Source organism: Limnohabitans sp. 2KL-1 (assembly GCF_003063435.1).
Lineage (GTDB): Bacteria > Pseudomonadota > Gammaproteobacteria > Burkholderiales > Burkholderiaceae_C > Limnohabitans_A.
In genome coordinates this window covers 283,317-340,987 of the sequence record NZ_NESL01000001.1, presented here as the reverse complement: position 1 = coordinate 340,987, position 57,671 = coordinate 283,317, and the positions used below count along the sequence as shown (strand labels likewise).

Annotated in this window: 26 protein-coding genes (1 of these 26 only partly in view); 13 read left to right on the top strand and 13 right to left on the bottom strand. The window is 63.2% G+C overall.

What is annotated here, in order from left to right; genetic code table 11:
• Nucleotides 1-38: 38 nt before the first annotated feature.
• The 5 genes from B9Z47_RS01440 to B9Z47_RS01420 are packed head-to-tail and all read right to left on the bottom strand — an operon-like array spanning nt 39 to nt 4,668.
• Nucleotides 39-1,628, bottom strand: coding sequence for an acyl-CoA synthetase (locus B9Z47_RS01440; protein WP_108329482.1), 1,590 nt, complete (start codon nt 1,626-1,628; stop codon nt 39-41).
• Nucleotides 1,625-2,794, bottom strand: a complete 1,170-nt coding sequence (locus B9Z47_RS01435; RefSeq protein ID WP_108329481.1) for an acetyl-CoA acetyltransferase — start codon at nt 2,792-2,794, stop codon at nt 1,625-1,627. Before B9Z47_RS01435 ends, B9Z47_RS01440 begins: the two co-directional genes overlap by 4 nt.
• Nucleotides 2,791-3,618, bottom strand: coding sequence for an SDR family NAD(P)-dependent oxidoreductase (locus tag B9Z47_RS01430; protein ID WP_108329480.1), 828 nt, complete (start codon nt 3,616-3,618; stop codon nt 2,791-2,793). Before B9Z47_RS01430 ends, B9Z47_RS01435 begins: the two co-directional genes overlap by 4 nt.
• Nucleotides 3,619-3,644: 26 nt before the next feature.
• Entirely contained in the window at nt 3,645-4,061 is a 417-nt protein-coding gene (locus B9Z47_RS01425) for a PPC domain-containing DNA-binding protein (protein WP_108329479.1), read from the bottom strand.
• Entirely contained in the window at nt 4,054-4,668 is a 615-nt protein-coding gene (locus tag B9Z47_RS01420) for a PCC domain-containing protein (protein WP_108329478.1), read from the bottom strand. The genes B9Z47_RS01425 and B9Z47_RS01420 overlap by 8 nt, the downstream gene beginning before the upstream one ends.
• 152 nt (nt 4,669-4,820) lie before the next feature.
• Here B9Z47_RS01420 and B9Z47_RS01415 point away from each other — a divergent pair, with 152 nt between their 5' ends.
• Nucleotides 4,821-5,693, top strand: a complete 873-nt coding sequence (locus tag B9Z47_RS01415) for a LysR family transcriptional regulator (protein ID WP_233253606.1) — start codon at nt 4,821-4,823, stop codon at nt 5,691-5,693.
• A gap of 109 nt (nt 5,694-5,802) precedes the next feature.
• Here B9Z47_RS01415 and B9Z47_RS01410 read toward each other — a convergent pair whose 3' ends face one another.
• Genes B9Z47_RS01410 through B9Z47_RS01400 form a run of 3 tightly spaced genes read right to left on the bottom strand, consistent with a single transcriptional unit; the run spans nt 5,803 to nt 8,480 of the window.
• On the bottom strand, nt 5,803-7,338 hold the full coding sequence (locus tag B9Z47_RS01410; protein ID WP_108329476.1) for an ammonium transporter: 1,536 nt from the start codon (nt 7,336-7,338) through the stop codon (nt 5,803-5,805).
• Between the two features lie 25 nt (nt 7,339-7,363).
• Nucleotides 7,364-7,702 (bottom strand): P-II family nitrogen regulator, encoded by a 339-nt coding sequence (gene glnK, locus B9Z47_RS01405; RefSeq protein ID WP_100118295.1) that lies wholly within the window; start codon nt 7,700-7,702, stop codon nt 7,364-7,366.
• A 28-nt stretch (nt 7,703-7,730) separates the two neighbouring features.
• Nucleotides 7,731-8,480: a TorF family putative porin gene (locus B9Z47_RS01400; RefSeq protein ID WP_108329475.1), complete on the bottom strand. Its 750-nt coding sequence runs from the start codon at nt 8,478-8,480 to the stop codon at nt 7,731-7,733.
• A gap of 197 nt (nt 8,481-8,677) precedes the next feature.
• On the opposite strand from B9Z47_RS01400, the gene B9Z47_RS01395 reads away from it, so the two are divergent.
• Nucleotides 8,678-10,210 carry a YifB family Mg chelatase-like AAA ATPase gene (locus B9Z47_RS01395; protein WP_108329474.1) on the top strand — a complete coding sequence of 511 codons (1,533 nt, stop codon included), beginning with the start codon at nt 8,678-8,680 and terminating at the stop codon, nt 10,208-10,210.
• Between the two features lie 137 nt (nt 10,211-10,347).
• A complete protein-coding gene (locus tag B9Z47_RS01390; RefSeq protein WP_108329473.1) occupies nt 10,348-13,428 on the top strand; it encodes a glycosyltransferase in 3,081 nt (1,026 codons plus the stop codon).
• A 31-nt stretch (nt 13,429-13,459) separates the two neighbouring features.
• On the opposite strand, the gene B9Z47_RS01385 is transcribed toward B9Z47_RS01390, so the two are convergent.
• From B9Z47_RS01385 to B9Z47_RS01370, 4 genes are all read right to left on the bottom strand, one after another.
• On the bottom strand, nt 13,460-26,425 hold the full coding sequence (locus B9Z47_RS01385) for an S-layer family protein (protein WP_108329472.1): 12,966 nt from the start codon (nt 26,423-26,425) through the stop codon (nt 13,460-13,462).
• A gap of 320 nt (nt 26,426-26,745) precedes the next feature.
• Nucleotides 26,746-45,171: an S-layer family protein gene (locus B9Z47_RS01380; protein WP_108329471.1), complete on the bottom strand. Its 18,426-nt coding sequence runs from the start codon at nt 45,169-45,171 to the stop codon at nt 26,746-26,748.
• 871 nt (nt 45,172-46,042) lie between these two features.
• Nucleotides 46,043-46,873, bottom strand: a complete 831-nt coding sequence (locus B9Z47_RS01375; protein ID WP_108329470.1) for an amidohydrolase — start codon at nt 46,871-46,873, stop codon at nt 46,043-46,045.
• Nucleotides 46,870-47,916 carry an aldo/keto reductase gene (locus tag B9Z47_RS01370; RefSeq protein ID WP_233253605.1) on the bottom strand — a complete coding sequence of 349 codons (1,047 nt, stop codon included), beginning with the start codon at nt 47,914-47,916 and terminating at the stop codon, nt 46,870-46,872. Before B9Z47_RS01370 ends, B9Z47_RS01375 begins: the two co-directional genes overlap by 4 nt.
• A gap of 115 nt (nt 47,917-48,031) precedes the next feature.
• On the opposite strand from B9Z47_RS01370, the gene B9Z47_RS01365 reads away from it, so the two are divergent.
• The 8 genes from B9Z47_RS01365 (at nt 48,032) to B9Z47_RS01330 (ending at nt 55,242) form a co-directional block, all read left to right on the top strand.
• Nucleotides 48,032-48,472, top strand: coding sequence for an RbsD/FucU family protein (locus tag B9Z47_RS01365; RefSeq protein ID WP_108329469.1), 441 nt, complete (start codon nt 48,032-48,034; stop codon nt 48,470-48,472).
• Nucleotides 48,473-48,481: 9 nt separating this feature from the next.
• Complete coding sequence (locus tag B9Z47_RS01360; RefSeq protein ID WP_108329468.1) at nt 48,482-49,201, top strand: GntR family transcriptional regulator; 720 nt, start codon at nt 48,482-48,484, stop codon at nt 49,199-49,201.
• Between the two features lie 56 nt (nt 49,202-49,257).
• Nucleotides 49,258-50,193: a dihydrodipicolinate synthase family protein gene (locus tag B9Z47_RS01355; RefSeq protein ID WP_233253604.1), complete on the top strand. Its 936-nt coding sequence runs from the start codon at nt 49,258-49,260 to the stop codon at nt 50,191-50,193.
• A 45-nt stretch (nt 50,194-50,238) separates the two neighbouring features.
• Nucleotides 50,239-51,258 carry a sialic acid TRAP transporter substrate-binding protein SiaP gene (locus B9Z47_RS01350; RefSeq protein ID WP_108329467.1) on the top strand — a complete coding sequence of 340 codons (1,020 nt, stop codon included), beginning with the start codon at nt 50,239-50,241 and terminating at the stop codon, nt 51,256-51,258.
• 2 nt (nt 51,259-51,260) lie between these two features.
• Nucleotides 51,261-51,740 carry a TRAP transporter small permease gene (locus B9Z47_RS01345; RefSeq protein ID WP_108329466.1) on the top strand — a complete coding sequence of 160 codons (480 nt, stop codon included), beginning with the start codon at nt 51,261-51,263 and terminating at the stop codon, nt 51,738-51,740.
• Nucleotides 51,737-53,044: a TRAP transporter large permease gene (locus tag B9Z47_RS01340; protein WP_108329465.1), complete on the top strand. Its 1,308-nt coding sequence runs from the start codon at nt 51,737-51,739 to the stop codon at nt 53,042-53,044. The genes B9Z47_RS01345 and B9Z47_RS01340 overlap by 4 nt, the downstream gene beginning before the upstream one ends.
• Nucleotides 53,044-53,964 (top strand): ribokinase, encoded by a 921-nt coding sequence (locus B9Z47_RS01335; RefSeq protein WP_108329464.1) that lies wholly within the window; start codon nt 53,044-53,046, stop codon nt 53,962-53,964. Before B9Z47_RS01340 ends, B9Z47_RS01335 begins: the two co-directional genes overlap by 1 nt.
• Nucleotides 53,965-54,030: 66 nt before the next feature.
• Nucleotides 54,031-55,242: an MFS transporter gene (locus tag B9Z47_RS01330; protein ID WP_108329463.1), complete on the top strand. Its 1,212-nt coding sequence runs from the start codon at nt 54,031-54,033 to the stop codon at nt 55,240-55,242.
• Nucleotides 55,243-55,298: 56 nt separating this feature from the next.
• Here the strand turns inward: B9Z47_RS01330 and B9Z47_RS01325 are convergent, their stop codons facing one another.
• Nucleotides 55,299-55,991, bottom strand: a complete 693-nt coding sequence (locus tag B9Z47_RS01325) for a GntR family transcriptional regulator (RefSeq protein ID WP_108329462.1) — start codon at nt 55,989-55,991, stop codon at nt 55,299-55,301.
• A 99-nt stretch (nt 55,992-56,090) separates the two neighbouring features.
• On the opposite strand from B9Z47_RS01325, the gene B9Z47_RS01320 reads away from it, so the two are divergent.
• Together B9Z47_RS01320 and B9Z47_RS01315 are read left to right on the top strand one after the other, a co-directional pair.
• Nucleotides 56,091-57,074: a tripartite tricarboxylate transporter substrate binding protein gene (locus B9Z47_RS01320; protein ID WP_108329461.1), complete on the top strand. Its 984-nt coding sequence runs from the start codon at nt 56,091-56,093 to the stop codon at nt 57,072-57,074.
• Nucleotides 57,075-57,098: 24 nt separating this feature from the next.
• Nucleotides 57,099-57,671: the 5' portion of a hypothetical protein gene (locus tag B9Z47_RS01315; protein WP_108329460.1), read on the top strand. Its footprint extends 585 nt past the window's final position; only the first 573 of its 1,158 coding nucleotides appear in the window; it begins with the start codon at nt 57,099-57,101; the stop codon falls past the right edge of the window.

The following is a 57,671-nucleotide window of genomic DNA, read 5'->3' as shown; positions in this document are numbered from 1 at the left end:
CTCGGGGCCGGGTGGCCCCACTTCACTTCTCTCTCTTCTCAAGTCACGGCCTGCAGCTGCAGGTCGCCTCGTTCTTCCAGCATCTGGCGGATGTCTTTCTTGGTGATTTTCCCGTAACCCGACTTGGGCAGGGCATCCCAGAAAAAGACGTGGCGTGGCCAGCGGTACTTGGCACAACGCCCCTCCAGATGCGCCAACAGTGCTTGCTCCGTCAGGGCCGGGTCACGGCTGACCACCACGGCCACGCCCACCTCGCCCCATTTGGCATCGGGCACCCCCAGCACAGCCACTTCGGCCACGGCGGGGTGCGTCAGCAAAATTTCTTCCACTTCACGCGGGTAGACGTTGGAGCCCCCCGAAATGTACATGTCGGATTCGCGCCCTGTAATGTAGAGCAAACCCCGCGCGTCGAGCCGCCCCAGGTCGCCGGTGTGGAACCAACCCCCGCGCAGCGCCTTGGTCGTGGCGTCTTCGTTGTCGAAGTAACCCGCGAACACGGCCGGGCCACGGCAGCAAATCTCGCCCACCGTGCCCGTGGGCACCGGGTTCATCTGTGCATCCAGAATGGCCACCTCCATGCCGGTGCGTGGCCGCCCGCAAGAGCCGATGTTGGCATTTGGGTCGGCATCGTCGATGGCGTGCATGGAAGGCGGCAGCACGGTGATGCAGCCCGTCACCTCACCCAGACCGAAGTACTGCACCAGCACCGGGCCGAGTTTTTGCAAGGCCAATTTCTGGTCGGCCCGGTACATCGGGGCACCGGCGTAGATCACATAGCGCAGGCTGCTGTGGTCGAACTGGTCCACCGCCGGGTCTTCCACCAACAGCTTGACGATGGTGGGCACGGTGAACAGGTTGGTCACGCGGTGCTTTTCCACCAGACGCCAGACTTCGGCTGGCTCCATGCGCTCGGACGGCAACAGCACCGTGGCCGCGCCCCGCGCCACATTCAGCAGGGCATGGATGCCCGCGCCGTGCGACAGGGGCGCAACAGCGATCGAGCAGTCGGTCTCACAGGTGCCCGGAATCAGATCGGCCAAGTGGTTGGTCACCACAAAGGCCAGCTGCCCATGCGTCAGCATGCCGGCCTTGGGGCGGCCGGTGGTGCCCGAGGTGTAGAAGTACCACAGCACCTGGTCGGGCTTGACGGGTGCCATGGCGGTGGGCGCACCCGCATGGCGGGCCAGCAGGTCTTCATAACCCGTCTCGCCCGCACGCGGCGCGCCGATGGTGATGACGTGTTGCAGGCGGGGGCTGGCTTCGCGCACCGCGTCCACATGCCCGGCAAACACATCCTCGGCCAGCATGAAAGTCGCCTGGCTGGAGCTGCCCAGGTACGCCACTTCGGGCGGCGTCAGCCGGAAATTGGTCGGCACCCAAACTGCGCCCAGCCGAAAGGCGGCCCAGCAACTCTCGAACATGGCCAGGCTGTTGCGCGACTGCACCAGCAGCTTGTCACCCGGCTGCATGCCCATCTCGCGCAGGCCCTGCACAAAGGCATCGACCCGGGCGTTGATCTCGCGCCAGGTCCACTGGCGATCCCCCTGAATCAGCCCGCGACGGTCCGGGAACAGCGCCGCCGTCTGCGCCAGCAGGGCCGACAGGTTCATGACCTGTGCGTCGCTCATGCCGCACGCTCCAGCACGCTCAGGTAATTGGCCACCGCCGCACCGCCCATGTTGAACACCGCGCCCAGCCGGGCATTGGGCAGCTGCATGTCGCCCGCCTCGCCCGTCAGTTGCATGGCGGCCATGACGTGCTGCGACACCCCGGTGGCCCCGATCGGGTGCCCGCGTGACTTGAGACCGCCCGAGGGATTGACGGGCAGTGCCCCGTCGATGCGGGTCACGCCATCCAGAATGACGCGTGCGCCCTGTCCGTGCGGGGCCAGGCCCATGGCTTCGTATTCGAGCAACTCGGCCACCGTGAAGCAATCATGCGTTTCCACAAACGACAGATCCGTGAGCGACACCCCGGCGGTATCGAGCCCCTTGTGCCAGGCCATGGCCGCCCCTTCAAAACGGGTCGGGTCGCGGCGCGACAGGGGCAAATATTCATTCACCTGCGTGCGCGACTTCCAGCGCACGGCGGGCACACGGGCACCGGCCACGGGCGCTTTGGAGATCACGAGCGCAGCGGCCCCGTCAGACACCAAAGAGCAGTCCGAACGCTTGAGCGGACCCGCCACAAAAGGGTTTTTGTCGGACGGGTGACGGCAAAATTCAAAACCCAGATCGCGGCGCATGTGGGCCAAGGGGTTCTTCACCCCGTTGGCGTGGTTCTTGGCGGCAATGGCGGCCAGCGCGTCGCTTTGGTCGCCAAAGCGCTCGAAATAGGTGGCCGCGATGGTGCCAAACACGCCTGCAAAACCGGCCGGGTTGGCCGCTTCTTCTTTCACATAAGAGCAGCGCAGCAAGGTCTCAGCGATCTTGGCACCGGGCACGGCGTTCATGATCTCGAAGCCCACCACCAGCGCGTGGCGCACACGGCCGGATTCGACCGCGTCCATGGCCGCCCAGATGGCAGCCGAACCGGTGGCACAGGCGTTCTCAAGACGCACTGCGGGCACATGGCGCAGGCCCGGCACGGCCATGGCCACCAGCGCGCCGGTGAAGTCCTGCGGCATGAAGCCACCGTTGTAGTGGCCTACAAACACGCCATCGATGTCTTGCGCCTGCAAGCCTGCGCTGTCCAGTGCGGGTTGCACCGCATCGCGGATCAGTTGCTCGGCATCGGCCGCGTCGAGCTTGCCAAACGGGGTGTGGCCCCAGCCAATGATGCAGCTGCTGCTCATGATGCGGCTCCCACGTCCTGGAGGTCGGGGTTGTTGCGGCGCAAAGTGGGCAGGCCCACGCCCGAGGCGTCAAAACCACCGTCCACCGCCAGATACTGGCCGTTGATGAAGCTGGCTTCTTTGCTGCACAAAAAGCCCACGGTGTTGGCCATCTCTTCGGTGCTGCCGTAGCGGCCCAGCGGGATGGTGTCGTAATAGTCCGAGCGGATCGCCACGCTGTGCACCAGCTTGGCCATTTCGGTCTCGACCGGGCCGGGGCAAATCACGTTGGACCGCACGCCAAAGTTGCCCAGCTCCACCGCGTATTGCTTGGTCAGGTGGATCAGCGCGGCCTTGCTGGTGCCGTAGGCCACGCGCAGCGTGCTGGCACGCAAGCCCGAAATGGACGCGATGTTGACGATCGCGCCGCTGCGCTGGGCGACCATGATCGCGCCAAAGGCATGCGAGCACAAAAACGCGCCGTCCAGGTTGGTGCTGAGCACCTGCCGCCATTCGGCAAACGTGGTCTCCAGCACCGGCTTGAACACCGCCACCCCGGCGTTGTTGACCAGCGCATCAACCCGGCCAAAACGGGCCAGCACGGCAGCCGCTGCGGCGTCGACCTGCTCGGGTTGCGACACATCGCAGTGCAGCGCCAGCACATCGCCCGGGCGGGCCAGTGCATGCTCGGTGGCGGCCAGCGTGGGCTGGTCGATGTCGAGCAAGGCGACTTTGTAGCCGTGGTCCAGAAACCACTGGCCGATGGCCAGGCCAATGCCGCGGGCACCGCCGGTGACGACGGCCACAGGTGCTGCGGCGGGGGAAGTTGAGTTGGAAGTTGTCATGGGATGGAATCAGTGGGTGAGAAAAATCAAACAGCGCCGGACTCGGCTGAGGGCAGCCACTCTTCCAGAGTGACTTCAAAGGTGGCAAACACCGGGTTGTGACCGGGCACAAAACGACCGCTGTGCACCTGGCCTGCGGCATTGACCACCACGCCGCACAGCTCGGCGGTGCATTGGCCGTGGGCATCGGTGCGCAGCTCGCCAAACAGGCTGAGCACCTCCACGGCAGGGCCTTCGACAAAAATTTCGCGGCCAGAGGGCCCTTGCAAACAGGCATCGACCAGACTGCCCAGCCCCACACGCACCAGCGCATGGCGCACGCCCTGTGCGCGGCAAATGGCCTGCAGGCCCTGCACCAGGTCTTCGTTGGGGGCCATGCGGCCATAGACCATGCGGCCCAAACGGCCTTCTTCGGTGTGAACGGTGTGGGCGGCGTCAGCCATGGTGCGCTCCTGCGGTGGTGGTGACGGTCTCGAACTTCGCGGTCTCGGACTTCACGGCATGCGGTTTGAGCATGTTCAGGCGGGTTTCATCGTCAAAACCCAAACGCAGCGCCACACCACCCAGCACAGACACCAGCACCGTGACCGGCCGCTGGCCCACCACCGTGTGCGGGGTCAGCACATGGCCACCGCGCACGCCGCCATCTGCATCGGCAAAACTGGCATGGCAATGGATCACGGGCGCACCCTGATCGTCCTGCCCCAAGGTGGCGCTGCCGCGCAGCAAACTGGCCCCGCGCAACACCTTCGGCTCGCCATAGGTGGCCATGAGCTGGCCCTCGGGGTCGGGAATGGGCAGGCAATAAGCCACTTCGGCCAGATCACCGCCCATGAGCGCCATGGCGGCGGACTGCACGCCCGCTGCGGCCAGGGCCTGTGTCAGGCCTTCGTGCAGGCAAGTGCCTTGCGGCAAGGACAACCGAATCTGCCGTGCACCCTGCGCCGCCACATGCGCCAGACGCACGTCAGCGCGGGGCCCGGGGTGAACCAGGGTACGGGGCCGCTCAAAGGATGGCGCCGGGATGCCACCCGGTGCAACAACTGCCATGTCTTGTCTCCTGACCCGTGCGGGCCATCTGTTCTTTTATCGACCTCGGCGGGTCGCTTTGGATTTGTATTTTGAGACCAATTGCAGGGTCTGCTTTGTTTTTGGTAAATTTACTTTCCAGATCGATCAATTTGCAAAATATATCAATGGACATGCGCCACCTCCGGTGTTTTGTCGCCGTGGCCGAAGAACTCCACTTCGGCCGCGCCGCCCAACGCCTGCACCTCACCCAACCCCCGGTCAGCCTCGCCATCAAGGAGCTCGAAGACGAATTGGGCGTGCGCCTGCTCGAACGCACCTCGCGCCGCATTGCCCTGACCCCGGCCGGCGCAGAAGCCCTGCAAGACGCCTATGCGGTGCTGGCCTCGGCCGACCTGATGCGCCGCCGCGCACAAGAAGCCGCCCAGGGCCTGATGGGCTCGCTGACGATCGGCTTCATCAGCCTGCCCGCCTATTCGTTTTTGCCACCGCTGCTGCGGCGCTTCACGCAGGATTACCCCCGGGTCAAGGTGTCGCTGCTCGAAGGCACGACCGACCAGCTGATCCACGACGTGGAAAGCGGGCGCATCGACCTGGGCCTGGTGTTCCAGACCTCGGACCTGCCCGCCACGCTGGACGCGCAACTGGTGATGCACGAGCCGCTGGTGGTGGCCTTGCCGGAACACCACCCGGCCGCCGCGCAGGCCACAGTACCTTTGGGCAAGCTGGCGCAAGAGCAGTTTTTGGGGTTTGAGCGGCACAACGGCCCGATGATGTTCGACGCCATCGTGGCCACTTGCATGAAGCACGGGTTCAGCCCGCAAATTTTCACAGCCCGCCAGATGCACACCATCGTCAGCATGGTCAGCGGCGGGCTGGGCGTGGCACTGGTGCCCGCCTGTGTGAAGGCCCTGCAACGCCAAGGTGTGGTCTACCGACCCCTGCGCGGCGACAAACCTCTGGTGGCCACCGAAGCCGTCTGGCGGTCATCCGACCAGTCCCCCGTTTTGCAAGCCTTCCGGCAGATGCTGCCCAAGGTCAAATAGCGCAGCTCCAAAGAAACAGCCCGCAGGGCCGAAGCACTGCGGGCTGAAGACAAGGTGAACAAAGGGTGGCTTGCGCCACCCTTTGCCATGAGGTTTGCCTTGACCGGCTTTAGCCGTGGTAAGCCGACTCGCCGTGCGAGGAGATGTCCAGACCTTCGCGCTCTTCTTCTTCGGTGACACGCAGACCAATGGTCAGGTCAACGATCTTGAAGGCGACCACCGAGACCACGCCCGACCAGACGATGGTCAGCAGCACAGCTTTGGCTTGTGTCCAGACCTGAGCGGCGATGGAGTAAGCGTCTGGCGTGACCATGGCCACGGTGACCCAGTCACCCACGGCGCTGGGGCCACCCAGGGCGGGCGAGTTGAACACACCGGTCAGCAGGGCACCGACGATACCGCCCACACCGTGCACACCGAACACATCCAGCGAGTCGTCTGCACCCAGCATCTTCTTCAGACCATTGACACCCCACAGGCAAGCGAAGCCACCGATGAAGCCGATGATCAAAGCACCGCCCAGACCCACGTTGCCAGCCGCTGGCGTGATGGCCACCAGACCGGCCACTGCACCGGAAGCAGCACCCAACATGGAGGCTTTGCCGCGCATCAGCGCCTCACCCACACACCAGGCCAACACGGCACCGGCTGTGGCGATCAAGGTGTTGATGAAGGCGAGAGCTGCGAAACCGTTGGCTTCCAGAGCCGAGCCGGCGTTGAAACCGAACCAACCCACCCACAGCAAAGAGGCACCGACCATGGTCAGCGTCAGGCTGTGAGGGGCCATGGATTCACGGCCATAACCCACACGCTTGCCGACCATGAAGGCACCGACCAAGCCTGCGACTGCGGCGTTGATGTGCACCACGGTACCGCCAGCGAAGTCCAGCGCGCCCCACTGCCACAGCAGACCGGCCTTGCTGGTCATTTCGTCCACGACTTCTTTGGAAGCGTAAGCGTCAGGACCCATCCAGAACCAGACCATGTGCGCCACAGGCAGGTAGCTGAAGGTGAACCACAGCACCATGAAAGCGAGCACCGCAGAGAACTTGATGCGCTCGGCAAAGGCACCAACGATCAGTGCGCAAGTGATGCCTGCGAACGTGGCCTGGAAGGCTGCGAAAGAGATCTCGGGGATGTAAACGCCCTTGCTGAAGGTGGCCGCGTTGGCAAAAGTGCCCGCGACGTTGTCCCAGATGCCCTTCATGAACAGGCGGTCAAAACCACCGATGAAGGCATTGCCTTCGGTGAACGCCAGGCTGTAACCGTAGATGAACCACAGCACGGTGATCATCGAGAAGGTGACCACGACTTGCATCAGCACCGACAGCATGTTTTTGCTGCGCACCAGACCGCCGTAGAACAGCGCCAGGCCCGGAATGACCATCAAGATCACCAAAATGGTGGACAGCATCATCCAGCCGGTGTCGGCCTTGTTGGGCACGGGCACCGGGGCGGCTTCGGCAGCAGCGGGTGCTGCAGCCGCTGGAGCGGCAGGGGCGGCAGCTGCATCGGCCGGTTTGGCTTCAGCAGCAGGTGCCGTCACGGCAGCGGGTGCAGTTTGCGCGGTGGCGACCGAAGCCGTACCGAACACACCCAGACCCAAACTCAGGCCCAAGGCCAGGGTTGCGAGTAGTTTTTTCATGGTTTGACTCTCTTTCTTTTCTGGGTCAGAGCGCTTCGCCGCCGGTTTCACCGGTGCGGATGCGAACCACTTGTTCGAGGTCGTACACGAAGATCTTGCCGTCGCCGATCTTGCCGGTGCGGGCTCCGGCTTCGATGGCTTCGATCACGCGCTCGACGAGTTCGTCGGAGACAGCGGCTTCGATCTTCACTTTGGGCAAAAAGTCCACGACGTATTCCGCACCACGGTACAGCTCGGTGTGGCCTTTTTGACGACCAAAGCCTTTGACTTCGGTCACGGTGATGCCCTGCACGCCGATGCCCGAGAGTGCTTCACGCACCTCGTCCAGCTTGAAGGGTTTGATGATGGCGGTCACCAGTTTCATGATGGCTCCTTAGTTGGTGATGCAAAAATCAGAAGGCGTATTTCAGGCCGACGACCAGGCCGGTCTTGCCGGTGAATTTGCCAGCGGGTGTGACGTACAGGGCTTTGTCCGCATCGGTGCCGATCACAGCAGCTGTGGCCGACAAACCATTGCCCAGGTCCTTGCCCAAAGTCAGCGCGTAATCGGTGTACGACCAAGTGCTGCTGTTTTTCACGGACTGGTAACCCACATGCGGCACCAGGCTGAAGCCGTTGCCCAGATCAAACGTGCCGCTCAGGTCCACGTAGTAACTGTTTTTGCTGTCGATGAAGCTGAAGATGTTGGATACGGCGTGCGAGTACTTCAAGGTGACAGGGCCCACGGTGCCCGCCGCATAAATTTCATTGGTGTTGGCGTTGGCGTAGTCGGGAACCAGCGCCAGTTTGTTGCCCGAGTATTGATAACGCAGGAAACCCACGTCGTACGACACATCGCCCACGGCGCCTTTGTAGCCGGCATACAGATCCAACTCCACGTTGGTGTCGCCGCCAGCGTCTTTGACCCACTTGATGCTGGAGCCCCAAGCACCGACATAAAAACCGCTCTTGTCCGCGTAGTCCACGCCGCCTTGCACGGCAGGCTGCAGGCGCGACTGGGAAATGCCACGGTAACGGTAGTCACTGGTGGCCCCCACGTTGAAAGACAGGCTGCTTTCGGGCGCTGCCGTTTGAGCTTGCGCAAAACCACTCACAGAGCCCAATGCCAGAGCCAGCAGGGAAGGAACGAGGATTTTTTTCATGAGGAACTCCAATAAAGTGAAGAAAAGACAAGCTCCTTATGCAGATAGCGTGCCAACCTGTTTGAACGCACGGCACCCGGGCATTTCCCAGTGCTTTTCTGCTCTGTGCGTGGTGCAATCACATTCCAACAAGTTCGTTGCGCAGCGACTGCGCACCAGAACACACACCATGCACCAGCATGGGGCAGGGAGAGGATATGAGTCTCAGTTTGGTGCGCAGCCGCGCCTTGGTCGGCCTGCAAGCGCCGGCCGTCACCGTCGAGGTGCATCTGGCCAACGGCCTGCCCAGCTTCACGCTGGTGGGGCTGGCCGACGTGGAGGTCAAGGAAGCTCGCGAGCGCGTGCGCTCGGCCCTGCAAAACAGCGGGCTTGAGTTTCCCCACAACAAACGCATCACGGTCAATCTGGCCCCGGCCGACTTGCCCAAAGACTCGGGGCGGCTGGACTTGCCGATTGCGCTGGGCATCCTGGCCGCCAGCGGGCAGGTCGATGCCAGCAAGCTGGAAGGCTATGAATTCGCGGGCGAGCTGTCGCTGTCGGGCGAGTTGCGGCCCGTGCGCGGCGCACTGGCCATGAGCCTGGTGCTGCGCCAGCAACAGGTGCGCACCCGGCTGGTGCTGCCGCCGGGCAGTGCCGAAGAAGCCGCTTTGGTGCCGGACGCCGAGGTCTTTCGGGCCAGGCACTTGCTGGATGTGGTGCAGCAGTTTCTGCCGCCCTCCAGCGAGCCACCGCCTGAACCCGGCGACGGCTGGGCGCGCATGGCCCCGACCACGCCCAGCTTGCCGCCGCGTTACGCCAACCTGGCCGATGTGAAAGGCCAGGTGGGCGTGAAACGGGTGCTGGAGATCGCTGCTGCCGGTGGCCACTCGCTGCTCATGGTCGGCCCGCCGGGCTCGGGCAAGTCCATGCTGGCGCAGCGCTTTGCCGGTTTGCTGCCGCCCATGTCGATCGAAGATGCCCTGGAATCGGCCGCCATGGCCAGCCTGGCCGGGCGCTTTGATCTGGACCGTTGGGGGCAGCGCCCCACGGGCCAGCCGCACCACTCGGCCAGTGCGGTCGCGCTGGTCGGTGGCGGCTCGCCACCCCGGCCGGGCGAAATCTCACTGGCCCACCACGGTGTGCTCTTTTTGGACGAACTGCCCGAATTCCCGAGGGCGGCACTCGAAGCCCTGCGCGAACCGCTTGAGACCGGCAGCATCACCATCGCCCGCGCAGCGCGGCGGGCCGAATTTCCGGCGCGGTTTCAGTTGATCGCGGCCATGAACCCCTGCCCCTGCGGCTATCTGGGCAGTGCCACCCGGGCCTGCCGCTGCTCGCCCGACCAGGTCAGCCGCTACCAGAGCAAGCTCAGTGGCCCCCTGCTCGACCGGATCGATCTGCACATCGAAGTGCTCAGTCTGCCTGCACAGGACCTGCTCAATGCACCGCCCGGTGAAGGCACCGAAGCCATCGCAGCCCGAAGCCTGGCCGCCCGTGAACGGGCCCTGGCCCGGCAAGGCTGCGCCAATGCCGAGTTGCAAGGCCAGGCCATCGACACCCAAGCAAGACTGGACGCCAGCGCCACCGCCTTGCTGCAAAAAGCCGCCACACAACTCGGCTGGAGCGGGCGCAGCGTGCACCGCAGCCTGAAAGTCGCCCGCACCATCGCTGACCTGGCGGGCAGCGACACCATCGCGGCAACCCATGTGGCAGAGGCCATCCAGTACCGGCGGGTGCTCAAGGAACAGTGAGCCACCGGGGCGCACCACGCCCTCAACCCCACGTCGGGACGCCCCAAGGCCATACCCTTTAAAGATTCAATTGGATATTTATGTACTACTAAAATACCAACATCAATCAACATCTGCCGTCGGCGCGGCAACACACCATGACCCCAGCAGACCTGATCCGCCAGGCCGAGCCCTTGCAAACCGCAGGTGAAACAACGCAAGCCGCCGCGTTGTACCGCGACTGGTTGGCCCAATATGGCGAGAACACAGCCTCTGCCGCCATCCATTTCAACCACGCCATGCTGCTCAAAAGCAGCGACAAACACAGCGCCCGCCGGGCTTACGAAAAAGCCCACGCCCTCAACCCGATGCTGTACCAGGCGGCCGTCAACCTGGGCCTGCTGCTGGAAAGCCAGGGCAAGCACACACAAGCCCTGGCCACCTGGCAAAACGCCCTGCGCGACCACTTGCCCGCAGAGGGCCGCTGCATGCTGCTCAACCACCTGGGCCGCCTGCAAGAAAACCGCAAAAACCTGCCCGAGGCCGAACAGCACCTGGCACTCAGCCTGCAACTGAACCCCCGGCAGCCCGACGTGGTGCAACACTACATCGGCCTGCGCCGCCGCCAATGCCGCTGGCCCAGCACACCGGACTGGCTGCGACAAGCCCGCCCGGGCGAAGACGTGGCCCTGGACATCGGCCCCTTCATGGGCATGGCCGAACTGCCCGAGCCCGAACGCCAGCGCCTGTCGGCACAACGCTTCATTCAGCGCAAACTGCCCACCGACATCCAGGCCCTGCCACCGGCCCCCCACTGGTCGCACCCGCGCCTGCGCATCGGCTATTTTTCGGGCGACTTCAAACACCACGCCGTCAGCATCCTGATGGCCGAAGTGCTGGAACTGCACGACCGGCAGCGTGTGGAGGTTTTCGGCCTCGACTACAGCGACCCCACCCCCACGGCCATGCGCCAACGCGTGCTCAAAGCCTTTGACCACCATGTGCCGCTGCATGCCCTGAGCGATGCCCAGGCGGCGCAGCGCATCCGCGAACTCGAAATCGACGTGCTGATCGACCTGACCGGCCTGACCGCTGGGTCGCGCTACGGCGTCATGGCCTACCGACCGGCCCCCGTGCAGGCCAGCTATCTGGGTTACATGGGCAGCAGCGCCATACCGGGGGTCGACTTCATCCTGACCGACCGCTTTTTGATGCCGCCTGAACTGCGCCCGCACTTCACCGAACAACCCATCTACCTGCCCAGCTACCAAGCCAACGACCGCCAACGCGCCATTGGCACGCCGCCTACCCGGGCCGAATGTGGCCTGCCCGAACAAGGCTTCGTGTTCTGCGCCTTCAACAACAACTACAAATTCACGCCCGAGGTGTGGGCGCGCTGGATGCGCATCTTGCAGCGCAGCCCAGGCAGTGTTTTGTGGGTGCTGCAAGACAACCCGCAGGCACGCGAGAACCTGACCGCGCAGGCCCAAAGCCAGGGCATCGGTGCCGAACGCCTGGTGTTTGCCGGACGCATCGCGCCCGAACAGTACCTGGCCCGCTACCACTGCGCCGACCTGTTTCTGGACACCAGCCCCTACGGCGCAGGCACCACCGCCAGCGACGCCTTGTGGGCCGGTCTGCCCGTGCTGACGCACCCCGGCCCCAGCATGGTCAGCCGCATGGCCGGCAGCTTGCTGCACGCAGTGGGCCTGCCCGAACTGGTCACCGACAGCGAAGAGGCATACGAAGACCTGGCCGTGCAACTGGCCACCCAGCCCGGCCAGCTGCAAGCCCTGAAAACCCGCCTGAAATCCCAGCGCGAGACCTGCGCCCTGTTTGACACCCCCCGCTTCGTGCGCCACCTCGAAGACGCCCTGATCGCCACCGCCGCACAAGTGCGCGACGAGGCGACCCAGGCCACCCCGGCACATTCTTTAGCCGCTGCTTCAGCCTCTGCTTCAGCAGCTGTTCCGACCACGCCGCCAGCCCCCCTCAAAACCGCTCATCCCCCCACGGCACAGACCCCGCACCCCACACAGCACACACCCGCCCCGCCCATGCGGCTGCAGGTGCAGGGCTGGCGCGGCATTCACCACTCCTACGCGTTGGTCAACCAGTTCCAAATGCTGGCCTGGCTGGCGCAAGGCGTGTCCCTTGTCCACACCGACCAAGCCTCGCCCTACCACGGCATCCAGCAATCCGGGCTGTCGGCCGACGACAACGCCAAGATCCAGCAAATTCCTGCAGAAGGCCCCGTGGATGCGGTCTACCGCATATGGGCCCCGCTGGACTTGCGCACCGCCATCACTTGCCCGACCCTCACTTATGCCGTGACCGAATTGGGGCTCAGCGACGCCCTGCGCCGACCCGCAGAACTGTCGGCGTATTTCGGTGGCGGGGGCCTGATCCACACCCCCAGCCACTGGAGCAAAGACCGGCTGGTGGCCTGGGGCATGCCTGCCGAGCTGGTGCACGTCATCCCGCACGGCGTGCACCCGGCGTATTTCAAAGCCCTGAGTGGCGCACACATCTCGCGCCTGCGGCAGGCCCTGAACTACCAGCCCGAGGACGTGGTGCTGCTCAATGTGGGGGCGCATTTCTGGAACAAAGGCACCGACTTGCTGGTCAAGGCCTTTGCGCTGGCCCGGCTTCAAAACAAGCACCTGAAACTGCTGCTCAAAGACCAAACGGCCTACACCGGCCACTCGACCCGCAGCCAAGTGGTGAAGTACCTCAACGCCATCGGGCAGAACCGGCCCGACACCCTGGACGCCATCCGGGTCATGGACACCCAGGTCAACCTGCGGCAGCTGAACGCCCTCTACAACCTGGCCGACGCCTACGTCACGCCCTACCGGGCCGAAGGCTTCAACCTGCCCGCCTGTGAAGCGCAGGCCTGCGCCACCCCGGTGCTCGCCACCCAAGGCGGTGCCACCGACGACTTCTTGCTGCGCAACGGCGCGAACCACTTCATCGCAGGCACCCTGCATGAAAACACGGCGCTGCGCGATGACCTGACGCGCAACGCCCACATCGAACCCCAGCTCGACGCCCTCGTCGCCTTGCTGGAAAACCTGGGCCGCAAAACAGCCGCCGTCCCAACACATGACGTGCAGCATGACACACAGCACAACATGCCACGCGACACCCTGCACGCCCCCCACCCCAACCACAGGCCAGACACCACCTGGCGCCCGCCCGCAGCCCGTTTGCTTGAGCTGCTCAGGCCAGCGGCCTGACAACCGCCCGGCCTGCCGCCCCCTCAGCCGCTCACGCCATGTGGATGTGCTGCTCCAGCCACAGCTGCTGGCCGCTGCCTGCGGCATACACCGCATAGCTGTGGCCTTCGCTTTGCGCCGTGCCGCTGGCCGCCCACTGCGTCGCGTCCAGCACCACGCTGTCGTCGGCATCGCCTAGCACCCGCAGCGGCTGCTGCTCGCCCAGGCTCAGCAAATCGCTCAAGCTGATCTTCAGGCTGTTGGCCCCCGTGCCGGTCAGGTCCACGCTGTGCAAAGCACCGTGCACCGACACCAGGCTCGACAGGTCCAGGTTCATCTGCTCGCCCAGCAAGCTCAGATCACCCTCGGCGTTCACGCGGTACGACAGCGCGCTGAAATCGAACGCAGCGTCTGCCACCAGCATGCTGGTGCCATCTTTGCTGCCGTCTGCCATGATGACCGTGGTGCGGCCCGCTTCGGTCACGCCTTCGGCCGGGCTATTGGTCACGCCGTCGCTGCGCAGGTCAATGCTCGTCACGCCCACAGCGGCCAGGCTGCGCACTTCGCCCGCATCGCTCACGCCGTTTTGGTTGGCGTCTTGCCACACCGCAAACTCGGCAAACTTCGCGTCGGCTGCGTCAAGCACGCCGTCACCGTTGCTGTCAAAACCTGCGGCCAGGCCTTGCAAGTCGGTTTGGCCGCCGTATTGCGTGAAGGCGTATTGGCTGGCGTCGCGCACCACGCCGTCGCCGTTTTTGTCCCACACCAGCACGCCGTCTTGCGCGCCCGCCCAGGCTGTTTTATCCAGACGACCATCGCCGTTCACGTCCATCACCACCTGGCTGTAGCTCAGTGTGCCATCGCCGTTCAGGTCCATCACCACCGGTCCGACCGCATTGCGCAGCACTTGCACCGCGAAGTTGGCTGTCGATGTGTCACCACCATGGGTAGACGTCCCGTTACTGAACTGCATGTACCTGTGCGCATTCGCCGTTAATGACGTTGAACTCCAGTAAAAGTAATCATCCCAGCCCACAGGCTTGACACCCCCCATCGCGGTGCGCAAGGCCTGCAACTCGGTGATGGTGGGCAAGATCACGGTGTAGCCGTTGATGATCAAGCTGCGCTCGGTGTCCTCTCCTGCCACCGGGTTGGTCAAACCCGTGGTGTCCGCGCCGCCGTTGAACAGGGTGTCCAGCACATCGTGCGTGGTGCCTTGGTAATCGGCAGCATCGGCCGTGGTCGACATGTTTTTATCGACGTGGTAATAGGTTTTGCCATTGGCATCGACTTTGCCGATCAAGCGCAAATGCATGCCATTGACCACACCCAAATCGAGCGTGGTGCCCACCAGTTCTGGCGAGGTGAATGACACGGCCACCATGTCGGTTGCCGAAGAAAATTGCGCCTTGCCGCCATTGGCCGCCGTGTTTTCGTAAGTGCCTGAACCGCCGTACGACTGGTCCCAGGCGCGGAAGGTGATCGCATCGGCCAAGGTGCCGCCCACAGCCCCCGTGCCATCGGGCTGGTAGAACACGCGGTCAGTGGGCGCCAGGCGCAAGGCTTTGGCATCGCTCAGGCCTACAGCACTTTGCCAAGTGACGCCGCCGTTGGTGCTGAACCACACCGTGCCCGATTGCACGCCCGTGATGGCCATGCCGGTCACCGCCCCTGCATCGCTGTCGGTCACGTTGGCCAGGCCACTGCCATTCAAGCCCACCAAATCACTGACCAAATTGCCCGCCGTGGTGTCCCCGTTGGCTGGAGGCAAAGCCGCCACCTGCACACTCGACAGCACGGGCGAGGCCGCTACATTCAAAACCGGTGCGCTGTTGGCTTGCACCACTTCCAGCGCGGCCATCAATTTATTGGCGTCGACTTGGTCAAGCATCACCTTGCCACCCGAATTCATCATCACGTAATAGTGGCCCGTCAAATTGGTCACGGTCTCGGTCGCCGTCCAATAGCCATAACCCACTGACATCCATCCGGTAGGCACACCGGAGACCGATGCCGTGGTCACGGTGCTGCCGTTGCTGGCATCCCAGACGGCCAGCATTTCGTCGTAACGCGGGTTGTTGTTCGTGGTGCTGGTGCCCACCACCGCAGTCGCACTTTGGACGGTGTTGGAGGCGAAAGTCAAACCGCCGTTCACCGTGGGCAACGCCACTTGCACCCCATTGATCGTGGCATACCGGTAAATATTGCTGGTGCCACCTGCGGCCTGCGGGTTGAGGTTGCCGTTGATGTCGTACTTGAAAATCGTGTCCAGCGTGTCATGGCTCACGGCATCGTCGGCTCCGACGGCGTTGCCGTCACCCGAACGGTCCCAGTAGTAATACCACTTGCCTTCCACCTGCATCGGTGCGATCAACTTGCCGTTGCCTGCCCCCATGTCGACCACAGCTTGCCCGTACCCCTTGTACGAAACAGAAGCCGATGACACCAACTCTTGCGTGCCGCCAAGGTCGGTGTAGCTCGCCTTGACCGTGATGGCCTTGTCTGCGTCACTGGCGGTCAGCACATAGGTGTTGCCCACGGCCGCCGGTATGGCCGTACCGTTGGCATACCAGGTATAGGTGACCGTGCCCAAACCATCCAGATCAGCCAAAGAGTGGGTGGCCGTCAATGTCGCACCCGATGCAGGTGCCCCTGTGATCACCACGCTGCCCGTTGGCACATCGTTGACAGCGGTCACGTCGATGGTGGAAGTCAGCACGGCCGAATCCACGGTGCCATCGTTGATGACGTAACTCACGGTCCGTGGCGCGGTGTTGGGCGCATCCGATGTGTTGCTGTAGGCCACGGCACGCAATGCAGCTTGCCATTGCGCTTGGGTGGCTGTGGCGCCATCTGAGGTCAAGGTCATCACGCCGTTGGCGTAGCTGCCCACAATGTTGCCCATGGCCAGGTTGGCGAAACTGAGCACGTCTTGCCCAGCCACATAACCGCCGGTGATGCTCACGGTGGCCGAGGCCAAGGTCGCGTTGTCCACATCGGCCACGGTCACCAACGCATTGACGGGGGTTGCGGTATCGTTTTCTACATAGCCCAAAGTGGCACCCGTGGCCAGCACAGGCGCTTCATTGGGCGGGACCGGAACGGTGACGTTGACGGCGATCTGCACCAGCACCTGCGCGTTGGTGGTGCTGTGGTTGTAGACCGCGTAAGCGCCGCTGTTCAGCGTGACGTCGCCCGCCTTGCTCCAGCTGCCGGCCAGGCCGGTGTTGCCGCCAGCGCCGTCCGAGAGCAACCCAAGCAGGTCGAGCGTGTCGGTGTCGGTGCCATAGACCACGAACTGCACTTTGCCTGCCGATACGAGGGGACCTGCAGAGAAGCTGTATGCCGCCATGTCGGCCGCACCCAGCGAGAGCACGCTGTTGGCAGACAAGGTCAGGGTGGAATGTCCTTGCAGCTTGAGCACCTCGACTTCCTGGATGGACTGGACCGTCTGGTGGCCTGTGAGCAGGGTCAAGTCCAGCGCGGTGCCCGCGGCCAGTTCGAGCGTGTCCACCCCGGCACCGCCCACCATGCGCGCGCCGCTGCTGAGTGTGGTTTGCAGGTTGGTGCTGGTGTACGCGATGACATCGTCGCCCGCCAGCGTGTCCAATGTGCCTCCGGCATAGGCCACGGCACCCGGTCCGGGCGTGACGTTGGTGCTGTAGACGCCTGCCACCAGCGTGCCGTCAACAGGCGCTGCAGCAGGCCCGAAACTGAAGTTGTCCATGGCGTAGTCCACCCAGTAGGTGGAGGAGAAAGCCACTTTGACGGCCCCTGTCGCAGCGGCCGTGAAGGTGCCTGTGATGCGCCCGCTCTCTGTGCCCGAGGACAAATAATCGTGAATGCCTAAGTTGATGCTGGCATCGCCCACCGACAGTTTGATTTTGCTGGTGTTCCAGCCAATGTAATCAAAAGAGATGGCGTAGGTCTGCCCCGCCACGACGTTGATCGACTGCGACAAAAACTCTGTTTCAGTGGGGGTATTTGCCCCCTGGTTCCACGAAAAAACATTCCCGCTGAACTTGCCATCGGGGTCACCAAACCGACCATTGGTTTCCAAACGCGAAAGGCTCAGGGACCCCGACGCTGCCGAGGCCGTCAAAAGCGTTGGCGTGGTGTCGCTGATGGTGATAGCGCCGATGTTTTCGTATTCACTGGCTTGCAACACCCCGACCACCGCGCCAGGCTCCGCAAAGAAACTGCTGTACGCAGGCGCTGGACTCAAGACCGTTGCATCGGTGGACCAAGCTGTCAGTCCGTTGCTGAAGTCGCCGTTCGCCGCCATGTTGGTGCTGGCAGGCGTGACCGTCCACAAGTTGGACAGGACGCTGGTGTTGCCGAATTTGTCCACCTGCATCGCCGCAAAACTGTTGCTGCCCCCACCGACGCCGCTCAGGCTTGAGACGGTCCAATGACCGCTGCCATCGGCCACGGCTGTGCCCGCCAACTGGGTCACGCTGTTGTCGTACAGGTAAATGGTGGCATCGGCTTCGGCCGTGCCGCTCACGCTGCTCAGGGTATTGGCGGTGGTGGCGTTGTGGGCAATGCTGGCATTGGCGCTGTCTGTGACGGCGGTGATCACTGGCGCAGCGGCCACCAGGTCGGTCACGACATGTTGCGTGCTCTCGTCCCCGGATTGGCCCAGCGCGTCCTCCACCTTGGCGGTGTAAGTCCAGTCGGCGCTGTAGCCTTTGGTATCGGTGATGACCCAGGCGTTGCGGTTCGCGTTCAGCGTGGCGTAACCGATGAATGTGTTGTCGCTGTAAACGGCCACATGGTCGCCGGCCGCCAACGGCGCACTGAGCTGGCCGGAAACCAAACGCCCGGCACTGGCGTCGGCCGTTGTCCAATCTGCCGTACCGGTGCTGGTGCTGCTGTCTTTGGTCATGCTGCTGAAACTGACCGTTGGCAAAGTCGATGCCACCGGGACCTGAATCAAAACCTCTGCCTGTGTCGTGCTGTGATTCAACACCTCATAGTCATGGCCGTTGATCGTCGCCGTGCCGCTGCTGACCCAGACACCTTCATGACCCGTGTTGAGCACCAGGTTTTCAAGCGTCACCAAGTCTGTCTTCGTCTTGTTGATGACCAGCCGAACTTTGCCGTTCACCACCTCACCGCCCAGGCTCAACACATCGTTGGCATTCAGGGTCAGGCTGGAGTTGCCCGTCAAACTCAAAGCCTCGATCTGATCGATGTGCTTCACAGTTTGCGTGTTCCGCAAATCGGCCATATTCAAAATGGTGCCCGCTGCCAACACCAGCGTGTCGTAGCCTTCACCGCCTTGGATGACACCGCCCGCCAGGAGTTGGCTTGTCAGATCGGTTGCGGTGACTGTGATGACATCGTTGCCGCCTTGGGCATTGAGCAGACCGCCGGAGTAGCTCACATCACTCGCGCCACCAGAAGTACCGAAGAGCACCGTGTTTTCGGCCAAGCTGCCATTGGCCGCTGTTGTTTTGACTTGGAAACTGATGTCATCCAGCCACAACTCACCACCCGCGCCGGCAACAGCGCCATTGTTGTTGACGAGGAATCGGATGTCGATGTACTTGGTTTCAGTGGCTGTGTACGTGGCGTTCATGGTCCCGGTGGTGAAGTAGTTGAGCGGGCCTTCGTAACCCGTTACTTTCATCTCGACCCCGTCCACAACAGCCGTCAATGTTTGCGTGCGCCAGGGGTTGACTTCGTAATTGAAGCTGAATTGGTAAGTCTTGCCGGCCTCCACCTGAATCGAATTGACAGGCACTTGGTACACCGTGACCAATCCCAGATTCTGGTCACCACGCACCGTCACGGCCATTGAAGTATCTGCAGCATCGTAGCCAAAGACGCTGGATTTGGTGGCTGCGTAATTGTCCCGATCTTGCGCGGAAAGATTCGCATCTCTCAGTATCGTGAGGGTCTTGGTCGACCAAGACAAGCCGCTGCCATTCACCGCGGTCCCCGCACTTGTCGCGCTCGTTGTCAGCGGCTGCACGGTCGATCCCGCTGGTGCAGCGGGTGCAGAAATCAAATAGTAGCCTGCAGGTCCAACACCCGAGAATGGCGTGACCAAAGAGTCCAGCAGCGAAAGTGACGATGTGAAGTTGGCGTTGTTGTTCAAGTCGCCATTCGGAACCAAATTGACACCGCCCGCATTCACTGTCCACAAATTCGACTGCACACTGGTGTTGCCCGAGGGGTCCATCTGCACTGCAGAAAAGACATTGCTGCCAGCAGCCACATCACCCTGGCCACCCAGAGGAATCGTCCACGCCCCGTTGACCACCGTCGCGGTGCCCACCAGGTTGGTGCCGGTGTTGTCATACAGGTAAACCGTGTTGCCCGTCACGCCCGAGCCACTGACGGTGCTCAGACTTTTGAGGGTCGTGCCGTTGTTGGCGATGGTGGCGGTGGCCGCATCGGTCACGGCGGTGATGACGGGCGGTGCCTCGCTGACATCGGTCGTGACAACCTGGCTCGCCTCGGTGCCCGCGATGCCTTGGGCATTCACCACTTTGGCGGTATAGGTCCAATTGGCGCTGTAGCCGGTGGTGTCGGTGATTTGCCAGTTCGTGCCGCTGACCACGGCGTTGCCGATCTCCAAACCGTCGGCGTAAACCTTCAGGCTTTCGCCCTCAGCCAAAGGTGCACTGACAGTGCCCGACACCAAGCGCCCGGCACTGCTGTCGTGCGTGAGCCAGTCGGCGTTGCTGCCCGACACACCGCTGTCTTTGGTCATGCTGCTGAAGCTGACCGTTTGGTCTGGACCGGCCTGCACTTGGACGGTGGATTTCAAAGGTGTCGAATTGACATGGCCGTCATTGATGACATAGCTGATGGTGCGTTCGGTGATCGCGGGGGTTGTGGCAACGTTGCTGTAGGCCACGGCGCGCAATGCGGCTTGCCATTGCGCCTGGGTGGCTGTGCCGTCTTCCGAGGTCAAGGTCATGACCCCTGTGTTGCCCACGTAGCTGCCCACGATGTTGCCCATGGCGGTGCTGTCGACATTATCGAAGCTCAACACATCTTCGCCCGCCGAAAATCCGGCCGAGATGCTGACGGTGGCCGAGGCCATGGTGGCGCTGTCCACGTCGGCCACGGCGATAGCACTGTTGATGGCTTGGGCGGCATCGCCCATGGCATACACCACAGAACTGCCCACGGACAAAACGGGGCCGTCGTTTTGGCCCTTGATGGTGATCGTGACCTGCTGCTCCTGGCCGTCCAGTGCCAACACGGTGAACGTATCGATCAACTCCGCGCCAGCGGCCAGGTTTTCATGCGCTGCGTCCAGCGTGTAGGTCCAGTTGGCTATTTCACTGGACAAGGGCGCGATGAGGGTGAAGAAGCCGTACTGGCCCTGCGTCGTTTGTGAATCAAGACCGACAGGGCTGTCCCAGTCTTTGTTGACCAGCTCCCCGCTGAGCGTGACGCCTGTGTCCGACTCCCACAGTGCACCAGACACGTCTCCGGTGGTGGTAGAGGGGTCATCGCTGCCATGGATGGTGATGGTCACCTCCTGCTGCGAGCCATCTTCCAGATTGACGTTAAAGCTGTCCGGCTGGTGGTCGTATGCGTTCCATGGGTTCAGTTCGGCGGTGGTGGTGTAGGTCCACGCACCCGATGCGCTCACGCTCAATTCGCCAAAGTTCCCAACGTACTGGTCAACCAAAAACGCGGGCACATCCGCCGAGTCGATGTCTTGGACGATCAATTGGCCACTGGTGCTCACGGGACCATTGGCCTCGGTCACCTCGCCCACGGTGTCTCCGCTGATGACCGGCGCATCATCCATTGGCTGCACCAAAAATGGCACAACGTCCACAGCTGACAAAGGAACGCCCGCACTGTCGGTGGACAGCACATGCAAGACCTCGTCACCGTTGTAATCGCTTGCACCCTGATAGATGAGGGTCGCCAAGGCCGCATTGATTTCGGCTTGGGTGCCGCTCAAGGTGAGACTGCCCGTGGCATTGGCACCAGCGGTGATCTTGACACCCGCTGACACATCCACCGTCAAAGTGCCATGCTCGACACTCAATTGAGTGTTGGCCAAATTGCCATCCACATCGTGAACACTGAGATCCACGATGTTGAGTGGCGTATCTTCAAACGCGACCAACTCAAATGGCAAGGTGTTGACCGGTGCATCGTTGAGGCCAGTGATGTTGACCACGACTGTTTCCGATGCGCTGCCATCCTTGGAGGTCAGCGTCAAGCTGTCGGTCACCACTTGCTGGTCGGCCAAGGCCTGCACAGCGGGTTTGCTGTTGTCCAGCGTGTAGCCCCAAGTGCCTGTGGCTGCATCGAAAGTGAAGGTGCCGTAGGTGCCTGCCAAAGTGGCAGGCGTCTGGAAAGTGGCTTCGCCTGCATCCACATCGTCCACGCTCAGCGTCCCGCCGATGGGCGTGCTGTCGTCTTCCATGAGGCCGCCGCTGGTGGTGCCGGTGATTTTGGCGTTGTCGCCTTGACCAGTGATGGTGACCACCACGTCTTGCGAGGCGGTTCCGTCCAGGGACAGCACCGTCAAGGTGTCGGTGACTTCCTGGTCTTTCAGCAGGGCCTGCACAGCGGCTTTGGTGTTGTCCACCGTGTAGCCCCATGTGCCCGTGAGTTCATCGAAGGTGAAGGTGCCGTAGGTGCCAGCCAAGTTGGTGGGTGTCTGGAAAGTGGCCTCGCCCGCATCCACATCGGCCACGCTCAGCGTGCCCGTGACAGCGGTCGTGTCGTCTTCGTTGAGGTTGCCGCTCAGGGTGCCGGTGATTTTGGCGTTGTCGCCTTGCCCGGTGATGGTGACCACCACATCTTTCCCAGCGCTTCCGTCTAGGGAAGCCACCCGCAGGGTGTCCGTCACGGTCTGGTCTTTCACCAAGGCTTGCACAGCGGCTTTGGTGTTGTCCAGCGTGTAGTCCCACGCGCCCGTGAGTTCGTCGAAGGTGAAGGTGCCGTAGGTGCCGGCCAATGGGGTGAGTGTGGTGAAGCTGGCGTGACCTGCATCCACATCGGCCACGCTCAACTTGCCTGTGATGGTGGTGCTGTCATCTTCGTTGAGCGTGCCCAGGGCCTCGCCCGTGACCGTAGCGTTGTCGCCTTGGCCGATGATGGTGACCACCACGTTTTGCGAGGCGCTGCCGTCTTTGGACAGCACCGTCAAAGTGTCCGTCACGGGCTCGCCTTTCAGCAAGGCTTGCACAGCGGGTTTGCTGTTGTCCAGCGTGTAGCCCCAAGTGCCTGTGGCTGCATCGAAAGTGAAGGTGCCGTAGGTGCCTGCCAAAGTGGCAGGCGTCTGGAAGGTGTTTTGACCCGCATCCACATCGGCCACGCTCAGCGTACCGCCGATGGGCGTGCTGTCGTCTTCCATGAGGTCGCCGCTGGTGGTGCCGGTGATTTTGGCGTTGTCGCCTTGACCGGTGATGGTGACCACCACGTCTTGCGAGGCGGTTCCGTCCAGGGACAGCACCGTCAAGGTGTCGGTGACTTCCTGGTCTTTCAGCAGGGCCTGCACAGCGGCTTTGGTGTTGTCCACCGTGTAGCCCCATGTGCCCGTGAGTTCATCGAAGGTGAAGGTGCCGTAGGTGCCAGCCAAGTTGGTGGGTGTCTGGAAAGTGGCCTCGCCCGCATCCACATCGGCCACGCTCAGCGTGCCTGTGACAGCGGTCGTGTCGTCTTCGTTGAGGTTGCCGCTCAGGGTGCCCGTGATTTTGGCGTTGTCGCCTTGCCCGGTGATGGTGACCACCACGTCTTTCCACGCGCTGCCGTCTTGGGACTCCACCCACAGGGTGTCTGTCACGGTCTGGTCTTTCACCAAGGCTTGCACAGCGGCCTTGGTGTTGTCCAGCGTATAGCCCCATGTGCCCGTGGTTTCGTCGAAGGTGAAGGTGCCGTAGGTGCCGGCCAATGACTCGGGTGTTCTGAAAGTGTTGTGACCTGCATCCACGTCGGCCACGCTCAACTTGCCCGTGATGGTTGTGCTGTCATCTTCGTTGAGCGTGCCCACGGACTCGCCCGAGATTGTGGCGCTGTCGCCTTGGCCGATGATGGTGACCACCACGTTTTGCGAGGCGGTTCCGTCCAGGGACAGCACCGTCAAAGTGTCCGTCACGGGCTCGCCTTTCAGCAAGGCCTGCACAGCGGGTTTGCTGTTGTCGAGCGTATAGCCCCATGCGCCCTTGGTTTCATCGAAAGTGAAGGTGCCGTAGGTGCCTGCCAAGTTGGCGGGTACTTGGAAAGTGGCTTCGCCTGCATCCACATCGTCCACGCTCAGCGTCCCGCCGATGGGCGTGCTGTCGTCTTCCATGAGGCCGCCGCTGGTGGTGCCGGTGATTTTGGCGTTGTCGCCTTGACCAGTGATGGTGACCATCACGTCTTGCGAGGCGGTTCCGTCCAGGGACAGCACCGTCAAGGTGTCGGTGACTTGCTGGTCTTTCAGCAGGGCCTGCACAGCGGCCTTGGTGTTGTCCACCGTGTAGCCCCATGTGCCCGTGAGTTCATCGAAGGTGAAGGTGCCGTAGGTGCCAGCCAAGTTGGTGGGTGTCTGGAAAGTGGCCTCGCCCGCATCCACATCGGCCACGCTCAGCGTGCCCGTGACGGCGGTCGTTTCGTCTTCGTTCAGGTTGCCGCTCAGGGTGCCGGTGATTTTGGCACCGTCATTGGTGCCGATGACCGTGACCACCACGTTTTGCGTGGCGCTGCCATCCAGAGAGGTCAGCGTCAAGCTGTCGGTCACTTTTTGCCGGTCGGCCAATGCCTGCACCGCGTCCAGGCTGTTGTCCAGCGTGTAGCCCCATGTGCCCGTGGTTTTGTCGAAGGTGAAGCTGCCGTAGGTCCCTGCCAAATTGGCGGGCACCTGGAAAGTGGCCTCTCCCGCATCGGCATCGGCCACGCTGAGCGTGCCGCCAATGGGCGAGCTGACGTCTTCGTTGAGGGTGCCCTCGAACACGCCCGTGATCGTGGCGCTGTCCAATTGCCCGTTGATCGTGATCACCAATGAACCGGCGTTGCTGGTCTGCGCGCCGTCGCTCACGGTGATCGGGTAAGCGATGGTCAATGTTTCGCCCTTGTGCAACCAGTCCAGGCTGACGGCCGAGGGGTCATAGGTCCAGGTGATGCTGTTGGTGCGGCCGTCGCTGGCGGGTGTTCCGGTGAAGCTCAGGGCCGCACCGGCCCACAAGGCGGCCACGCTCACGCCGTCCGGCAGGCTGGCTCCGCCACTCCAGGTCCATGTGGCTGTGCTGGCGGATGCGCTCAGCAGGCTGATGCCATCGGCGCTGTTCAGGTCCAGATCGGTGACCGACAAGGTGCCACGGATGACCCCGATTTTTTGTGCGCTGGCTTGTTCCAGTTCGTCGATGGCGACAGGTTGCGACACGGCCAACAGGGTGGGTGCCACGTTTTGGGTGGCCGCTGTGCTGGCCGTTGCGGCGGCGGTGTGGGCTGTGGCCACGCTGGCGGGCACCGTTTCGACCGCGGCGCTGGCGGCGGCGCTCGCGCCTTGCGCTGCGGCGCTGGCTTCAGCCGCTTTGGCAGCGGCCACGGCAGCCGCTGCGGCCACGGCGGCTTGCAGGCTTTCAACCGCTGCAATTTGTTCGGCCGTTGCAGGCTCGCCCATGGCGGCGACCGCCTGGGCCAATTTGGCAGCGGCTTCGTCCACCGCTGCAGCGGCTTGCGTGGCGGCGGTTGCGGCGCTTTGCGCAATGGCGGCCCAGGTTTGCACATGGCCGTCTGTGATGGCCTCACTGGCGGCGGTGGTGGCGGGTGCCGCCAACACATCGGCTTTCGCCACGGCAATTTCCGTGATCACGCTGGCCAGGTTGGGCGCTTCTTCGTTGGCAGCCGCCGCTGCGGCCAGGGCGGCCTGCACGGCTTGTTGCGCGTGGGTGGCGGCTGCGTCCAGTGCGGCGGCGGCGGCCGTCAAGGCCTGTTGCGCGGCCTCGACGGCGGCCAGCTGCTCGGCGGTGGCGGGCTCACTCAACTGCTTGAGGGCTTTGGCCAGTGCTTCTTCGGCGGCATCACAAACGGCTTGCGCATCCCCCAGGCTGATGGCCGCCGCCATGGCCGCCTGCACCCGCGCTGCGACTTGGCTGTCGGTGGCCGCTTCGCTGGCGGCGGTGGTGGCGGGTGCGCCTTGCACGTCGGTTTTGGCCGCTTCAATGGCGGCGCTCAGGCTGGCGAAATCGGGCGCTGTTTCTTGGGCGGCAGCGGCGGCGGCGTTGGCCGCGTCCACGGCCGCTTGCGCGTTGGCGGCGGCGCTGGCCAGTGCGGCGGCAGCCACCGTGAGCGCCGCTTGGGCGGCCTCCACGGCGGCCAGTTGGGCAGGCGTGGCCGCTTCACCCAAGGCCGCCACGGCAGCGGCCAGGGCTTGTTCGGCTTTGTCAAAGTCGGTTTGCGCCATGCTCAACTCAAGGCCTGCGGCCTTGGCCGCTTGCACGAGTGCAGGGACTTCAGAGACGGTGGCTGCGACCTCCAGCTTGGCATCCGTGCCGCTTTGCAGCCCATTGACCGTGGCCACGCTCAGCGCGCCCACAGCACTCAAAGGTGCCAGCCCCAAAGAACTCGCCACCGCGCCCGAGTTGACCAAACTGCTGCCCATGGCCGTCGGCATGGCCGCAATCAGGGTTTGCGATTGGCTGAGCACCGCATTGACCACGTTTGCACCATCGGTCAACTGTGCCAAATTGACAAACAACTCGTGGTTTTCCACCAGGTAATGGTGCATGCCGCCGTCGTTGACCTGGCCAATCAGGCCCTCTGAGGCATCCAGTGTCTGGCTGTAATAGTCTTCAATGACCAGGTCGGCTTCTGCGCCGTCTTCAAAAGTGATCAGCAAATTCTGGCCGGCGCGCCTGGCCTTGATCACCTCGGGCCCCAGGCCTTGCTTGCTCAGGTCTTGCAATTGGTACTTGGCGTTGCCCTGAGCGCGGATGACCACTTGACCGCCCATGTCGCCCGCCCCCGCAGGCACCTCCACCGCTTTGCTGGGGCCTGAGAGGCTGGTTTTGATCAAAACCTGCAAGATTTTGGTGGCGACGGTCATTTTTTTATCCCTTGAACAATTTTTTGACTTTTGCCCGCTGGACGGGCAAATGTGATCTTTTTGGTAACACGCCCGTCAATTTGCAGAAATATGACGCAATTGACGGTTTGACTGAATTATATAAAAGTATTCATTAAAAACACAATAGTGTATTTTTAAAGATTTAATTCGACAAATTGAATTATTTGGCGAAAACCGCATACAAGCGCCACAAACAACCAGGCCGAGCCTCTTGCGAGGCCCGGCCTGAGGGCTTGGGGGTCCAGAATGCGCGGCCCGAAGGGATGGGCCGCGCACCCGGCTCCAGCATGGTTGGAGGTTCAAACCGTGTGGATCGTCTGCTCCAGCCACAGCTGCTGACCGCTGCCTGCGGCATACACCGCATAGCTGTGGCCTTCGCTTTGCGCCGTGCCGCTGGCCGCCCACTGCGTCGCGTCCAGCACCACGCTGTCGTCGGCATCGCCCAGCACCCGCAGCGGCTGCTGCTCGCCCAGGCTCAGCAAATCGCTCAAGCTGATCTTCAGGCTGTTGGCCCCCGTGCCGGTCAGGTCCACGCTGTGCAAAGCACCGTGCACCGACACCAGGCTCGACAGGTCCAGGTTCATCTGCTCGCCCAACAAGCTCAGATCACCCTCGGCGTTCACGCGGTACGACAGGTCGCTGTACGCAAACTCGGCATCGGCCACCAGCATCTCGCGGCCATCGGCCAGCTGCGCCGTGGTGCGGCCCGCTTCGGTCACGCCTTCGGCCGGGCTATTGGTCACGCCGTCGCTGCTCAGGTCGATGCTCGTCACGCCCACATCGGCCAAGCTGCGCACTTCGCCCGCATCGCTCACGCCGTTCTGGTTGGCGTCTTGCCACACCGCGAACTCGGCAAACTTCGCGTCGGCTGCGTCCAGCACGCCGTCGCCGTTGCTGTCAAAGCCTGCGGCCAGGCCTTGCAGGTCGGTTTGGCCGCCGTATTGCGTGAAGGCGTATTGGCTGGCATCGCGCACCACGCCGTCGCCGTTTTTGTCCCACACCAGCACGCCGTCTTGTGCGCCGGCCCAGGCGGTGTTGTCCAAATGACCGTCGCCGTTCACGTCCATCGCCACCTGGCTGTAGGCCAGGGTGCCGTCACCGTTGACGTCCAGCACGATGGGGGCCACAGAATCGTTGTTCACGACCACCACACCCGATTGCACGATCACCTGCGAATTGGTTGCTGCGTTTTGATAGACCACATAGGTGCTGGTGCCATTGCTGACGGTGCCTGCATTGACCCAAAAACCTGTGCCCCCGGCGGCGAGCGTCACGGTATCCGTTGCCGTGCCGTCCACCACCAATTGCGCATAGGCGGTGGTGTCCGTCAACGCGTTGCCACTGGTGTTGGTCCAGACGCGGCCATCGGCACTGGCGGTGCCGGTGTGGATCAGGTTGGTCGATGACATGGCGGTCACATCGGCGTTGCTCAGCGTCAGGGTTTGCGCGCCGGTGGCCGACAAATCGATTTTTTCGACGTTCTTGATCACCACATCGTCCACCGTGCTCAGGTTCAGAGCGCGCCCATCGCCGTGCAGCTTCAGGCTGTCAAAACCGGCAGCGCCGTCGATGCGCAGGATCGGCAGGCCACTGCTGAGTTCTGTCACCTCGGCATCGCTGCGCAAACCAATGGTGTTGTTGGCGGTGTTGCCGAAGCGGTCGCTCAGGTTCACGGTGATCGTCTGCTCGCTGCTCAAGCCGCTCGCACTGTCGGTCACGCGGACCGTGACATTGGCCGTGGCTTCCGAAGAATCAAACACCGCACCCGCCACCGTCTTGACAGACGGCGGGTTGGTGCCAGCGTCGATCACGAAGCGGCCGTTGCTGTCGTTGACCAAGGTGTACTGTGCCGCGCCGCTGCTGCTGGACAAGGAGGCCACGCTGACCGGAGTGGCCGCAAAGGTGTTGGCCGCCGTGGATGCGTTGACATCGAGCTGCTGACCGGTCGCACCGTCCACCACCCAGCGCCAGACACCGGCACGGTTGATGTTGCTGGAGGTCTCGGCCTGGGCCAGGGCATTGGCCACGCTGCCGCTCCAAGTGGGCACGTTGTGCGGCTGGCCTGGGAAGGTGTTGCCCGCCGACCAACCGGCCTGTGGAATATCGGGCGTATTGCCTTTGGCCCAGCTGATGTTTTCATAGACCAGTTCGATGGTCTGGTAATTCTTGCCATTGAGCTGGCTCTGAACCATCTTGATCTGGAAGGCGTTGCCCTGATTGGTACCGTCTGTCGGCGTTGTGATGGCATGGGGCGACACATCGTCGTAAGTGACCATGAAGCCCGTGGCGTCTTGGCGGTACCAGACTTTGCCAGAGCCCGTGGAGTTGCCTCCAGTACTCAGGCCCTTGCTGCTCATCAGCACATCGATGTCGACCAGGAAGGCCGCAATGACGGGGAAGTTATGTGCCCAAGCCTGGAGGTTCTCGCCAGAATAACTCGTCTGCTGCGTCCCGAAGGTCACAAAACCGTTGGAGCCCACATACACACCCGTGTAATTGACACCAAACAGGTTGATGCTGCCGCCAAACGTGGTGGCGCCAAATGACTGCAAAGAAGCCGTGTCATCACCCATGGTCAGCGCGGATCCGAAATTGCTCGTCAAGCTGTTGCCGCTGCTGGCCGTGCTCAACAAGGTGCTGCCCGAATCGAGTGCCGAGCCCAAGGATGTCGTCAAGTTGGTGACGGACAAGGTGGGGGCCTGTGGGGTGGAGCCGTCTGCATTGAGCGTCGCAAAATTCAACGTGCTGCTGTCGGCAATGCCTGCATACGCGTTGCCTGCAGTGTCTTTGACGGCAGTGGGTGCCACCTTGACGTAGTAACCCGTGCCATTGTCCAAGCTGTTGGTGGGGTCAATGGTCAATGTGGTGCCATTCCAGCCGGTGATGCGGCTGCTGCTGGCGACATCGAAACTCTCGACCAGCGTGTTGTCTGACATTTTGTAAATGCCAACGGTGCCCGTGCCTTGCAAGACTGTCTCGCTGAAAGTCAGCGTGAGGTTGGACGCCGCCGTCACGGTGGCGCTGCCATCCACAGGGGTGCTGACAGTGAGTGTTGGCGCCGTCGTGTCCACCATGCCGCTCGGCGTCGACATGTACACGCGGTCAATTGCAAAGTCTGATCCCAATGCAGAGGTGCCGCCAATATTGGTGTAAAGCGCCAACTTGTAATTGCCTGTGGAAGCCACCGTGAAGGTGTTCGAGAAGTTTTCCCAGACCCCGTCTGTCAGCAACTTCGCGCCCGTTTGAGTGCCATTGACACCACCTGTGCGGTACCAACCGGTGATGTCTTGCACGAAGGCATTGGTGGTCGCGTCGAGCAATTGCCACTTGAAGTTGGCCACATCGGTGCGGTTTGCACCCATTTGCTCGGCATCAAAAGCGAAGGTGTAAGTCGTGCCTGCCGCGTACGCATTGGCCGTGCCAAAGATGGCATTGTTGCCCGTGTAGTTGTTGATGAAGACGCCCAAACCGCCCTCTGTGTTGGCGGCAGCAAGAGGACCCGTTGTGAGGGGGGAATTGATCGCTGAATAAAACCCCGTATCGCCCACCAATGTCCAGCCCGTTTGCCCCGGCGCTTCACCACCAACAATCAGGTTGGCAGGCTCCACCAAGGGTGGCAGCGCCAAGGTGGCATTCAAACCCGCCGTACCCTTGATGGTGCTGCCGTTGAGCGACAACGCATCAGCGGACACGGTGATGCCGTTGACATCGGTGTGGCCCGGCAAAATGGTGTAACTGAATTTGAGCGATGTGGGCGTGGAGTTGACACTGTCATAAGTTGCTTGCACGGGTGTGCCACCGATGTTCAAGCTCAATTGCGGTGTGCCCGTCACGGTCACTGCTTCGCTCATGGTCAAGCTGGCCGTCACGGTGTCGCCTGCGTTGAACGTGCTGTTGACCAATCCTGCATCCCCCGAAATGGCCACATGGGTCACGGTCGGTGCGATGACGTTGATGGCAAAGCTGGTGGCTTCACCCAGGTTGTTGCTCACATCCATGGCACGCACATTGAGGGTGTGCAGGCCGGCCGACAACGGCTTGGTGCTGGGCGTGACAAATGTCCAAACGCCTGTGGTCAGGTGCGCAGATGCACTGCCCAGGTAGAAGTCACCGTCAAACACTTTGACGGTGGTGCCGGGCGTGGCTGTACCGGTCAAAGTGGGCAAGGTGTCGTTGGTGGACGCACCGCTGGTCAAGGCGGAGGTGCCGCCCACATCGTCGATCACACTGTCGATGGTGGCGGTGGGCAGCAACTTGGTGGATTTGACATCGGCTGTGATGGCGACGTTGTCAATCCAGCCGGTAGCGCCCAGTGAGTTGCTGCCATTGCCGTAGAAGAAGAACCGTGCGCCAGCCACGCCGGGTGTGGCGTTGTGACCACTGACATAAGCAGGCCAACCCCCGTCGGTATTGGGAATGATGCCGGTCCAGGTCAAGGGCGTCACACCGTCGTCCATGCTGATGGTGAGTGTGCCGTCGGTCGCCATGTTGACTGTCACATGGTCTGTGCTGCGCGCTGACAAAGATGCCAAAGAGGTGCTGCTGCTGGGCGTGACCGCCAGGTTGTTCCAAAGCACGTTGATGGCGTTTTCCTTGAACGTCACGACCAAGCCTGAATAGCCGAGACCATCACTGCTCACAGCACCGTTTGTGTACCGGAAGTCGATCTTATCGCTGGTGCTGTACACACCCGAGACGTCCAGGTCGAACTGCGCGTTGAATGCCGTGGTTTGCTGGTTGGCACCCGGCATGTTGTTGGCCGTGGTGCGGTAATACGGCAACGTATTGCCGTTCAGGATCTTGAACTCATTGTCAGCGTCGGCGGCATTCACATTCAAGATGGTGTTGGCTTGCGTGCCTACCGTGCCACCCGTGTTCGGGGTTGCCCAGCCGCCACCGTTCAACAGATCACCGGCATTGTCAAAGCTGTTGCTCCAGGTCCAGGTGCTGGTGGACGATTCAACCAGCAGGCTGACCGGGGTGCTTTCACCGATGTTGCCCTGCGCATCCACAGCACGCACGCTCAGGGTGTGCGCGCCCGGCGTCAAGGCGGTGGTCTCGAATGTCCAGGCCCCGGTTCCGTCCACGGTGGCTGTGCCCAACAGCTGGGTGCCTTCGTACACATTGACGGTGCTTCCTGCGGTGGCTGTGCCCTTGAGCAGCGGCGTGGTGTCGGCATTGCCCGTGCCAGTGGCCACCAGGGTTTCAGCGGCGGTGTTGTCATACACGCTGATGGTGCCCACGGTGGGCAGCACCACGCTGGACGCGACGGTGGCATTGATTTGAACGTTGTCAATCCAGCCCGAACTGCCGTTGCTGAGGGAATCACCATAAAACTGGAATCTGCCGCCTGCTGCGTTGTCGGTCGTCCAATTGGCGATATTGGCTGTCCAGCTCACAGGCGTCCCACCACCGGCCAAGGAGATGGTGAGTGTGCCGTTTTCAGCCATGGTCACGGTCGCTTGGTCTGTAGAACGCGCTGACAAGGATGCCAAGGTGGGGCCTGTCAACGTTTGCGTCACACCTTTGAACGTCACGGCAATACCACCTTCCCGGAAAGCAACCGTCAAATTCGATGCGTTGCCCGCCGTGACGTACCGCAATTCAAACCTGTTGGTCACGTTCGAAGTCAGGCCACTGACATCCATGTCGAATGCCACATCAAAGTTGGTGACCTTTTGTGAGGGGCCCGACACGAAACTGTTGGCACGGAAGTAAGGCAAAACACCATTGTTGATGATCTGCATCTCATTGTCGCCGTCAGAGGTGTCGGCATTGACAATCGAATTTGCAGTGGTGCCCGAGCTTGTACCTTGCCAAACACCGCCGGCCATCGGGTCGGTGCCGTCAAAGGTGTTGGCCCAGCTCATGGTGCTGGTGCTGACCACCGCTTTGGTGGCGGTGCTGCTCAGGCCAAACACGGTTTCGCTGGCCGTGATGGTGTTGCTGCCCGTGAGCAGTCCGTTGGCGCTGGTGGACACGGGCGCGGTCACGGTGTAGGTCAGGTTGTCGTTGCTGGCCCCGCTGACCACCACATGGTTGATGGCCGCCGAGTTCATGCGCTGCGCGTCGGTGGTGCTCCACATGTCGCTGAGCGAGGTGTAGATGACCGCACCGTTCAGGCTGGCGCCCAGGTTGGTCACACCGACCAGGTCGATGGCGCTCAGGTTGTAGGCAGCGCCCAGGTCAATTTGCACATAGCCGCGGCCCAAGGAACCTGAGGAGCCGTAAGACACGTTGGCCGTGGCCGTGCTGCCGTCGATCATGCCGGCGGGCAAGAAATCCCAGCCGGTGGAGTGCTGGATGGTGGCGCCCAGGGCGCGGTTGGTGGCACCGTCCATGACACGGATTTCGCTGACATCGAAGCGGCCGTTGGTCAGGTAATTGTTGGAGCCGTCATTGACCAGCGTTTTGGCCATTTCCTTGTAGACCATGATGTAGCGCACTTTGCTGCCGTCATAGCTCCAGTTGCCCGAGCCATCGGCGGTCACGCTGAGGGTCTGGCCGTCGAGTTGCAGGTTCACGGTGGCGTTGTTTTCTGCCGTGCCACTGATGACCAGGGTCTCGTTGGCATTGACCGCGTTGTTGGTGGACACCGCGTTGATGACGACCGGTTTCACGACGTACTGGCTGACCGTTTCGCTGGCCGAGGACACGGCGGAAGTGGCAGTTTGCGTGGCAGCATTGATGTCGGTGCCATCAGGTGCCCCGCCCGAGGCGTCCCAGGCGCGGAAGGTGAAGGCATCGCTGACCAAACCCGTGGTGCCAGCTTTGGGCACGTAATACAGACGGTTGTCCGCGTCGGCCAGCAGGGCACGCGCCGAACTGTCCGACATGGCCGCCAGTGCCGTCCAGGTGGCCCCATCGTCCATGCTCACATAGAGGGTGCCCAGGGCGGTGTTGATGCCGGTGATGGCGATGCCGGTTTTGGCGTTCACGTCCACATCGGAGATGCCCGCCACCAGGTCTTTGACCAAGGTGCCGACAACGCTGCCGTTGGTGGGCGCGGCGGTGCCTTGCATCAGGGCGGGCAGGGCCAGGGTCAGGCTGTTGTTGAGCACTGGCGCGTCGTTGGCGGCGGTGACGTTGATGGTGGATGTCACGGGGGCAGAGTCGAGTGCGCCGATGGGTGCGCCGTCGTTGACGACGTAGCTCACGGTGCGGGCACCCGCCGTGGGGTTTTCCGAGGTGTTGCTGTAGGACACAGCGCGCAGAGCGGCTTGCCATTGGTCCTTGGTCGCGGTGCTGCCCGCCGAGGTCAGGGTGACGGTGTCTCCCGCAATCACGGCGGCAATGTTGCCCATGGTGGCGCCGTTGGCCGTGAAGCTCAGCACGTCTTGGCCGGCCACATAGCCGCCCGAGATCTGGACGGTGGCCGAGGCCAGTGTGGAGCCGTCCACATCGGACACGGTCAGCGCGCTGCTGATGGCCGTGGCAGCGGCGTTTTCAGCGTAAGCCAGGGTCGCGCCTGCGGTCAGCACGGGGGCGTCGTTGACCGACGTCAGAACAAAGTACAGGTTGGTGTTGGTGGCCGAGTAGGCCCCTGTGGTGCCGGTCAGGGCGCTGATGTCTTTGGATTGGCCGGACGTTGCGCCGTCGGTGCCGTCCCACAAGCGCCCCGTGAACATGCCCATGGAGTTTTCTGCGTTCAGATTGCCATGGAAATACAGACGGGCCGAGCTGCCCAGCACGAAGGCGTTGGTCAGGCTGGCGGTGGCGGTGGCGGTGCTCAGGTTGAGCCAGGTCGCGCCGTCGTCCAGGCTGTACCAAGCGGTGCCTTTGCTGGTGGGCACGGGCTCCACAATGGCCACACCGACAGGCACGCTTTCCGGGTCTTTGCCAGCAAAGTAAGACACATCGGCAATGCGCAGGCCCAAGGTGGTGCCGTTGATGGGTGCAGGCTGGTCTTCCGTGCCCACAAACAGGTTGGCAAAGGTGGCGGACGCAGGCTGGTCGTTGGTTGCGGTGACCTGGATGGTTGAAGTCAGGGCCGTGCTGATGAGCGAGCCATCGTTGATTTCATAGGTGACCGTGCGGTCGCCGGTGTTCGGGTTTTCCGAGGTGTTGCGGTAAGACACGGCGCGCAAGGCCTCTTGCCATTGCGCGTGGGTGGCGGTGCTGCCTGCCGAGGTCAGCGTGACCGTGCTGCCCGACACCACGCCCGCAATATTGCCCATGGCACCGTTGGCCGTGAAGCTGAGCACGTCTTGACCGGCCACATAGCCGCCCGAGATTTTGACGGTGGCCGAGGCCAGTGTGGCGTTGTCCGCATCGCCCACGGTGATGGTGGTGTTGATGGCGCTGGCCACGTCGTTTTCGGTGTAAGCGAGTGTGCTGCCTGCGCTGAGCGTGGGCTTGTCGTTGACGGCGGCCACCAGGGCGTTGATCTTGGCCAGGCTGTCCACACCGGTGCCACTGTCTGCGGTGTTGCGCACGGCTTGCCAGACGCCGCCGATGTTTTCGGCCGTCACGCCGCTCACGCCCAAGGCGGTCAGCTGAGCCCAGAAGGCGGTCAGGCCGCTGTCATCGGGTGTGACGGCGGTGTTGGCCAAGGCGGCCACGTCCATCACCGCGTCGGTGGCGGTGGCCAGGGTTTGCAACTCGGCGGTTTCGTTCACAGCCGCAGATGCCGAGAGGCCGGTCACGTCTTGCAGCAGGCTGGTTTGTGCGCCAGCGCTGACCGGGGCCACGCCCAGGGCGGCGTAGTCTTCGGCACCCAGCGCGGCCACTTGGGTGTTGCTCAGGGCCGCGATTTGCGTGCTGTCAAGGCTGCCCATGGCGGCGCTGCCCAGGTTGGCGATGTCGGTGCCCAGCGCGGCCATGTCGGCGCTGTTCAGGCTGTCGACTTGGCTGGCGGTGATGCCGGCCACGGCGTCGCTGGTCAATGCCGCCAGGTCGGCGGTGCCCAAGGCTTCAAACTGTGCGGTGGTCAAAATGGCCATTTGCGCGCTGCTCAGGCCTGCGACCACGCCGTCGTTCAGGGCGGCAATGTCGGCGCTGTCCAAGGCGGCGATTTGTGCCGTGCTGAAAGCGGCGAGCTGAGCGCTGGTCAACGCACCCATGGCGGCTGTGCCCAGGTTGGCGATGTCGGCGCCCAGGGCTGCGATGTCGGTGCTGTCCAAGGTTTCCACTTGTGCGGTGGTCACGCCTGCGGCAGCGTCCACCGTCAAGGCGGTCAGATCGGTCGGGCTCAGTGCGGCAAAGGCGGGCACGCTCAGGGCGGCCACTTGGGCGCTGGTCAGGCCAGCGGCCACGCCTTCATTCAACGCGGCGATGTCGGCGCTGTCCAGAGCGGCGATTTGGTCGGTGCTGAAAACGGCGAGCTGGGCGCTGGTCAACGCGCCCATGGCGGCAGTGCCCAGGTTGGCGATGTCGGTGCCCAGGGCAGCGATGTCGGTGCTGTCCAAGGTTTCCACTTGTGCGGTGGTCACGCCTGCGGCAGCGTCCACTGTCAAGGCAGTCAGATCGGTCGGGCTCAGGGCGGCAAAGGCGGGCACGCTCAGGGCGGCCACTTGGGCGCTGGTCAGGCCAGCGGTCACACCTTCGTTCAGGGCGGCGATGTCGGCGCTGTCGAGGGCGGCGATTTGGTCGGTGCTGAAAACGGCGAGCTGGGCGCTGGTCAACGCGCCCATGGCGGCAGTGCCCAGGTTGGCGATGTCGGTGCCCAGGGCAGCGATGTCGGTGCTGTCCAAGGTTTGCACTTGCGCGGTGGTCACGCCTGCGGCAGCGTCCACTGTCAAGGCAGTCAGATCGGTCGGGCTCAGGGCGGCAAAGGCGGGCACGCTCAGGGCGGCCACTTGGGCACTGGTCAGGCCTGCGGCGACACCTTCGTTCAACGCGGCGATGTCGGCGCTGTCGAGGGCGGCGATTTGGTCGGTGCTGAAAACGGCGAGCTGGGCGCTGGTCAACGCACCCATGGCGGCAGTGCCCAGGTTGGCGATGTCGGTGCCCAAGGCTGCGATGTCGGTGCTGTCCAGCGTTTGCACTTGTGCGGTGGTCACGCCTGCGGCGGCGTCCACCGTCAAGGCGGTCAGGTCGGTCGGGCTCAGGGCGGCAAAGGCGGGCGCGCTCAGGGCGGCCACTTGGGCGCTGGTCAGGCCAGCGGCCACGCCTTCGTTCAACGCGGCGATGTCGGCGCTGTCCAGAGCGGCGATTTGCGCGGTGGTCAGGGCGGACAGTTGCGCACTGGTCAACGCGCCGATGGCAGCAGAGTCCATGTTGGCGATGTCGGTGCCCAGGGCTATGACGTCTGACTCGCTGAGGGTGACCACTTGTGCGGCGGTGATGCCTTGCACGGCTTCGCTGCTCAGGGCGACCAAGTCGGCCGTGTCCAGCGCTTCAAATTGCGCTGAGGTCAGGGCAGCCACTTGCACACGGGTCAATGCGCCCATGGCGGCTGGGCTCAGGTGGGCGATGTCGGTGCCCAGCGCCTCGATTTCGGACGCATTCAGGGTAACGAGTTGGTCAATGGTGATGCCCGACACGCCGTTGCTGCCCAAAGCAGCCAGATCGGCGGTGTCGAGTTGTTCAAATTGCGGCAGAGACAAAGCGGCCACTTGTTCGCTGGTCAGCGCACCCATGGCGGCTGAGCCCAGGCTGGCGATGTCGGTGCCCAGGGCAACGACTTCGGCGGCGTTCAGTGAGTCGATTTGCTCGCTGGTGATGCCTTGCACGGCGGCGCTGGTCAAGGTGCCCAGGTCTTCGCTGCTCAGGCCGGTGAAGGCAAGAGCGCTCATGGCGGTCAGGTCTTCGCTGCCCAGAGCTGCAATTTGTGTGGACTCCATGGCGGCGACTTGCGCGCTGGTCAGCGCGCCCATGGCGGCTGCGCCCAGGTTGGCGATGTCGGTGCCCAAGGCTACAACTTCGGCGGCTTCCAGCGTGGCCACTTGTGCGGCTGTGATGCCTTGCACGGCGTCGCTGGTCAGTGCGCCCAGGTCGTCGGTACCCAAAGCGGCAAAGGCGGCTGTGCTCAAGGCAGCCACTTGTGCGCTGCTCAGGCCGGTCAGGGCTTGGCTCGTCAATGCGGCCAGGTCTTCGCTGCCAAGAACGGCGATTTGCTCCAGAGTCAAGGCGGCGACTTGTTCGCTGGTGAGCGAAGCCAAGGCAGCGCTGCCCAGGTTGGCGATGTCGTTGCCCAGGGCCACAACTTCGGCAGCGTCCAGTGAGTCGATTTGCTCGCTGGTGATGCCTTGCACGGCGGCGCTGGTCAAGGTGCCCAGGTCTTCGCTGCTCAGGCCGGTGAAGGCGAGTGCGCTCATGGCGGCCAGGTCTTCGCTGCCCAGGGCGGCGATTTGTGTGGACTCCATGGCGGCGACTTGTTCGCTGGTCAGCGCACCCATGGCGGCTGCGCCCAAGTTGGCGATGTCGGTGCCCAGGGCTACAACTTCGGCGGCTTCCAGAGTGCCTACTTGTGCGGCTGTGATGCCTTGCACGGCGGCGCTGGTCAAGGTGCCCAGGTCTTCGCTGCTCAGGCCGGTGAAGGCGAGTGCGCTCATGGCGGCCAGGTCTTCACTGCCCAGAGCTGCAATTTGTGTGGACTCCATGGCGGCCACTTGCACGCTGGTCAGCGCGCCCATAGCGGCTGCGCCCAGGTTGGCGATGTCGGTGCCCAAGGCAGCGACTTCGGTGGCTTCCAGCGTGGCCACTTGTGCGGCTGTGATGCCTTGAACGGCGTCGCTGGTCAATGCGCCCAGGTCGTCGGTGCCCATCGCGGCAAAGGCGTCAGAGCTCAAAGCGGCCACTTGTGCGCTGCTCAGGCCGGTGAAGGCGATGGCGCTCATGGCGGCGAGGTCTTCGCTGCCCAGAGCGGCGATTTGCTCCAGAGTCAGGGCGGCGACTTGTTCGCTGGTGAGCGAGGCCAGGGCGGCGCTGCCCAGGTTGGCGATGTCGGTGCCCAGGGCCGCGACTTCGGCGGCGTCCAATGAGTCGATTTGCTCGCTGGTGATGCCTTGCACGGCGGCGCTGGTCAAGGTGCCCAGGTCTTCGCTGCTCAGGCCGGTGAAGGCGAGTGCGCTCATGGCGGCCAGGTCTTCGCTGCCCAGAGCGGCCACCTGGGTGGACTCCATGGCGGCGACTTGTTCGCTGGTCAGCGCGCCCATGGCGGCTGCGCCCAGGTTGGCGATGTCGGTGCCCAGGGCCGCGACTTCGGCGGCTTCAAGGGTGGCCACTTGTGCGGCTGTGATGCCTTGCACGGCGGCACTGGTCAAAGTGCCCAGGTCTTCGCTGCTCAGGCCAGTGAAGGCGAGTGCGCTCATGGCGGCCAGGTCTTCGCTGCCCAGAGCTGCAATTTGTGTGGACTCCATGGCGGCCACTTGCACGCTGGTCAGCGCACCCATAGCGGCTACGCCCAGGTTGGCGATGTCGGTGCCCAAGGCAACGACTTCGACGGCTTCCAGAGTGGCGATGTGGGCCGTGGTGATGCCTTGCACGGCGGCGCTGGTCAGTGCGCTCAGGTCGTCGGTGCCCAAAGCGGCAAAGGCGGCTGTGCTCAATGCAGCGACTTGTGCGCTGCTCAGGCCGGTCAAGGCCTGGCTCGTCAATGCGGCCAGGTCTTCGCTGCCCAAAGAAGCAATTTGCTCGGTGGTCAAGGCGGCGACTTGTTCGCTGGTGAGCGAGGCCAGGGCAGCGCTGCCCAGGTTGGCGATGTCGATGCCCAAGGCAGCCACTTCGGCGGCGTCCAGTGAGTCAATTTGCTCGCTGGTGATGCCTTGCACAGCGGCGCTGGTCAAGGTGCCCAGGTCTTCGCTTCTCAGGCCGGTGAAGGCGATGGCACTCATGGCGGCGAGGTCTTCGCTGCCCAGAGCTGCGATTTGTTCAGAAGTCATGGCCTCCACTTGCACGCTGGTCAGTGCGCCCATGGCGGCTGTGCTCAGGTTGGCGATGTCGGTGCCCAAGGCAGCGATGTCGGTGGCTTCCAAGGTCTCCACTTGTGCGGTGGTGATGCCGGCCACGGCTTCGCTGGTCAAGGTGGCCAGGTCAGCCGTGTCCAAGGCCGCAAATTGGGCAGGCTCCATGGCGGCCACTTGCGCGCTGGTCAGCGCGCCCATAGCGGCTGCGCCCAGGTTGGCGATGTCGGTGCCCAGGGCAACGACTTCGGTGGCTTCCAGCGTGGCCACTTGTGCGGCTGTGATGCCTTGAACGGCGTCGCTGGTCAATGCGCCCAGGTCGTCGGTGCCCATCGCGGCAAAGGCGTCAGAGCTCAAAGCGGCCACTTGTGCGCTGCTCAGGCCGGTGAAGGCAAGAGCGCTCATGGCGGCCAGGTCTTCGCTGCCCAGAGCGGCCACTTGGGCAGGCTCCATGGCGGCGACTTGTTCGCTGGTCAGCGCACCCATGGCGGCTGCGCCCAAGTTGGCGATGTCGGTGCCCAGGGCTACAACTTCGGCGGCTTCAAGGGTGGCCACTTGTGCGGCCGTGATGCCTTGCACGGCGGCACTGGTCAAAGTGCCCAGGTCTTCGCTGCTCAGACCGGTGAAGGCGAGTGCGCTCATGGCGGCCAGGTCTTCACTGCCCAGAGCTGCAATTTGTGTGGACTCCATGGCGGCCACTTGCACGCTGGTCAGCGCGCCCATGGCGGATGCGCCCAGGTTGGCGATGTCGGTGCCAAGGGCTACGACTTCGGTGGCGTCCAGAGTGCCTGCTTGTGCGGCCGTGATGCCTTGAACGGCGTCGCTGGTCAATGCGCCCAGGTCGTCGGTGCCCATCGCGGCAAAGGCGTCAGAGCTCAAAGCGGCCACTTGTGCGCTGCTCAGGCCGGTGAAGGCGATGGCGCTCATGGCGGCGAGGTCTTCGCTGCCCAGAGCTGCAATTTGTGTGGACTCCATGGCGGCGACTTGTTCGCTGGTGAGCGAGGCCAGGGCGGCGCTGCCCAGGTTGGCGATGTCGGTGCCCAGGGCCGCGACTTCGGCGGCGTCCAGTGAGTCGATTTGCTCGCTGGTGATGCCTTGCACGGCGGCGCTGCTCAAAGTGCCCAGGTCTTCGCTGCTCAGGCCGGTGAAGGCGATGGCACTCATGGCGGCCAGGTCTTCGCTGCCCAGGGCGGCCACTTGGGCAGGCTCCATGGCGGCGACTTGTTCGCTGGTCAGCGCGCCCATGGCGGCTGCGCCCAGGTTGGCGATGTCGGTGCCCAGGGCAACCACTTCGGCGGCTTCCAGAGTGACTACTTGTGCGGCTGTGATGCCTTGCACGGCTTCGCTGGTCAGTGCACCCAGGTCGTCGGTGCCCAATGCGCCAAAGGCGGCGGTGGTCAATGCGGCCACTTGTGCGCCGCTCAGGCCGGTCAGGGCTTGGCTGGTCAAAGCGGCCAGGTCTTCGCTGCCCAGGGCGGCGATTTGCTCGGTGGTCAGGGCAGCGACTTGTTCGCTGGTGAGCGCACCCATGGCGGCTGAGCCCAGGTTGGCGATGTCGGTGCCCAGGGCCACGACTTCGGTGTTGTTGAGGGTCGCCATGTGCGCGGCAGTGATGCCAATGACGGCTTCGCTGGTCAGGGCGATCAGGTTGTCCGTGCTCAGGCCCGAAAAGCCTGATTCGCTGAGTGCGGCGACTTGCGCACTGCTCAGGTTGGCGATGACGTTGTCGTCAAGTGCGGCCACGTCGGCGCTGTCCAATGCGGCGATTTGCTCGGGGGTCAGCGCAATGATTTGCGCCGTGCTGAGTGCGCCCATGGCGGCAGAGCCCAGGTTGGCGATGTCGGTGCCCAGGGCCTGAATTTCGGTGGCATCCAGCCCGGCGATGTGGGCCGTGGTGATGCCTTGCACGGCGTCGCTGGTCAGGCTGCCCAGGTCTGCGCTGCTCAAGCCTTCAAAGCCTTGGGGGCTCAGGGCAGCCACTTGGTGGCTGGTCATGCTGGCCACGACGGTGCTGTCGAGGGCGGCCACGTCGGTGCTGTCCAGCGCGGCCAATTGGCCGGTGGTCAGGGCTGCAAATTGTGCAATGGTCAATGCGGCCATTTGCATGGTGCTCATGGCGGCCATGGCCAGGCTGCTCAGGCTGGAGATGTCGGTGCCCAGGGCCACGATGTCTGTGGCGTCCAGAATGTTCATTTGCTCAGCGGTCAAGCCCATCACGGCGGCGGCGCTCAAACGATCCAGGTCCGATGTGCTCAGGCCGTCAATGCCTGCGGTGCTCAAGGCAGCCACCTGCGCGCTGGTCAGGCTGTCGATCACGTCGTCGCTCAGGGCGGAGATGTTTTCTCCGGTCAAGGCGACCAGTTGGGCCTCGCTCAGGGCGGCGAATTGCTCGGGCGTCATGGCCGCGAACTGCACCGAGGTCAGCGCCGCCATGGCGGCCGGGGTCAGTTGGGCGATGTCGGTGCCCAGGGCCACGATCTCGATCTCGTCCAGACCCGCCAGTTGTGCGGTGGTGATGCCCGAGACGGCTTGTCCGGTCAGCAGGCCCAGGTCTGCGCTGCTCAGGCCCGAGAAGCCTGCAGCACTCAATGCGGCCACTTGGGTTTCGGTCAGGCTTTCGATGACCTCGTCGCTCAAGGCGGCCATGTCTTCGCTGCCCAAGGCGGCCAGTTGCGCGGGCGTCAAGGCGGCGAACTGGTCGGGCGTCAAGGCCCCCATGGCGGCGCTGCTCAAATTGGCGATGTCGGTGCCCAGGGCTTCGATCTCGTTGTCGTCGAAGGTGGCGATGTGTTCGGCGGTCAGGCCCTCCACAGCGCTGCTGCCCAGGGCGGCCAGATCGACGGTGCTCAGGCCTGTGATGCCAGCGGTGCTGAGCGCGGCGATCTGCGTGGCGGTCAGGCTGTCGATCACGTCGTCGCTCAACGCGGCCACATCGTCACCCCCCAGGGCGGTGATCTGGGCAGGGGTCAAGGCGGCGAACTGCTCGGGCGTCAAGGCCCCCATGGCGGCGCTGCCGATGTGGGCGATGTCGGTGCCCAGGGCGTTGATTTCGGAGGCGTTCAGGGTGGCCACTTGTTCAGCGGTCATGCCGGCCACGGCGGCGCTGGTCAGCGCGTCCAGGTCGGCCGTGCTCAAGCCGGCAAAGGCGGCGGTGCTGAGGGCGGCCACTTGCGCCGAGGTCAGGCTGTCGATGACGTCGTCGTTCAGGGCGGCGACGTCGTCGCTGCCCAGAGCCGCCAGTTGTGCGGGGGTCAAGGCTGCGAACTGGGCAGGGGTCAGGCTGGCCATGGCGGCGCTGCCCAGGTTGGCGATGTCGGTGCCCAGGGCGGCGATTTCGCTGGGGTCCAGGCCAGGCACTTGGGCGGCGGTGATGCCCCCCACGGCGGCGTTGCTCAGGGCGCTCAGGTCGGTGGTGCTCAAACCCGAAAAACCGGCGGGGCTGAGGGCGGCCACTTGCGCTGCGGTCAGGCTGTCCACCACCGCATTGCTCAGGGCGGCCACATCTTCGCTGCCCAGGGCAGCCAGTTGGGCGGGCGTCAGGACGGCAAATTGGGCCGGCGACAAGGCCCCCATGCCGGCGCTGCTCAGGTTGGCAATCGAGGTGCCCAGGGCGGCGATTTGTGCCGCTGTCAGGGCGGCCACGGTGTCTGCACCGAGCATGCTCAGGTCAGACGCGTCCAGACCCGTCACGGCTTCTGACGACAAGGCAGCGATTTGCCCACCGGTCATGCTGGCGATGACGGCGTCGCTCAGGGCGGCGACGTCGGCACTGCTGAGCGCGGCCAGTTGCGCGGGGGTCAGCGCGGCAAATTGCTCGGGGCTCAGCGCACCCATGGCGGTTGCGCCGAGGTTGGCCAAGGCGGTGCCCAGGGCGGCGATTTCGCTGGCGTTCAGGGTTGGCACTTGGGCGGCGGTGATGCCCCCCACGGCGGCGCTGGACAACGAGGCCAGGTCGGTCACGCTCAAGCCGGAGAAGCCTGCGGGGCTCATGGCTGCGATTTGGGCGGCCGTCAATGAGGCCACCACGTCATCCGTCAAACGGGACACTTGCAGCGGCGTCAGGGCGTAGAGCTGTTCAGCACTCATCGCGGCCAAGTCGGCGCTGGTGATGATGGGCGCGGCCATTTCGCTGAGCAAGTTGAACACTTCGCCGTTCAATGCGGCCAGTTGTTCTGCGCTCAGGCCGTTGATGGTTGCAGCCTTCAGGCCAGTCACGTTGCCCAGCGTGAGCGCGGCCAGTTGTTCGGGGCTCAGCGCGGCAAATGCGGCGGGGCTCAAAGCGCCGATTTCCTGGGCCGACATGCCGGCGATGGCTTGCGGCGTCAAACCGCTGACTTGCGATGGCTGCAGGGTGGCTACCGATTCGGGGGTGATGCTGTTGGCATTGGTCACCAGGGGCTTGAGTGCCATGGTGGTGGTCGCGGTCTGGCCCATGCCGTCGGTGGTTTGCACACTCAGCGGCACGTTGAACTGGCTTTGCGCTTGCGTGGTGGTCAGGCTGAAGCGGCCTTGGGCATCCACCAACACTTGCTGGCTGCCCGCTGCCGTGGTGACGGTGATGGTGCTGCCGGGCATGGCGGTGCCGGCAATGACCAGGTGGCCGTTTTCGTCCAGGTGTTGGCTGCTGATGAGGACTTCACCCAGCAACTGGCGGTTGGCGTCCGTGTTGACCGCAAACACCGCGCCCGACACATTGTCTTGCACGGCTTTCAGGGCTTCTTGACGGCCTTGTTCGAGCAGGGCCTGGCTGTCGGTGCTGCTGGGTTGGCCCAGGGCTTCGATCAGTTGCTTCAAGCTGGCATCGATGTTGCCGTTGTTGGCTTTGTCCAGACCCGAGAGTTTGGTCAGCAAGAGGCCGTATTTTTCAGCGCTGTTCAGGCCGTCACCGGCTTTGAAGTCGCTGCTGATGGTGGTGGTGACATCGCCAGTGATGTCCAGGTTTTCCACGCCCAGGGCTTTGGCCACTTGGGTGTTGCTTTGCGTGACAACGTTGCCCGCAGGGGCTTTGTCTTCGGTGACACCGGCTTGGCGCACGGCCAGTTCGGTGACGGGTGTGATGTTGACGGTCAGCACGCGGACGCCGCCATCGCTGATGACGTTGCTGCCCTCACTTTGCACGGCCATGGCGCGCAAACTGGTGTCCATCGATTTGTTGGCGGCAGTGACTTCGTCCAGGAAGTTGGTTTCGTTGGCGTTGTTGTCCACCGCCACCACGAGCACGGCCCCTTTGTAGTCGGCACGGCCTGCGGCGGTGATGCGCCATTGGCCTTTCTCGTCCACCTCGGTTTTGCCCAGCAGTTGGCCTTGTTCGTCGTAGGCGTACACGGTGATGCCCGCGTGGACCGGGCCGGCATTGACCTGGCCTTTGATCATGAGGTCGGTGGCACCCGCGTCTTTTTTGCCACTGGCGGCCGCTGCGCCTGCACCCAATGCACCCAACAGCGCTGCGGTGCCCCCATAATTTCCGCCCGCACTGCCCACCGCAGCGGGCGCACTGACCGCTTGAGTGCCCAGCGCAGCCGCCACGGCGGTGGTGTCAGCCTGCAAGCCCGACACCGAACCCGAAGGCGTGACGTATTCATACAGTGCGCCGTTCTCGGCTTGACCCACCACGGCATTGACACCATCAGGGTAGACGCTGTAATAGTCTTCAATCACCAGGCTGGCGGTGTCTTCGTTGTCCAGCACGATGTGCAGGCTCTTGCCGACGCGCTTGAATTTGGCACCGTCAATGGCCCCTTTTTTGGCTTTTGCCAAGTCTTCCAATTCGTAGCGTGCGCCGTGTTCAGCTTTCAGAACGACAGGCTGGCCTTTGCCAAAAGCTTTGACAATGGTTTCAGTTTTGTTGCTTTTGGTGACGATCACTTGGGTTTTGCTCATGGTGGTGCTCTGGATATGTGTGTGGCTGGGTTCGCCTGCGGCGAATGAGGTGGGTTGTGCGTTCTTAGGGCGTGGCGGTCAGATCAGCTGCCGTGCGGCTTGGCTCATCAAGACGGTTTCGGCAGTGCCATGGCTTGTGCCATGACCGCGTCTGCGGGCCCCTGTTAATGCCGAGGGTTTGCATGCTTGGGCTTGTGTTGCCACATGCAAGCATTGAGTTATGTCGAGTTTGATAATTACCGAATACTTTTGCCCGTTCATGCAAACGTCCTCCCGAAAAAGTAATAGATGTCGCTTTTGATGGCTTGTTTAAATTTTTCGTTATTCTAATAGTTAGACGATATTTAAGTAAACATATTTTTAATGTTTTAATGAAAAACAAATCTCCAATATCACAATTTAGCCAGATCGATTCCACCGAATTTTGGATTAATCGGGTATTTATTTTCAAGCGTACTCTATTTAGCGTATGTAAAAGCCAAAAAACTAAGGCATAAACATTTTTAGGATATTCGACATTTTCCCCAATTGGGTAATTTAAATACCAAGTCGTGAATCAGGCCGATTAACTCGGCCAGGGGCTGCAGCGCATGGACTGGCCTTTTGGTGACTGCGCAGGCGGGGCTGGGCTTCGCCCAAGCCGAGCACGGCGGCAAGCTGCCCCGCGAGGCCGAGGCGTGGCGCTTTGTTGAGACAGGGCGCGCAAGTGCCCGGAAGAGTTCGGAGGAACGCGCAACAGGCCCAGGTATCGGCTCAGGCATCTAGGCATCGGCCCTCACATCGGCCCGCAGATCGGCCCAGCCATCACAAAGCCAGCAAGCCCCAGGCCGCAGGGCTCATGCCCAGCGCATGGGCACCTGGAGATCGGCGGTCAGAGTTGGTAAATGCGCCGTGCGTTGCCGCCCAGAACGGCTTGGCGTTCGGGCGCAGTCAAGGGGGCCAACACCTCCAGCGACAACTCGCGCCAGGCGTCATAGGCACCGGCCAGCTCCAGCACGGGCCAGTCGCTGCCCCACAGCAAGCGCTGCGGCCCCCAGATGGCCAACAGGGCCTCACACCAGGGGCGCACGGCTTGCACCGGTTGCCCCTTTGGGGCCTCGGTCCACAGGCCCGAGAGTTTGCACACCACACGCGCCGGGTCGCTCTGGCGGGCCAGCTGCGCCATGGCCTGGGCCCAGTGCGGCAGGGCCTGCGGGTCGATGACGGGCTTGGCCCCATGGTCCACCACCACCGTCAGATCCGGGTGGGCCTGCGTCAGCGCCAGCATGCGCGGCAGGTGCACGGGCTGGATCAGGGCGTCAAAAACCAAACCGTGCCGTGCCATGGCGGCCAGCACGGGCTGGATGGCAGGTTGCAAGATCCAGTCGGGGTCGTCCAGGTCTTGCAGCATGGGGCGCAAGCCTTTGAGCAGGGGCAGCGCGGCGCAGTGCGCGACCTGCGCCAGCGCGTCGGCAGCGAGCATGTCGATCCAGCCCACCACGCCCAGCACCTCGGGATGGCGCTGCGCTTGCTGCAACAAATAAGCGGTTTCTTCGGCTGTGGGCGCGGCTTGCACCAGCACGCCACCGGCAATGCCCCAGTCCCGGGCGTGTGTTTGCCAGTCGCTGACTTGCACATCGCGGTAAATCGGGGCCAGCTCGGGTGTGAGCCAGCCGTAGTCGCCACGCGCCAGTTGCCAAGCATGGAAATGCGCATCGATCATGCGGCACCGCCCGGGGTGGGTGCGTCTTTGGGCAGCCAGCCTTCGTGGCGCAGTTGTTGCCACAGCGCAGCGGGGAGGGTCTCCCGCTCGGCCTGCCGGGCATCGAGCCATTCCTGTGCACTGCGCACGCCCAGCATGACCACTTGGGTGGCCGGGTGGGCCAGCGCAAATTGCAAGGCTGCGGCCCGCAAGCTCACGCCGTGCTGGTCGCACACCGCCTGGATGCCCAGGGCTTTGTCCACCCAGGCCTGTGCAGCGGGGGCGTAGTTGAAGCTCAGGGGGCGGTCGGCCATCACACGGCTGGCCAGGATGCCGGAGTTGAAAACGCCACCCAGCGCCAGCGCCACCCGCCGCGCAATCAACTGCGGCATGAGCGTGGGCAAGGCGGCCTGGTCGAGCAAGGTGTAGCGCCCAGCCAGCATGAGCACATCCAGATCGGCATGGCGCAGCACCTGTTCGACGACTTGGTGGTCGTTCACGCCCAGGCCGATGTGGCTGAGCAAGCCTTGCGCTTTGAGCCGGGCCAGCTCGGGCAAAGTCTCTTGCAGCACCTGGCGCAGCACCGTTGCCGCGTTGGCACCGTGCGTGGCCGCGTCGATGTCGTGGATGTACACAGCGTCCAGCCGCGCCAGGCCCAGGCGCTGCAGGCTGTCTTCGACGCTGCGGCGCACGCCAGCGGCCGACAAATCCCAATGCTGCACAAAGGGCAGGGTGTCGACATAGCCGTGCTGCTCGCGGGACGCGTCGTTCTGCGGCGTGAGCAAACGCCCCACCTTGGACGACAACCGCCAGCTGCTGCGCAGGTGCGGTCGCAGCGCGTCGCCCAAGCGGCGCTCGGACAGGCCGTGGCCGTAATGCGGCGCGGTGTCAAAGGTGCGGCAGCCATCGGCCCAGGCGGTGTCGATCAGGCTGCGCGCTTGCGCATCGCTCAGGGGCTGGAACAGATTGCCCAGTGGCGCGCCGCCCAATCCCAGACGCGCACCATCGGTGCAAGGCAAAAAAGCAGGTTTCATGGCGGCAGGTGAGTGTTCAGGGTCGGACATGGCCTGCATGTTACGGAGCCCGGCACCACATGACCAGCGGTGTGGCAAATGTCGCAAAACAAGGGTAATCACGGGGTCTGCGTCCACCGACTCACGACTAACATGTTAGTCAGTCATGCTGAAAAACATCTCCCCCCTTCTCACACCCGAACTGCTGTTTGGCCTGGCCAAGCTGGGCCATGGCGATGACGTGGCGCTGGTGGATGCCAACTTTCCGGCCGACCGCGTGGCAGAGCAAGCGGGTGCCCGGCTGGTGCAGTTGCCCGGCTTGAGCACCACCGAGGTGCTGCAGGCGGTCTTGAGCGTGTTGCCGCTGGACCACTTTGACCAGCCCAACACCTGGACGATGGAGGTCGTGGGCGATGCGCACGCGGTGCCTCCGCCGGTGGCCGAGTTCAGGCAGCTGCTGCAGGCGCAGGGCGAAGCCGGGCCTGCCGTGCTGGAGCGCTTTGCTTTTTACAAACACGCGAGCAGCGCCAGGCTGGTGGTGCAGACCGGTGACCTGCGCAAATACGCCAACCTCTTGCTGCGCAAGGGCGTGATTTCGACCGACTGAGCTGGCCAGATGAACACCGCATCCACCCACCAGTCGTTGCGCGCCCGCGCTTATGAAAATTTTCGCCAGCAAATCCTGCAGGCCAACGTGCAACCCGGCCAATTCGTCTCGCAGCGCGAACTGATGCAGCTGCTGGACATGCCCTTGGGCGCAGTGCGCGAGCTGATCCCGCGCCTGGAGGCCGAGGGCCTGCTGCGCACCGTGCCGCAGCGCGGCCTGCAAATCGCGCATGTGGACCTGAAACTGATCCACAACGCCTTTCAGCTGCGCGCCATGCTGGAACGCGAAGCGGCGTTGCACTTTGTGCAGTCCGTCAGCGATGCCGATTTGGCCAGCATTGAACAAGCCCACCTGGACATCGTGCAACGCGCCGAGCAAGGCCCGATCACCGACGAGCTGCTGACCGAAGCCACCTCGGTGGACTGGGGCCTGCACGACCTCATGATCGACACCCTGGGCAACGACCTGATTTCGCAGACCTACCGCATCAACAGCCTGCGGGTGCGCCTGATCCACCTGGAGCGTTCGACCTTGTCGGCCGAGGTGTTGCTGCCCGCCATGCAGGAGCACCTGAACCTGATTGCCGCGCTCAAATCTCGCGCGCCCCAGGCGGTGGCCGAGCACGTCGCCTTTCATATCCACAGCGCCCACCAGCGGGTGCTGGGGCAAGACCGCCGCGTGCTGTCCACACCCAGCCGCCAGGACAAACTGACAGCCACACCGGCTTGACCGACTGCTACCCACGCCTTTTCCTCCCCCCCGTCACCCCACACCACGGAGTTCTCTTGACCACCCCCTCGCTCACCAACAGCCGCAATGGCTTTCAGGGCATCTGGCCCGCCATGCTCACGCCGCTCGATGCGCAACTGAACATCGACCACCCCAAACTGGCGGCCCATGCTTTGTCCTTGATCCAGTCCGGCTGCGGCGGTGTGACGATTTTTGGCACCACGGGCGAAGGCCCTTCGTTCTCCTTGCAAGAGCGCAAGCAGGCGGTTGAACAACTGATCACCAACGGCGTGCCCGCCGAGCGCATCATGGTCTCCACCAGCTGCGCCGCTGTCACCGAAACGCTGGAACTCACCCGCCATGCGGTGGACTTGGGCGTGCACGGCTGCCTGGTGCTGCCCCCCTTCTTTTTCAAAGGCATCAGCGACGAAGGCATCCTGAACGGTTACATCCAGATCATCGAGGGCGTGAATCGCCAAGATTGGCGTTTGTACCTGTACCACATCCCCCAGGTGATCGGGGTGAACCTGTCACACGGCGTGATTGCGCAATTGCTGCAACGCTACCCCGGCATCATCGCGGGCATCAAGGACAGCAGCTGCGACCAAGCCCATTCGGTGGCCTTGGCCAAAGCTTTCATGCCGCCACTCACGGTGTACGTCGGTTTTGAACCTGATCTGCCCACCATGGGGCCGATGGGCAGCACAGGCGCCATCAGCGGACTGGCCAACTTCATGCCGCGCATCGTGCACCGCATGGTGCTGGAATCCACCGCCCCCGGCACGGCCCACGATGCACAACGTGTGCAAACCATTTTGGATTTGCTCAAACCCCATTCGCTGATGCCCGCCCTCAAAAGCGTGATGGCGACGTTGCACAATGACCCCAGCTGGTTGCGTGTGCGCCCCCCTCTGGTGGCCATGACGCCCGAGGCCCATGCGGCCTTTGCCCAGCAAGTGCAGCAGTTCAGCATTGACACGACGCGCGAATAAGCCGTTTTTTTCCATTCCTTTCACCCACCACTCCAGGAGACAAGCATGAAAAACACATCCACCCTGCGTCGCGGCCTGTTGGCCGCCAGCGTTTCGGCGCTGGCCCTTGGCAGCATGCTCGGCGTGAGCACGCAAGCCTTGGCGCAAGCCAAAATCCCGATGCGCATTTCCACCCCCGCCGTGCCCGACGACTGGCACGCCAAGATGTGGACTGTGTTCAAGGACGCTCTCGACAAATCCTCGCCCAACCAGTTCGACACCCAGATCAACCTGAACGCTGCGCTGTTCAAGCAGGGCACCGAGCCGGCCGCCATGGCCCGGGGCAACCTGGAGTTGTCGGCGATTTCGGCCTTTGACATGGCCAAGCTGGTGCCCGAGTTTTCGATCTTCACCGCCGGTTATGTGGTGCGCGACCCGGCCCACCAGCAAAAGGTGTTCAACGGCCCCATCGGTGAAGGCCTGTTCAAGACCGTCTCTGAAAAAATGGACGTGACCGTGCTGTCCACCGCCTACCTGGGCACCCGCCAGGTCAACCTGCGCGAAGCACGCAACGTGAAGACGCCAGCCGACCTCAAAGGCATCAAGCTGCGCATGCCCGGCACCAAAGAGTGGTTGTTTTTGGGTGAAGCCCTGGGCGCCACCGCCACACCACTGGCTTTTGGCGAGGTGTATCTGGGCCTGAAAACCGGCACCATCGACGGCCAGGACAACCCGCTGCCCACCGTGCGTGCCGCCAAGTTTTATGAAGTGACCAAACAACTGGTGCTGACCAACCACCTGGTGGACAGCATCTTCATTGCGATCTCGAACAAAACCTGGAACGCCCTGACGCCCGCACAAAAGCAAAACGTCAAGGCCGCTGCGCAAGCCGCCGCCCAGTACAACAACGAGAACCGCATCAAGGAAGAGGGCCAGATCGTGGACTTCTTCAAGCAGCAAGGTTTGCAGGTGACCACGCCCGATCTGGACGCCTTCCGCAAGTCGGTGCAGGACACCTATGCCAAGTCGGACTACGCCAAGGTCTGGCCCGCCGGCATGCTTGAGCGCATCAACAACACCCGCTGAACATGCGTTGGTTCAAAAAAGCCGCCGACACGCTCGGCGGCATCATTTTTCTCTGCCTGTTCCTGACCTTTCTGGTGCAGATCACGGCCCGCTTCGGCTTCAACAAGCCGCTGCCCTGGTCGGACGAACTGGCCGTGATCCTTTACCTTTGGGCCATCTTGTGGGCTGCGGCCTTCATGGTGCCCGAGCGCGAACAGGTGGTGTTTGACCTGCTGTGGAACAGCGCCAGCGTGGGCACACGCCGCGTCATGCGCATCGTGGGCAACCTCATGATTGGTGGGCTGGCCTTGGTGGCCATTCCGGCCAGCTGGGACTATGTGCACTTCATGGCACGCGAGTCGTCGCCGGTGCTGGACATTTCGTTCCAGTGGGTGTTTTTGCCATTCGTGCTGCTGCTGATAGCGCTGGTGGTGCGCAGTGCATTGGGCATCTGGCAAGCGATCAAAGGACAGGGCCTTGAGGCTCAGGGACTTCCAACATGACGATGGCTTTGTGGGCCCTGGTGGGCGTGGTGGTGATCGGCATGCTGCTGCGCATGCCGATCGGTTTTTCAATGCTCATGGCCGGTGTGGCTTATCTGCTGGTCAAAGGGCAAGACCTGGGGCTGGTGGCCGAACAGGTGAGCAACGGCCTGTACAACAGCTATGTGCTGCTGGCGGTGCCGTTGTTTGTGTTCGCGGCCAACATCATGAACGCGGGCACGGTGAGCGAGCGCATTTTTGACTTTTGCCGCATCCTGGTGGGTCGCATGCGCGGAGGCCTGGCGCAGGTGGACATTCTGGTGAGCGTGATTTTTTCGGGCATGAGCGGCAGTGCCATTGCCGACGCCGCCGGGCCGGGCCTGGTCACCATCAAGCAAATGCTCAAAAAGCCCGAATACACGCCCGGCTTTGCCGGTGCGGTGGTGGTGGCCAGTGCCACGCTGGGGCCGATCATTCCGCCGTCGATTCCGATGGTGATTTATGCGCTGGTCTCTGGCGCTTCGGTCGGGGCCTTGTTTCTGGGTGGTGTGGTGCCCGGTGTGTGCATGACCATCTTGATGATGAGCGTGGTGCATTACATCGCCCGCAAGCGCAACATGCCGCGTGAAGACCCCATCCCGCTCAAGGAATGGCCAGCCATCCTGTTCCGGGGTGCTTTGCCGTTGTCCATGCCCATCGTCTTGCTGGGTGGCATTTATTCGGGGGCCTTCACCCCCACAGAAGCCGCTGCCGTAGCGGCCCTGCATGCGCTGGTGTTGGCGGCATTCGTGTTCCGCGCCCTGAGCTGGAAGGCGTTTTGGGGTGTGGTCCTCGAATCGACCCGGTCCAGCGCGGTCATCACCATCATCCTGGCGGGCTCGTTCATGCTGAACTACGCCTTCACCGCCGAAGGCGTGCCGCAGGCCATGGCCGCCTGGGTGGACAACCTGCACCTGAGCCGCCTGCAGTTTTTGTTCATGGTCAATGCCTTGTTTTTGATTCTGGGCTGCTTTTTGGATGTGTCGGTGTTGCTGCTGGTGTTTGTGCCCATGCTGCTGCCTGCGGCCAAGCTGCTGGGGGTGGACCTGGTGCACTTTGGCGTGTTGGTCGTGCTCAACATGATGATCGGCCTGATCCACCCGCCATTTGGCATGCTGCTGTTCGTGACCAAGGCGCTGACGGGCATCCCGATTGGCGACATGATGCGCGAAGGCTGGCTGTTTTTGGTCATGCTGCTGGGCCTGCTGGTGGCCATGACCATCTTCCCTGAAATCGTGTTGTGGCTGCCGCAGACCATGGGTTACGGCACACCGGGAACCACCTGATGGCCGTCGATGTCGTTTGCGTGGCCAGCTGGAATGTGGACCTGATCGCCCACATTCCCCAACCGCTTGAACGCGGCCAAACCCGCATGGCGCAGGCCTTTGAACGCCTGCCCGGCGGCAAGGGCAGCAACGCCGCCATTGCCGCTGCGCGCCAGGGCGCACAGGTCGGCCTGATCGCCCGCATTGGCGGCGACGATTTCGGGCAAATGGGGCTGGACCTGTGGGCCCGTGAAGGCATTGACAGCCAGCATGTGGTGCGCGGCGAGGGCGAAACCAACGGCACCGCGCTGATTTTGGTGTACGAAGACGGCGACAACTCGATTGCCGTGTACCCCGGCGCGGGGGCAGGCCTGACGGCGGCCCATGTGCAGGCAGCCGCTGACATGCTGGCCTCTGTGCGTGTGGTGATGGCTTCTTGCGAAGTGCCGCTGGTGGCCACACGGGCGGCGTTCGAGATCGCCCGCCGTCACGGCGTGTTGACCCTGTTGAACCCGGCTCCGGCCATGCCTTTGCCGGGTGACCTGTGGCCGCTGGTGGATGTGCTCACGCCTAATGAAGGCGAGTTGCTGATGCTGGCCGACGCTCAGGATGTGGAAACCGCCGCGCAGCGCTTGCTGCAGCGGGGTGTGGGTGCGGTGGTGGTGACACTGGGTGAGCGCGGCTGCGCTTTGTTCCGAGCCGATGCCGAGCCGCTGTACATGCCCGGGCACCCCATGCAGGTGGTGGACACGATTGGGGCCGGGGACACCTTCACCGGCACGCTGGCCGCGGCGCTGGCCCGCCAGGCCCCCTGGCCCGAAGCGCTGGCCTGGGCCAATGCGGCGGCCGCCTTGTCCACGCAGGCCAGCGGTGCCGTGACCGCCATGCCCAGCCGGGCAGCGGTGCAAGACTGGCTGCAAGGGGCCAGCACACCCCAGTGAACCCGCCTGGGGCCGGGCCAGCGGGACGCCACTCGATCCACACCGCAGCGTGGCCATAATGCTTTGATGCGTCTGTTTCGCCATCCCGCCCCGAAAGCCCTGGGGCCGTTCAGCTTCTGGCTGTCCTTGCCCCAACTCATCACTTGGGGCAGCGTTTTTTACACCTTCTCCTTGCTCATGACGCCGTTGGAGGCCGAACTGGGCATGACCCGCGCCGAGTCATCACTGGCCTTCAGCCTGGCGCTGCTGGCCGAGGGCCTGATGGCCTATCTGGTGGGCCGCTGGATCGATGCCGGGCACGAACGCACGGTGATGACCGTGGGCTCGGCCTGGATCGGGCTGGGCCTGCTGGGGCACAGCCAAGTGGACTCGGTCGCCGGGTTTTATGCCGCCTGGGTTTGGCTGGGGCTGGGCATGGCCGCTACGCTCTACAACCCGGCCTTTGCCATCGTCACGCGGCGCTATGGGCAAGACTTTCGACGCGCCATCATCACCCTCACGTTTTTGGGCGGGCTGGCCAGCACGGTGTTCATTCCGTTGTTTGACTGGTGGATGGGTCTGTGGGGCTGGCGGCAGGCGCTGTGGGCTTTGGCCGCCTTGCAGTTCGCGGTTTGCTTGCCCATGCACGGCTGGTTGTTGCAAGGTGCCCCGCAGCGGCCCACCCAGGCCCCGCACCGGTCGCAGCACACCCCGGCCCACCCGGAGCCCCTGCGTGCACACCTGCGCCGTGCCCCGTTTTGGCTGCTGGCTTTGTTCATGGTGCTGATGATGTCGGTCACCTCGGCACTGCCTGCGCACATGATCGCCCTGCTGCAGGAATCGGGCCTGTCTGCCGCCTGGGTGATCGCGGTGCCCGCAGCCATTGGCGTGATTCAGGTGCTGGGGCGGCTGCTGCTGTTGGTGTTTGAGCGCCGCTGGGATGTGCACACCGCCAACCGGTGGATACCGCTGCTGATCCCGGCGGGTGTTTTGGTGCTGCTGGCCGGTGGACTGAGCCCGGTCGCCTCGCTGGTGTTTGTGGTGCTGTACGGCCTGGGCAACGGCATGAACACCATCGTCAAGGGCACGGCCATGGCGCAGTACGTGAGCGCCGCGCATGTGGGCCAGCTCAATGGCCTGCTGGGCCTGCCGATTGCGCTGGCGCGTGCGGCTGCGCCTTTGACCTTGGGCCTGCTGTGGTCACCCCAGCACGGCTACACACTCGCGCTGTGGTGGCTGTTGATCGCCAGCGTCTTGGGCACCGGGGCCTTGTGGCTGGCCCAACGTCAGGCACGCTGAACAACGGGTGCCACGACAGGGCTGGCGCTGACACAGGCCCTCAGGGTGCCAGCGGCTCAGGGCTGCAACGCGTCGGTCAGCAAGATGCGCTTGTTGTCGCGGCTGCGCCGTGCATGTTCGCGCATCAATGATTCCGCGCGCGAGCCTTCCCCCGCCAGGATGGCGCTGACAATGTCCTCATGGTCTTGTTGCGCACGCTGGATGAAAGCGTGTTCGAGCTTGGGCGCGATGCCGTGCAAGCTCAGCGCCTGCGCACCGGCCAGCGGCATTTTGGCGATCACCGTGACGGCACTGCCCAAAGCCGTGTTGCCCGACGCCGAGATCAAGGTGGCATGAAAGCGTGCGTTCATGGCCACCCAGCGCGGTGCATCCAGCTCAAAAGCCTGGCCTGCTGCTTGTTGCAACAAATCACGCCCCTCCTGAACGCAGGCCCGCAAGACGTCACGGTCTGCCGCGCTGGGCTGGCGCTCGGCCACCAAACGTGCCGCCATGCCCTCCAGCACGCCCCGCACATCGATGGCATCGGCCAGTTCGTTGGCGCTGAAGGCCTTGACGCGAAAACCCCGGGTCGGCAAGCGCTCCAGCAAACCTTCCTTGGTCAGTTCTTCAAAGGCCAGCCGGATCGGCGTGCGCGACACGCCCAGGTCTGCCGACACATTCAACTCGACCAGCCGCTCGCCTGGCGCATACAAGGCAGAGCCGATCCGGCGGCGAAGTTCATTGGCGACGTTGTCGATTTGGGTGACCATGCGGCGAGTGTAGCGCCTCGTTTTGCATGCAAATTTTATCTTTATTGGATTTTTTATCGTATTTGACCTAATATTGCATGCATTACAAAGGAGACTTCGATGAAGCACACACGTCGCACTGCCCTGCACGCCATCGCCTGCCTGGCGATCATGAACACGGCATGGGCCCAAAACAGCACCGACGCTTACCCCACCAAAGCCATCCGGGTGGTGGTCCCGTTCGTGGCGGGCGGCGGTGGGGACAATCAGGCCCGGCTGATCCTGACGCGGGTTTCGCAGGAACTCGGCCAGGCCTTTGTCTTTGACAACGTGGCCGGTGCGGGCGGGAATGTGGGGGCCATGAACGTGGCGCGGGCCAACCCCGACGGCTACACCTTGCTGTACGGCACCAATGGCACCCACGGCATCAACCACGCGCTGTACAAAAACGCGGGCTTCAATCCCCGCAAGGACTTTGAACCGGTCGGCCGCCTGAGCAGCATTCCCGCCATGCTGGTGGTGCGGCCCGGCCTGGCCGCCACCAATGTGGCGGAACTGGTCAAACTGCTCAAGGCCAAGCCCGGCAGCCATTCGTTTGCGTCAGCGGGCAACGGCACCACCTCGCACCTGACGGGAGAGATGTTCAAAGCCCAGGCCGGGGTGGATGCGGTGCATGTGCCCTACAAGGGCGGTGCCCCGGCCATGGTTGATCTGATTGGCGGTCGCGTTGACTTCATGATCGACGTGATGCCCAACACAGCCCCCCAGGTGCGCGGTGAACGCGTCAAGGCGCTGGCGGTAACGTCTGCACAGCGACTGGGCAGCTTTCCCAGCGTCCCCACCCTGATGGAGTCCGGTCTGGAAGGCTTTCAGGTCTCGGCCTGGGATGCGGTGTTCGCCCCTGCGGGCACCCCCACGGCCATTGTGGAAAAGCTCAACACCGCCATCAACAAAGCCCTGAACGATCCTGAACTGCGCAAGCAACTCGCCAGCCGTGGCAGCGAGGTTTATCCCAGCTCCAGTGCAGAACTGGGCCGATTCATCGGCAGTGAAATGGAGCGCTGGGGCATGGCCGTGAAACGCTCCGGCGCCGCCATCGATTGACACCGCTTTGACCCGATTTGCACCATGACTGAATTGAACCACTACGCCGGTTTGCCGATCCCGCTGGCACCGGCCATCACCGACACCAAGCATTTTTACCAAGCGCTGGACAACTTCACGCGCACCTTCGCCTTTCGCGCTGGTGACGAAGTGCTGGTGCTGGCCGACCCCTTGCTGGACACCCGGGTCATTGACGCCGTGCACGGCCATGCCAAGGCACTCGGGGCCACAGTGCGCGTCTACATGGAGCCCAGTTCGCGCGTGACGGAAATTCCCGATGCGGTCAAACCCATCCTGGAGCGGGCCAGCTTCGTGGTATCGACCTGGTTTTGCTCGGTGTTCGACCCCTTTTGCCTGGCCTTGCGCAAAAAGGGCCAGCGCTGGGTCAAGATCACCTATTTCCGCAACCTGGACCTGCTGCACACGCCGCAAGCGCGCTTTCCGATTGACCTGGTGGGCGAGATCACCCGGGCCACGGCACGGCGCTATCCCCAAGGCACACCCTTCGACCTGCATTTCACCGACGAGCGCGGCAGCGATTTCCGCATCGGCTTCACGCCCGAAATGCGCGACAACCAACTCGGCACCAACCGCTGG

Bases quoted from the DNA above. Each gene is read 5' to 3' on its own strand.
- B9Z47_RS01380 (WP_108329471.1), bottom strand. From the start codon at position 45,171: ATGAGCAAAACCCAAGTGATCGTCACCAAAAGCAACAAAACTGAAACC.
- B9Z47_RS01395 (WP_108329474.1), top strand. From the start codon at position 8,678: ATGAGTCTCAGTTTGGTGCGCAGCCGCGCCTTGGTCGGCCTGCAAGCG.
- B9Z47_RS01400 (WP_108329475.1), bottom strand. From the start codon at position 8,480: ATGAAAAAAATCCTCGTTCCTTCCCTGCTGGCTCTGGCATTGGGCTCT.
- B9Z47_RS01350 (WP_108329467.1), top strand. From the start codon at position 50,239: ATGAAAAACACATCCACCCTGCGTCGCGGCCTGTTGGCCGCCAGCGTT.
- B9Z47_RS01325 (WP_108329462.1), bottom strand. From the start codon at position 55,991: ATGGTCACCCAAATCGACAACGTCGCCAATGAACTTCGCCGCCGGATC.
- B9Z47_RS01430 (WP_108329480.1), bottom strand. From the start codon at position 3,618: ATGACAACTTCCAACTCAACTTCCCCCGCCGCAGCACCTGTGGCCGTC.
- B9Z47_RS01425 (WP_108329479.1), bottom strand. From the start codon at position 4,061: ATGGCTGACGCCGCCCACACCGTTCACACCGAAGAAGGCCGTTTGGGC.
- B9Z47_RS01365 (WP_108329469.1), top strand. From the start codon at position 48,032: ATGCTGAAAAACATCTCCCCCCTTCTCACACCCGAACTGCTGTTTGGC.
- B9Z47_RS01410 (WP_108329476.1), bottom strand. From the start codon at position 7,338: ATGAAAAAACTACTCGCAACCCTGGCCTTGGGCCTGAGTTTGGGTCTG.
- glnK (WP_100118295.1), bottom strand. From the start codon at position 7,702: ATGAAACTGGTGACCGCCATCATCAAACCCTTCAAGCTGGACGAGGTG.
- B9Z47_RS01390 (WP_108329473.1), top strand. From the start codon at position 10,348: ATGACCCCAGCAGACCTGATCCGCCAGGCCGAGCCCTTGCAAACCGCA.
- B9Z47_RS01340 (WP_108329465.1), top strand. From the start codon at position 51,737: ATGACGATGGCTTTGTGGGCCCTGGTGGGCGTGGTGGTGATCGGCATG.
- B9Z47_RS01435 (WP_108329481.1), bottom strand. From the start codon at position 2,794: ATGAGCAGCAGCTGCATCATTGGCTGGGGCCACACCCCGTTTGGCAAG.
- B9Z47_RS01335 (WP_108329464.1), top strand. From the start codon at position 53,044: ATGGCCGTCGATGTCGTTTGCGTGGCCAGCTGGAATGTGGACCTGATC.
- B9Z47_RS01330 (WP_108329463.1), top strand. From the start codon at position 54,031: ATGCGTCTGTTTCGCCATCCCGCCCCGAAAGCCCTGGGGCCGTTCAGC.
- B9Z47_RS01320 (WP_108329461.1), top strand. From the start codon at position 56,091: ATGAAGCACACACGTCGCACTGCCCTGCACGCCATCGCCTGCCTGGCG.
- B9Z47_RS01345 (WP_108329466.1), top strand. From the start codon at position 51,261: ATGCGTTGGTTCAAAAAAGCCGCCGACACGCTCGGCGGCATCATTTTT.
- B9Z47_RS01440 (WP_108329482.1), bottom strand. From the start codon at position 1,628: ATGAGCGACGCACAGGTCATGAACCTGTCGGCCCTGCTGGCGCAGACG.
- B9Z47_RS01360 (WP_108329468.1), top strand. From the start codon at position 48,482: ATGAACACCGCATCCACCCACCAGTCGTTGCGCGCCCGCGCTTATGAA.
- B9Z47_RS01415 (WP_233253606.1), top strand. From the start codon at position 4,821: ATGCGCCACCTCCGGTGTTTTGTCGCCGTGGCCGAAGAACTCCACTTC.
- B9Z47_RS01375 (WP_108329470.1), bottom strand. From the start codon at position 46,873: ATGATCGATGCGCATTTCCATGCTTGGCAACTGGCGCGTGGCGACTAC.
- B9Z47_RS01370 (WP_233253605.1), bottom strand. From the start codon at position 47,916: ATGTCCGACCCTGAACACTCACCTGCCGCCATGAAACCTGCTTTTTTG.
- B9Z47_RS01420 (WP_108329478.1), bottom strand. From the start codon at position 4,668: ATGGCAGTTGTTGCACCGGGTGGCATCCCGGCGCCATCCTTTGAGCGG.
- B9Z47_RS01385 (WP_108329472.1), bottom strand. From the start codon at position 26,425: ATGACCGTCGCCACCAAAATCTTGCAGGTTTTGATCAAAACCAGCCTC.